The organism is Motilibacter peucedani (genome assembly GCF_003634695.1).
Classification (GTDB): Bacteria; Actinomycetota; Actinomycetes; order Motilibacterales; family Motilibacteraceae; genus Motilibacter; species Motilibacter peucedani.
Genome location: NZ_RBWV01000001.1, coordinates 1 through 57,388, shown reverse-complemented (window position 1 = coordinate 57,388; position 57,388 = coordinate 1). Strand labels below are relative to the sequence as shown.

Sequence of the window (57,388 nt, the reverse complement as noted above, 5' to 3'; positions counted from 1 at the left end):
CTCCTGCTGTTCGTCGTGGCGCTGTGGCTCCCGTCGGTGCCGGGCATCGCCAACGTCATGAGTCCCCAGAACGACTGGGGCGGCGTGCTGGTCTACCCCATCGGCCTCTACATCGTCATGGCGCTCGGGCTCAACGTCGTCGTCGGCTACGCCGGCCTGCTCGACCTCGGCTACGTCGCGTTCTTCGCGATCGGCGCCTACACCGTCGGCGTCCTGACGACCAAGTACGACTGGTCGTTCTGGCCCGCCCTGGTCGTCGGTGTCGTCCTCTCGATGGCGGCGGGCCTGCTGCTCGGCACTCCGACGCTGCGCCTGCGCGGCGACTACCTCGCCATCGTCACCCTCGGCTTCGGTGAGATCATCCGCGTCACCGCCAACAACACCGACTGGCTGGGTGGTCCTCGAGGCATCTCGCAGATCCCGCGCCCGCCGAACGTCGGCGACACCCTCGAGTTCGGTGCGCTGAAGGCGAAGGCCTACTGGTACGTCATCGTCGTCCTGATCGTGCTGATCATCCTGATCGCGAAGCGGCTGGAGGACAGCCGCGTCGGGCGGGCGTGGGCCGCGATCCGCGAGGACGAGGACGCCGCCGAGCTGATGGGCGTGCCGACCCTGAAGTTCAAGCTGGCCGCCTTCTTCATCGGCGCCGGCATCGCCGGCTCCGGCGGCGCGGTGTTCGCCTCGCGGCAGACCGCGATCGTGCCCGACAACTTCCCCTTCGTGCTGTCGGCGCTCATCCTGGCCGCAGTGGTGCTGGGTGGTTCTGGCAACATCCCCGGCGTCATCCTGGGTGCGTTCCTCATCGCCTGGCTGCCGGAGCGGTTCCGCCAGTTCGTCGAGTGGCGCCAGCTGTTCTTCGGTGCCGCGCTGGTCCTCATCATGATCTTCCGCCCGGAGGGCCTGCTGCCGAACCGCCAGCGCAGGGCCGAGATGCAAGAGGGCACCGGCGGCATGGGCAGCCTCGGTGCCGAGGTCGGCCCGGTCGCGGTGCAGAACGTGGAGGTGGACGAGTGAGCCGGCTGCTCGAGCTGCGCGACGTCACCATGCGCTTCGGCGGCCTGACCGCCGTCAACGAGCTCGACCTGCACGTCGACGAGGGCGAGATCTTCGCCCTCATCGGACCCAACGGCGCGGGCAAGACCACGGCGTTCAACGTGACCACCGGGGTCTACACCGCCACCAGCGGCACGCTGACGTTCATGGGGGAGCAGCTGCCCAGCGGGGCGCCGCACCTGGTGACCCGCCGCGGCATCGCCCGGACGTTCCAGAACATCCGCCTGTTCGGCAACATGACCGCGCTCGAGAACGTCATGGTCGGTGCCGACGCGCGCCACAAGACCGGTGCCATCAGCGCGATCCTCGGCCTACCGCTGCACCGCGTGGAGCAGCGCGACGGCAAGGCGCGGGCGCTCGAGCTGCTCGAGCTGGTCGGCATCCGCCGGGTGGCCGAGGAGACCTCGAAGAACCTCTCCTACGGCGACCAGCGCCGGCTGGAGATCGCCCGGGCGCTGGCGACCGAGCCCAAGCTGCTCCTGCTCGACGAGCCAGCCGCCGGCATGAACCCGGCCGAGAAGGTCGAGCTGCAGGCGCTGATCCGCCGCATCCGCGACACCGGAGTCGCCGTGCTGCTCATCGAGCACGACATGAGCCTCGTCATGACCATCAGCGACCGCGTGGCGGTCCTGGACTTCGGCCAGAAGATCGCCGAGGGGCTGCCCGCCGAGGTGCAGAACGACCCGCGGGTCATCGAGGCCTACCTGGGAGTGCCCACAGATGCTGCTTGAGATCGACGACATCTCCGTCTACTACGGCAAGATCGCGGCGCTCAAGGGCATCTCGGTCGACGTCGCCGAGGGCGAGATCGTCGCGCTGATCGGCGCCAACGGCGCGGGCAAGACCACCACCCTGAAGACGGTGTCGGGCCTGCGTGCGGTGACCAAGGGCGCGATCCGCCTGCGCGGCCAGGACATCACGCGGGTGCCGGGGCACAAGCGCGTCGCGCTCGGGCTCTGCCAGGCACCCGAGGGCCGCGGCGTCTTCCCGGGCCTCACGGTGCTCGAGAACCTCTACATGGGCGCCTACATCCGCAAGGACGAGCTCAAGGCCGACATCGACCGCGTCTTCACGCTGTTCCCGCGGCTGGCCGAGCGCAAGGACCAGGCCGGGGGCACGCTGTCCGGCGGCGAGCAGCAGATGCTCGCCATCGGCCGCGCGCTCATGGCCCAGCCCAAGGTGCTGCTGCTCGACGAGCCCTCGATGGGCCTCGCGCCCAAGGTCATCCAGCTGATCTTCCAGATCATCAAGGAGATCAACGAGCAGGGCGTCACCGTGCTGCTGGTCGAGCAGAACGCCTCTCAGGCGCTCGCGCTCGCCGACCGCGCCTACGTCCTCGAGACCGGTCGCGTGGTGCGCAGCGCCACCGGCCGCGAGCTGCTGCACGACCCGTCGGTGCGCGCCGCCTACCTCGGCGGCGACGTCTCCGCCTGACCGCCCCGGGACGACGCGGTCGAGGTCGTCGCGGCTCACCGGAGCGCCGCGACCACCTCGACCAGCACCGGGGCCACCACGAGCGCGGGCAGCAGGTCGGCGACGGGCACGTCGCGCACCCGCAGCAGTCGCAGCCCCACCCCCACGAGCAGCAGCCCGCCGGTCGCGGTCATCGCGCTGATGTCGGAGCCGGGCACCACGTCGCCCAGGGTGGCGCCGAGCGCCGTCACGCCGCCCTGCAGCAGCAGCACGGGGAGCGCGGCACAGGCGACGCCCCACCCGAGCGAGGCCGCGAAGGCCACCGACGCGACGCCGTCGAGACTGGACTTCACCGCCAGCGAGCTGATGCCGCGGCCGAGCCCGTCGTCGAGCGCCCCCAGGATCGCCAGCGGGCCGATGCAGTAGACCAGGCTGGCCGTCACGAAGCCCTCGACGAAGCGCTCGCGCGAGGGGTCGGCGTGCCCGGCGAGGCGGTGCAGCGTACGTCTGAGGCGCTCCCCGGCGCCCGCCAGCCGCCCCTCGAGGTCGAGCAGGGAGCCCACCACCCCGCCCAGGAGGACGGCGCCCAGGACGACGAGCAGCGGGGCGCTGCCGCCGACGTCGGCGCGCAGCGCCTCGTCGCGCACCGCCACCGCGTTGAGCCCGCCGAGCAGGATCGTCACGAGGCCGAGGCCGTCGGTGACGACGTCGCGGGTACGCCGCGGCAGCCGGTCGCCGAGGGCAGCACCGGCGGCGGTGCCCACGAGGATCGTGGTGACGTTGAGCAACGTGCCGGTACCTGCGACCACGCGGGCGGACCCTCTTTCGAACCTGGTTGCACGAAGGACTAGCGGGCGGTGTCGCGATGGTCGTAGGCTCCGCCCGAGCTTGATCCAACCTCCGGGCACGGCCCCGGGGTTGGCAGCCCTGCTGGGGGCGCGCGGCCAAGACTAGGAGGCCGCTGCGAGCAGGGAGAACGAGGCGTGTGCGGGGTGGGGTCAGCGTGCGCTTCCTCCGTGGAGGAGGCGTGTCTGCGGAGGAGGAGCGGTGCCTCGAGCCAACGTGTGCGTGCGCCGGGCCCGGCGCGACGACGCCGATGAGCTGCTGCGCATGTGGTGCGAGCTGCGCGAGTCGACCCGGTCGATGGACCGCGCGGCGCCGGTGCCCAGCGAGCGGGGGGTGCTCGAGCGGCTGGAGGCCGCCGAGGCCGACGCCAACCTGCGCATCCTGGTCGCCGACCTCGACGGCGCGGTCGCGGGCATGGCGGTGCTCACGCACCAGCCGTTCGCGGTGCTCTTCGACACCCGCTCGGTGCACCTGCACTTCATGCACGTGCGCCCGGAGTTCCGCCGTCGCGGCGTCGGCCACGCCCTGGTCGCGGCCGCGGCGTCGTTCGCCGAGGAGGTCGGCGCGGAGCAGCTGATGACCAGCACGCTGCCGCAGACCCGCGACGAGAACCGGTTCTTCGCACGGCTCGGCTTCGCCCCCGTCGTCATCCGGCGCGCGGCCGGCGTCGCGACGGTGCGCCGCCGCCTGGCGGCCGACGCGGGCGCCGTCTCGGCGGTCGAGGACCTGCTGGTGCGCCGCCGGTCCATGCGCACGCGCAGCCGGCTGCGGCTCGCGGGGATGGGCGACTGACCGAGCCGCCCGTTCGTCGGCGGGCTCAGCCCAGCGTCGTGATGGCGCAGGTGAGCCGGGCGGTGCACAGGCGGCGGTCCTGCTCGTCGGTGAGCACGATCTCGTAGCTCGCCAGCGTGCGCCCCAGGTGCAGCGCGGTCGCCGTGCCGATGACGGTGCCCGAGCGGGCCGCGCGGTGGTGGGTGGCGCTCACCTCGACGCCCGCGGCCGCCCGGCCGGCGCCGGCGTGCAGGGCGGCGCCGATCGAGCCGAGGGTCTCGGCCAGCGCGACGCTGGCGCCGCCGTGGAGCACGCCGGCCGGCTGGGTGTTGCCCTCGACCGGCATCGTGCCGACCACCTGGCTCGCGCTCGCGTCCAGCACCACGATCCCCAGCTTGTCGACGAGCGGTCCGAGCGACGCGGGGAGCGGGTGCATGGCCCCAGCGTAGGTGCGGCCGCCCGGGCCGCAGGGCACCGAGCGGGGCGGAGTGTCGGTGCCCGGTCCTACGATCGAGCCGTGACAGTCGACACCAGCACCGGCCCCGGCGCCCCGGACACGAGCGGCACCCAGCGCGGCGGGCGGTTGCTGCTGCTCGACGGGCACTCGCTGGCCTACCGCGCCTTCTACGCCCTGCCGGTCGAGAACTTCTCGACCACCACCGGGCAGCCGACCAACGCGGTCTACGGCTTCACCTCGATGCTGATCAACGTGCTGCGCGACGAGCAGCCGACCCACGTCGCGGTGGCCTTCGACGTCGGGCGCGCGACCTTCCGCACGGCGGCTTTCCCCGACTACAAGGCCAACCGCACCAAGTCGCCCGACGAGTTCAGCTCCCAGGTGCCGCTGATCCGCGAGGTGCTCGAGGCGCTGCGCATCCCTGTGGTGACCGCGCCGGGCTACGAGGCCGACGACGTCATCGCGACGCTGGTCGAGCGCGCGCAGTCGCAGGGCTTCGACGTGCTGATCTGCTCGGGCGACCGCGACGCGTTCCAGCTCGTCAACGACCAGGTCACGGTGCTCTACCCCCGCAAGGGCGTGAGCGACCTCTCGCGCATGACCCCCGACGCCGTGCAGGAGCGCTACGGCCTCTCGCCGACGCAGTACCCCGACTTCGCGGCCCTGCGCGGCGACCCGAGCGACAACCTGCCCAACATCCCCAGCGTCGGCGAGAAGACCGCGGCCAAGTGGGTCGTCGAGTTCGGCTCGCTCGACGCGCTCGTCGACCGCGTCGACGAGGTCAAGGGCAAGGCGGGCGACGCGTTGCGCGCCCACCTGGCCCAGGTCATCCGCAACCGCCAGCTCACCGAGCTCGAGCGCGACGTCCCCATCGACGAGCAGCCCGACGACATGGTGTGGCAGTCGTGGGACCGCGACGCGGTGCACCAGCTCTTCGACACCCTGCAGTTCCGGGTGCTCCGCGAGCGGCTCTACTCCGCCTTCGCGCCCCCGGAGCCCACCGCCGACGAGGGCTTCGACCTCGCCGGCGAGGTGCTGGCGCCGGGCGGGGTCGGCGCGTGGCTCGCCCAGCACGCGAGCGGCGAGGGCCGCACCGGCGTGCACGTGCTCGGCACGTGGGGGAGCGGCACCGGCGACGTCCACGGGCTCGCCTTCGCCGCCGCCGACGGCACGGCCGCCTTCGTCGACCCCACGACGCTCGGCCCCGACGACGACGCGGCGGTCGCCGCCTGGCTCGCCGACCCCGCCCGGCCCAAGGCGCTGCACGACGCCAAAGGCCCGGCCCACGCGCTGCGCGAGCGGGGCTGGGCGCTCGAGGGGCTCACCAGCGACACCCAGCTCTCCGCCTACCTCGCCCGGCCCGACACGCGCACCTTCGACCTGTCCGACCTGGTGCTGCGCTACCTCAAGCGCGAGCTGCGAGCCGAGTCCGACGACGACGGCCAGCTCAGCTTCGACGGCGGCGACGAGCACCAGCGGGCGTCGGCGGCGATGCTGCGGGCCCGCGCGGTCATCGACCTGGCGGCGGCGCTCGACGCCGAGCTGGCCGACAAGGGCCAGGACCGCCTGCTGCGCGAGGTCGAGCTGCCGCTCGTGCCGCTGCTCGGCCGCATGGAGCAGTCCGGCATCGCCGTCGACCTCGACCACCTCGGCGGGCTGGAGTCCGCCTTCTCCGACGCGGTCAAGCTCGCTGCCGACGAGGCGTTCGCGGTCATCGGCAAGGAGATCAACCTCGGCTCGCCCAAGCAGCTGCAGGTCGTGCTGTTCGACGAGCTCGGCATGCCCAAGACCAAGCGCACCAAGACCGGCTACACCACCGACGCCGACTCGCTCCAGGCGCTCTACGTCCAGACCGGGCACCCGTTCCTCGCCCACCTGCTGCGCCACCGCGACGCCTCGCGCCTCAAGCAGACGGTCACGGGCCTGCTCGCGGAGGTCCAGCCCGACGGCCGCATCCACACGACCTTCAACCAGACGATCGCGGCGACGGGCCGGCTGTCCTCCATCGACCCCAACCTGCAGAACGTCCCGATCCGCACCGAGGAGGGCCGCCGCATCCGCGAGGGCTTCGTCGTCGGCCCGGGCTACGACCAGCTGCTCACCGCCGACTACAGCCAGATCGAGATGCGCATCATGGCCCACCTGTCCGAGGACGCCGGGCTGATCGAGGCGTTCCAGTCGGGCGAGGACCTGCACGCGTTCACCGCGTCGCGCGTCTTCGGGGTGGCGCCGGCGCAGGTCAGCCCCGAGCAGCGGGCCAAGATCAAGGCGATGTCCTACGGCCTCGCCTACGGCCTGTCGGCCTACGGCCTGGGCAAGCAGCTCTCCATCGACTACGGCGAGGCCCAGGGCCTGATGGACGAGTACTTCGTGCGCTTCGGCGGCGTGCGCGACTACCTGCGCGACGTCGTCGACGAGGCGCGCCTGTCCGGCTACACCGAGACCGTGCTCGGCCGGCGGCGCTACCTCCCCGACCTCACGAGCGACAACCGCCAGCGGCGCGAGATGGCCGAGCGGATGGCGCTCAACGCCCCTATCCAGGGCTCGGCCGCCGACATCGTCAAGGTGGCGATGCTGCGCGTCGACGCTGCGATGCAGGCGGCCTCGATGCGCTCGCGGATGCTCCTCCAGGTCCACGACGAGCTCGTGCTCGAGGTGGCGCCCGGTGAGCTCGAGGAGCTGGAGGCCGTCGTGCGGCGCGAGATGGGGGCTGCGGCCTCCCTGTCGGTGCCCCTCGACGTCAGCGTGGGGTCGGGCCGCACCTGGCAGGACGCGGCCCACTGAGGTGCGCTACGTCGTGGTGGGTGCCGGCGCGGTGGGCGGCACCATCGGCGGTCGGCTCCACCAGTCCGGAGCCGACGTGCTGCTTGTCGCGCGAGGCGAGCACGCCGCGGTGATGCGCCGCGACGGGCTCCGGCTCGTGCGCCCCGGAGCCGACGACGTGCTGGCGGTCGCCGTCGAGACCGAGGTCGCGCGGCTCCGGCTGGCACCCGACGACGTCGTGCTGCTCGCGGTCAAGAGCCAGGACACCCCGGGCGTCCTGGCCGACCTCGTCCGCGCGGGCCTGGCGCCCGACCAGCCGGTCGTGTGCGCCCAGAACGGCGTGTCCAACGAGCTGCTCGCGCTGCGCGTCACCAGCCGCGTGCACGGCGTGCGGGTGTGGCTCCCGGCCAGCTCGCCGCGCCCGGGCGTCGTCGTGGCGCAGGGCGCGCCGATGAGCGGCAACCTCGACCTCGGCAGGTTCCCGAGCGGCACCGACGCGACCAGCGAGGCCGTGGCCGCCGACCTCGAGCGCAGCGGCTTCGTCGCCCGCCCCGACCCCGACGTCATGCGGTGGAAGCGCGGCAAGCTGCTCGCCAACCTCGGCAACGGCGTCGAGGCGCTGTGCGGGCCGGAGGCCGACGCGTCCGACCTGCTGGCCGCTGCCCGCGAGGAGGCGCGGCGGTGCTTCGCGGCAGCCGGGCTCGACTGGCCCTCCCGCGAGGAGGAGGTGGCCCGCCGCGGCGACCAGGTCGAGCTCGTCGACCTGCCCGACTGGCCGCGCGGCGGCGGGTCGACCTGGCAGAGCGTCACCAAGGGGGCCACGTCGACCGAGGTCGACCACCTCAACGGCGAGGTCGTCCTGCTCGGCCGCCTGCACGACGTGCCGACGCCGGTCAACGCGGCGGTGCAGGCGCTCGTCCACGACCTGGTGCGCCGCGGCGGCCGGCCAGGCGACGTCACGGTCGACGACGTACGCCGCTCCGCTCAGACCCTCCGGAAGCTGTAGGCGCTGTGCGAGCCGGTCGACGGGGCCTGCGGCCGGCCGCCCAGCCGGCGGGGGCCGTGGTGGGCGGGCTGCCCGGTCGCGGCGGCTGCGTCCTCGGGCCCGGGCGTCACGGCGGGCGACGAGCTCGGCACCGCTGCCGCGGCGCGCTCGGCGGGGGAGTCGACCAGGGCCAGCAGCGCTGACAGGGCCGATCCGCTGGAGGAAGGGGTGCTGGGTCGCACGGGCGTGCTCCTTGCTGCGCGGGGGAGAGGGGGCTCGGACCAGCGCGTCAGGACAGCATGCGCACGACGCTACGCGTCCAGTCCTCCCGCCCGCGACTGCTTTTCCGCCGCCCAGCTCAGACGTGCGCCTGTCCGACGAACGACGCCTGCGGCACGGGTGCCGCGGCTGGCACGTACGCCTCGCTCAAGGCGTCGGCGGGCCCCGGCCGGCCGAACCACCAGCCCTGCCCCAGGTCGACGCCGAGCGCCAGCAGGGCGTCCGCGTCGGTCGCCGTCTCGATGCCCTCCGCCACGACCTTGGCCCCCGCGCCGTGCCCGAAGCTCACGAGCGAGCTCACCAGCGCGGTGAGCACCGGGTCGGCGGCCACGCCGTCGACGAGCGTCCGGTCGATCTTGATGACCTCCGGCGCGGTGAGCACGATGTGGCGCAGCGAGGAGAAGCCCGCTCCCACGTCGTCGATGGCCAGGCGGGCGCCGCGCTCCCGCAGCGGGGTCAGCACCGAGCGCAGGACCTCGTAGTCCTCGACGGGGTCGTGCTCGGAGAGCTCCACGAGCACCCGGTCGAGCGGCATGCTCAGCAGCAGCGAGCGGCACTCGGGCAGCAGGAGGGTGGCGGGCGAGACGTTCATCGCGACGTAGCCGGTGACCACGTCGAGCAGCGCGCCGGCGCGCTCGATCGCCTGGAGCTCGAGGCGGTCGCCCTCGCCGATGCTGTGGGCCTCGGCGAAGCAGACGTCCGGAGCCTTGGCCCACTCGCGGGGGAAGCGGCTCAGCGCCTCAGCGCCGACGCGCCGGCCGGTCGCCAGGTCGACGATCGGCTGCAGGACCACCGTCGGGCCGCCGCTCTCGAGCACCGGGGTGAGCCGGCCCTCGATCTCGGCCTCGCGCGCCCGCCGGGCCACCGAGGGCTCGAGGACCACCGACGCCGCGTGGGCCAGGACGTCCATGAGGGCCTTGTCGCGCCGGCTCAGGCCCCGGTCGCGCGAGAGCCCGGCGCCGCAGAAGGTGCCGTAGACCGTGCCGTCGCTGAGCACGACCGGCACGGAGACGAAGCTGCGGATGCGGGGGAAGCGGGCCGAGGGCAGGGCCATGGCCACCGGGTGCTCGGCGAGGTCGGGGATCACCGCGGGCAGCGCCCCGTCCATGATCGCCTGGCACAGGGTGGTCTCGCGCGGCGTGCTCCAGCCCTCCTTGAACACGAACGGCACGGCCGACTCCACCACCTCGAGGTGCTGGGTCGTCTCGTCCATCCGGCTGAGGAAGGCGACGCTCAGGCCGAGCGACTCCTTCGCCGTGCGCAGCAGGTCGGCCACCTGCTGCTCGGTCTCCGAGCGGTTCTTGGCCACTGGTCCACCCTCCTCCCGTGCCGTGTCCTGCGCCTCCCGCCCATCGGCAGCGCGAGGCGCCGCTGAAGGCAGACGGCGCAGGCGCGTACGGTTCGGCGCGGGCCCCGCGGGAACGCTTCCGGAGGCTCGTGCAGCGACCGGAGCCCGAGCCGCTCCGACCGACCCGTCCGAGGAGATCCCGTGGAGTACCGCACGCTGGGCGCCAGTGGCGCCGCCGTCTCGACCTACGCGCTGGGCACGATGACCTTCGGCCGCGAGAGCGACGAGAAGGTCGCCCACGCCCAGCTCGACCGGTTCGTCGAGCTCGGCGGCACGCTGGTCGACACGGCCGACGTCTACGCCGAGACAGAGTCCGAGTCGATCATCGGGCGCTGGCTGGCCGACCGGCCCGCCGACGTCACCGAGCGCGTCGTGATCGCCACCAAGGGCCGCTTCCCGACCGACAGCACGCCCAACGGGCTCGGCCTGTCGCGGCGCCACCTGCGCCGGGCGCTCGACGCGTCGCTCACGCGGCTCGGCGTCGACCACGTCGACCTCTACCAGGTGCACGCGTGGGACCCGCTGACCCCGGTCGAGGAGACGCTGCGCTTCCTCGACGACGCGGTGAGCGCGGGCAAGATCGGCTACGCCGGCCTCTCGAACTTCACCGGCTGGCAGCTGCAGAAGGCGTGCGACATCGTCGAGCACCGCGGCTGGGCGCCGCTGGTCACCCTGCAGCCGCAGTACAACCTGCTGGTTCGCGAGATCGAGTGGGAGATCGTCCCCGCCGCGCAGGAGAACGGGCTCGGCCTGCTGCCCTGGTCGCCGCTGGGCGGTGGCTGGCTGACCGGCAAGTACACCCGCGAGTCGGCCCCCACCGGCGCCACGCGCCTGGGCGAGAACCCGGACCGGGGGGTCGAGGCGTACTCGCGGCGCAGCACCGTCGAGCGCACCTGGGACGTCGTCGACGCGGTCCGCGAGATCGCCGGTGCCCGGGACGTGAGCATGGCGCAGGTCGCCCTGGCCTGGCTCCACGACCGCCCGTCCGTCACCTCGGTCATCCTCGGCGCGCGCACGGTCGAGCAGCTCGAGGACAACCTCGGCGCGGCGGGGCTGCACCTCACCGCCGAGGAGACCGCCCGGCTCGACGTGGCCAGCGACCCGGGTGCGGCCGACTACCCCTACGGCCTGCCCGGCACCGAGCAGCGCAGCCGCAAGATCATCGGCGGTCGGTAGTACGTGGCCGGCCTCTGGGACGCGCTCGCCGCGCTGCTGCGCCCGCGCCCTCCGGCGCGGGCGCGCGTGCGGCCGGCCGCACCCAGGGGCCGGCACCTGGACTACGCGCCCCAGCCCGACGGACGCGCCGACCCGGGCGAGGTCGTGTGGACGTGGGTGCCCTACGAGGAGGACGCCTCGCGGGGCAAGGACCGGCCGGTGCTCGTCGTGGCCCGCTCCGGCCGCACGCTGCTCGGCCTCATGCTCTCGAGCCAGCACGAGCGCGACGGCCAGCACGGCTGGCTGGCCCTCGGCGCGGGTCCCTGGGACCGCGCCGGGCGGCCGAGCTGGGTGCGGCTGGACCGGGTCCTCGAGGTGGCCGAGGCGGGCATCCGGCGCGAGGGCGCCGTGCTCGACCGCGCGCGGTTCGACCGGGTCGCCGGCGAGCTGCGGCGGTCCTACGGCTGGCGCTGAGCCGGCTTCTCGCAGACGAAGACCGCCGTGCCGGGCAGCAGCCTCCCGCGCAGCGGGCTCCACCCGCCCCACGTGCGCTCGTGCCCGGCGGGCCACTCCGGCTCGACGAGGTCGACCAGCACCAGGCCAGCGGCCCGGACCTCGCGGACCCGGTCGCCCAGCGTGCGGTGGTGCTCGACGTAGGTCGCCCGGCCGGCGTCGTCGTGCTCGACGTAGGGCGTGCGGTCGAAGTACGACGAGGTCGCGGTGAGCCCGCCGGGGCCCGGGTCGTCGGGGAACGCCCAGCGCAGCGGGTGGGTCACCGAGAACACCCAGCGCCCGCCGGGCCGCAGGACCCGCGCCGCCTCCCGCATCACCGCCGCCGAGTCGGCGACGAAGGGCACGGCGCCGAAGGCGGAGCACACGACGTCGAAGGCGGCGTCGGCGAAGGGCAGGCGCTGGGCGTCGGCCTGGGCCAACGGCACCCGCGTGCCGTGCAGCTCGTCGAGCTCCAGCGAGGCCGCCAGCTGGCCGGCCGAGACGTCGGTCGCGACCACGCGGGCGGCCCCGGCACCGAGCAGCCACCGCGAGCACTGCGCCGCACCCGCTCCGACCTCGAGGACGGTCGCGCCGCGCACGTCGCCGAGCAGGTGGGCGTCCGCCTCGCGCAGCCCCTCCGGGCACCAGACGAAGTCGGCGTCGCCGAGGAAGGCGCCGTGCTCGCGCTGGTAGGCGGGGGCCTCGGCGTCCCACCAGAGGCGGTTGGCGCGTACGGTCTCCTCGGACGTCGCGGCGCGGCGCGCCACGCCGCTGGGCTCGTGCTCGCTCACGCGGCTCCTCTCGTTGACCGCCATGATGCCGTGCGCGTAGAGTGAGGTACGCGTGCCCAGTCCTGCGCGTCCTCAGACGGAGCAGGTCGCGCTCAGCGGTGTCGTCCTCGCGGCTGCCGTGTCCCTCCGGAGGGTCCCTCCGACCGCAGGGGCAACCGGCGGACCCGGCCCCGGACGATGCGGCCGACCACAGGCCTGAGCGCGTGACGCCTACCAGTTTGCCCGCATCGGAGCCCCTCCTTTCATGACGGCCACCCCAGTCGACACCCTGACGTCCGCAGCGCCCGCCACCCGGCAGGTCGCGATCAACGACATCGGGTCCGCCGAGGACTTCCTCGCAGCGATCGACTCCACGATCAAGTACTTCAACGACGGCGACATCGTCGAAGGTGTCATCGTCAAGGTCGACCGTGACGAGGTCCTCCTCGACATCGGTTACAAGACCGAGGGCGTCATCCCCTCGCGCGAGCTCTCGATCAAGCACGACGTCGACCCCTCCGAGGTCGTCAAGGTCGGCGACGAGGTCGAGGCCCTGGTCCTCCAGAAGGAGGACAAGGAAGGCCGCCTGATCCTGTCGAAGAAGCGCGCCCAGTACGAGCGCGCCTGGGGCACGATCGAGAAGATCAAGGACGAGGACGGCGTCGTCACCGGCACCGTCATCGAGGTCGTCAAGGGCGGCCTCATCCTCGACATCGGGCTCCGCGGCTTCCTCCCGGCCTCGCTGGTCGAGATGCGCCGCGTCCGCGACCTCCAGCCCTACGTGGGCAAGGAGCTCGAGGCCAAGATCATCGAGCTCGACAAGAACCGCAACAACGTCGTCCTCTCGCGCCGCGCGTGGCTCGAGCAGACGCAGTCCGAGGTGCGCTCCACCTTCCTGCAGACCCTGCAGAAGGGCCAGGTCCGCTCGGGCGTCGTCTCCTCGATCGTCAACTTCGGCGCGTTCGTCGACCTCGGCGGCGTCGACGGCCTCGTCCACGTCTCCGAGCTCTCGTGGAAGCACATCGACCACCCGAGCGAGGTCGTCGAGGTCGGCCAGGAGGTCACCGTCGAGGTGCTCGACGTCGACATGGACCGCGAGCGCGTGTCCCTGTCGCTGAAGGCCACCCAGGAAGACCCGTGGCAGCAGTTCGCCCGCACGCACCAGATCGGCCAGGTCGTCCCCGGCAAGGTCACCAAGCTGGTGCCGTTCGGTGCGTTCGTCCGCGTCGACGAGGGCATCGAGGGCCTGGTCCACATCTCCGAGCTGGCCGAGCGCCACATCGAGCTGCCCGAGCAGGTCGTCGGCGTGGGCAAGGAGATCTTCGTCAAGGTCATCGACATCGACCTCGAGCGCCGTCGCATCTCGCTCTCGCTCAAGCAGGCCAACGAGGGCGGCGACAGCGTCAGCGAGGCGTTCGACCCCACGCTCTACGGCATGGCGGCGACCTACGACGAGCAGGGCAACTACATCTACCCCGAGGGCTTCGACCCGGAGACCAACGACTGGCTCCCCGGCTTCGAGAAGCAGCGCGAGGAGTGGGAGCGCCAGTACGCCGAGGCGCAGGCGCGCTTCGAGGCGCACCGCAAGCAGATCGCGGCGGCTGCAGAGGCGGAGGCCGAGGCCACCGGCGAGAGCAGCGCGTCGTCCTACAGCTCGGCGGCCGAGGCCCCCGAGGAGGACCGCGGCGGCACGCTCGCCACGGACGAGGCGCTCGCGGCCCTGCGCGAGAAGCTCACCGGCGCCAGCTGACCCCAGCCCGCGTCGACGACGCCCCCCGGACCCACGCGGTCCGGGGGGCGTCGTGCGTCCGGCGCGGGTGCGGCGGCAGGATGGCGGCGTGGGAGTCGGTGGCGTGCAGGTCGGGCTGACGGGCGGCATCGCCGCCGGCAAGTCGACGGCGGCCGCCCGGCTCGCCGAGCTGGGTGCCGTGGTCGTCGACGCCGACGTGCTCGCGCGCGAGGCGGTCGCGCCGGGCAGCGACGGGCTCGCCGAGGTCGTCGCCGCCTTCGGTCCCGCGGTCCTCGACCCGTCGGGCGCCCTCGACCGCGCCGCCCTCGGGCGGCTGGTGTTCGCGGACGCAGCGGCGCGTACGCAGCTGGAGCGCATCGTGCACCCGCGGGTCGCTGCGCAGCGCGCAGAGCTCTCGGCGGCCGCCCTCGCCGCCGACCCGGGCGCGGTCGTCGTGCACGACGTGCCGCTGCTGGTGGAGAAGGGGCTGACAGCGGGGCTCGACCTCGTGGTGGTCGTCGACGCGCCGGAGGAGCTGCAGGTGCAGCGGCTGGTGGGCACCCGCGAGCTGGCGGAGGAGGAGGCGCGGGCGCGGGTCGCCGCCCAGGCGACCAGGGCCGAGCGGTTGGCCGCCGCCGACGTGGTGCTCGACGGCTCGGGGGAGCCGAGGGCGCTGCGCGAGCAGGTCGACGCCCTGTGGCGGCGGCTGCGGGGCTGAGCGGGCACCGTCGTCGGACGACACTGTCGGTGGGGCGTCGTAGTGTCGAAGGGTGAGACCTGTCACCGACCTCCAGCGCAGCAGCGCCACCCCGTTCACGGTCGTCTCGGACTACGAGCCCGCCGGTGACCAGCCGACCGCCATCGCCGACCTCGAGCGGCGCATCAAGGGCGGCGAGAACGACGTCGTGCTGCTCGGCGCCACGGGCACCGGCAAGAGCGCGACCACCGCGTGGCTCATCGAGCGGCTGCAGCGCCCTGCCCTCGTGCTCGAGCCCAACAAGACGCTGGCGGCTCAGATGGCCAACGAGCTGCGCGAGATGCTGCCGAACAACGCGGTCGAGTACTTCGTCTCCTACTACGACTACTACCAGCCCGAGGCCTACGTCCCGCAGACCGACACCTACATCGAGAAGGACTCCTCGCTCAACGAGGAGGTCGAGCGGCTGCGGCACTCCGCCACCAGCAAGCTGCTGACGCGGCGCGACGTCGTGGTGGTGGCGACCGTCTCGTGCATCTACGGCCTGGGCACCCCGCAGGAGTACGTCGACCGCATGGTCGAGCTGCGCGTGGGCCAGGAGATCGACCGCGACACCCTGCTGCGCCGGTTCGTGACCAACCAGTACACCCGCAACGACCTGTCGTTCACCCGCGGCACGTTCCGCGTCCGCGGCGACACCGTCGAGATCATCCCGATGTACGAAGAGCTCGCCGTGCGCATCGAGATGTTCGGCGACGAGATCGAGCGGCTGATGATGCTGCACCCGCTCACCGGGGAGGTCCTCTCCGAGGAGCAGATGGTCCGCATCTTCCCGGCCACCCACTACGTCGCCGGCCCGGAGCGCATGGAGCGCGCGATCGCCGGCATCGAGAAGGAGCTCGAGGAGCAGCTGGCGACCTTCGAGAAGCAGGGCAAGCTGCTCGAGGCCCAGCGCCTGCGCATGCGCACCACCTACGACATCGAGATGATGCGCCAGGTCGGGTTCTGCAACGGCATCGAGAACTACTCGATGCACATCGACGGCCGCGCGCGCGGCTCGGCGGCCAACACGCTGCTCGACTACTTCCCGGACGACTTCCTGCTGGTCATCGACGAGTCGCACGTCGCGGTGCCGCAGATCGGCGGCATGTACGAAGGCGACATGTCGCGCAAGCGCACGCTGGTCGAGCACGGCTTCCGCCTGCCCAGCGCCATGGACAACCGGCCGCTGCGCTGGGAGGAGTTCCTCGAGCGCATCGGCCAGACGGTCTACCTCTCGGCGACCCCGGGGCCCTACGAGCTGACCAAGACCGGCGGCGAGTTCGTCGAGCAGGTCATCCGGCCGACCGGGCTGGTCGACCCGCAGGTCGTGGTCAAGCCGACGAAGGGCCAGATCGACGACCTGGTGCACGAGATCCGGGTGCGCGCCGAGCGCGACGAGCGCGTGCTGGTCACCACGCTGACCAAGAAGATGTCCGAGGACCTGACCGACTACCTCCTCGAGCTCGGCATCCGGGTGCGCTACCTCCACTCCGAGGTCGACACGCTGCGGCGGGTCGAGCTGCTGCGCGAGCTGCGCCGCGGCGACTACGACGTGCTGGTCGGCATCAACCTGCTGCGCGAGGGCCTCGACCTGCCCGAGGTGTCGCTGGTGGCGATCCTCGACGCCGACAAGGAGGGCTTCCTGCGCTCGGCGACCTCGCTCATCCAGACGATCGGGCGCGCGGCCCGCAACGTCTCGGGCGAGGTGCACATGTACGCCGACAAGATCACGCCCTCGATGGCGCAGGCCATCGAGGAGACGACCCGGCGGCGGGAGAAGCAGGTCGCCTACAACAAGGAGAAGGGCGTCGACCCGCAGCCGCTGCGCAAGCGCATCGCGGACATCACCGACATGCTCAACCGCGAGGACGCCGACACCGCCGAGCTGCTCGGCGGGTCCGGGCGCCAGCAGTCGCGCGGCAAGTCGCCGGTGCCGGGGCTCTCGTCCCGGCCGGGCGAGGCCGGCGCCCACGCCGGAGCGGTCGCCTCGACCATGGCGGCGGCCGACCTGGCCGGGCTGATCCAGACCCTCACCGACCAGATGCACACCGCCGCCGCCGAGCTGCAGTTCGAGCTGGCGGCGCGGCTGCGCGACGAGGTGCACGAGCTGAAGAAGGAGCTGCGCGGGATGCGCGCGGCCGGGGTCGGCTGACCGCCGCCCGGCCGCCGCGGCCGACGCGGCGACGCGCCCCGACGGCCCGACCGCCGGAGGCCTCACCAGCCGCGGGCGCGCCACTCCTCGAGCGCGGGGCGCTCGGCGCCGAGCGTGGTGTCGCGGCCGTGGCCGGGCAGCACGCGGGTCGCGTCGGGCAGCGGCCCGAACAGCTCGCGCTCGACGGCGTCCAGAGCCGAGGTGAAGTCCTCGGGCGACCTCGTGCGGCCCACGCCGCCGGGGAACAGCGCGTCACCGGTGAGCACCACGGGGGCGGCAGAACCCCGCTCGAGCACCAGGGCGACCGAGCCGGGCGTGTGGCCGGGCAGCGCGACGACGTGCGCGTCGCACTGGCCCACCCGCACCACGTCGCCGTGGCGCAGCAGGGTGGTGGTCGGCACGTCGATGGCCGGCGCGTCGGCCTCGCCCGCCCAGGTGGGGGCGCCCGTCGCCTGCACCAGGTGGGCGAGCGCGCTCCAGTGGTCGTGGTGGCGGTGGGTCGTCAGGACGCCGTCGAGCCGCCCGCCTCCGGCCGAGCCGACGACGGCGAGCAGCGTCTCGGCCTCCGCAGCGCCGTCCACGAGCAGCGTGCCGCCCGTGCGCCGGCAGCGGAGCAGGTAGGCGTTGTTGTCCATCGGCCCGACCGCGACCTTCGTCACGGTGAGCGTCTCGAGCTCGAGCACGTCGGGCGGGCCGCCGACCTGCACGTCTCCGGTGTAGGGCATCGGGGGTCCTCCAGGGTTCCGGTCGCTCGGGGCCCGGTCGCCCGGGCCGCGGGCTCGCTGCGCGGGGTCGCCCGCCGGTCGCTGCGGAGCACTCTGTCAGTGAGGGCACCTAGCATGGGAGTCGACCCCTCCCCAGCGGCCGCGCCGGCTCCGGCGCGGCCCGCCGACGGACGCTGCACACTCCGACGAAGGACTGCGAGAAGTCGTGGCTGACCGCTTGATCGTGCGAGGTGCGCGCGAGCACAACCTCAAGGACGTGTCCCTGGACCTGCCCAGGGACGCGCTCGTCGTCTTCACCGGGCTGTCCGGCTCGGGCAAGTCGAGCCTCGCCTTCGACACGATCTTCGCCGAGGGGCAGCGCCGCTACGTCGAGTCGCTGTCGTCCTACGCCCGCCAGTTCCTCGGCCAGATGGACAAGCCCGACGTCGACTTCATCGAGGGCCTCTCGCCCGCGGTCTCGATCGACCAGAAGTCGACCAGCCGCAACCCGCGGTCCACCGTCGGGACGATCACCGAGGTCTACGACTACCTGCGCCTGCTGTGGTCGCGCGCCGGCCACCCGCACTGCCCCAAGTGCGGGCGCCCGATCGCCCGCCAGACCCCGCAGCAGATCGTCGACCGCGTGCTCGAGATGGAGCAGGGCGCGCGGTTCCAGGTGCTGGCGCCGGTCGTGCGCGCCCGCAAGGGCGAGTTCGTCGACCTGTTCGCCGACCTGCAGACCAAGGGCTACAGCCGTGCCCGCGTCGACGGCGAGACGATCTCGCTGGCCGAGCCGCCCAAGCTCGACAAGCGCTACAAGCACACCATCGAGGTGGTCGTCGACCGGCTCTCGGTCAAGGCCTCCACCAAGCGGCGGCTGACCGACTCGGTCGAGACCGCGCTCGGGCTGGCGGGCGGCCTGGTGGTCTTCGACTTCGTCGACCTGCCCGAGGGCGACCCCGGCCGCGAGCGCATCTACAGCGAGCACCTCGCCTGCCTCTACGACGACCTGTCCTTCGAGGAGCTCGAGCCGCGCTCGTTCTCCTTCAACTCCCCGTTCGGCGCCTGCCCCGAGTGCACCGGCATCGGCACCCGGCTCGAGGTCGACCCCGAGCTGCTGGTGCCCGACGACGAGCTCTCCCTGCGCGAGGGTGCGGTCGCGCCGTGGGCCAACGGCCAGTCGGCCGACTACTTCGTGCGCCTGCTCGACGCGCTGGCCGACGCCCTCGACTTCAGCCTCGACGCCCCGTGGCGCACGCTGCCCAAGCGCGCCAAGGACGCCGTGATGAACGGCCTCGACTACCAGGTCCACGTCAAGTACCGCAACCGCTTCGGGCGCGAGCGCTCCTACTTCACCGGCTTCGAGGGCGCCATCCCGTTCGTGAAGCGGCGCCACAGCGAGACCGACTCCGAGTGGAGCCGCGAGCGCTACGAGGGCTACATGCGCGAGGTGCCGTGCCCCGCGTGCCACGGCGCACGGCTCAAGCCCGAGATCCTCGCGGTGACCGTGGGCGGCAGGTCGATCTCCGAGGCGTGCGCCCTGCCCATCGCCGACGCCGCCGAGTTCCTCGGCTCGCTCGAGCTCTCGGCGCGCGAGCGCCAGATCGCCGAGCGCGTGCTCAAGGAGATCCAGGCCCGGCTCGGCTTCCTGCTCGACGTGGGGCTCGACTACCTCTCGCTCGACCGCGCGGCCGGCACGCTCTCGGGCGGCGAGGCCCAGCGCATCCGGCTCGCCACCCAGATCGGCTCGGGCCTCGTCGGCGTCCTCTACGTCCTCGACGAGCCCTCGATCGGCCTGCACCAGCGGGACAACCGCCGGCTGATCGACACGCTCACCCGGCTGCGCAACCTCGGCAACACCCTCATCGTCGTCGAGCACGACGAGGACACCATCCGCACCGCCGACTGGATCGTCGACATCGGCCCCGGCGCCGGTGAGCACGGGGGCCACGTCGTGCACTCCGGCGACCTGGCCGGGCTGCTGGCGAGCGAGGAGTCGCTGACGGGCGCCTACCTGTCCGGCCGGCGCGAGATCCCCGCGCCGACCGAGCGCCGTGCGCCCGACGGCCGCGAGGTCGTCGTCAAGGGTGCCCGCGAGCACAACCTGCAGGGCGTGGACGTCGCCTTCCCGCTGGGCTGCTTCGTCGCCGTCACCGGCGTGAGCGGCTCGGGCAAGTCGACCCTGGTCAACGACATCCTCTACACCGTGCTCGCCAACAAGCTCAACGGCGCGCGCCAGGTGCCCGGCCGCCACCGCACCGTCACCGGCCTCGAGCACCTCGACAAGGTCGTCCACGTCGACCAGAGCCCGATCGGCCGCACGCCCCGGAGCAACCCGGCCACCTACACCGGCGTCTTCGACCACATGCGCCGGCTGTTCGCCGAGACGACCGAGGCCAAGGTGCGCGGCTACCTGCCCGGGCGCTTCTCGTTCAACGTCAAGGGCGGGCGCTGCGAGGCCTGCTCCGGCGACGGCACGATCAAGATCGAGATGAACTTCCTGCCGGACGTCTACGTCCCGTGCGAGGTGTGCCAGGGCGCCCGCTACAACCGCGAGACCCTCGAGGTGCACTTCAAGGGCAAGACGATCGCCGAGGTCCTCGACATGCCCATCGAGGAGGCGGCCGACTTCTTCGCCGCCGTGCCGGCCATCGCGCGCCACCTGCGCACGCTGGCCGACGTCGGCCTCGGCTACGTCCGCCTGGGGCAGCCCGCGCCCACGCTCTCTGGCGGCGAGGCGCAGCGCGTGAAGCTGGCGGCCGAGCTGCAGAAGCGCTCCAACGGCCGCACCATCTACGTGCTCGACGAGCCCACGACCGGCCTGCACTTCGAGGACATCAACAAGCTGCTCGGGGTGCTCGGCCGGCTCGTCGACGCGGGCAACAGCGTCGTCGTCATCGAGCACAACCTCGACGTCATCAAGACGGCCGACTGGGTCATCGACATGGGTCCCGAGGGCGGCAACGGCGGCGGCACGGTGGTCGCCACCGGCACGCCGGAGCAGGTGGCCGCCGAGCCCGCGAGCCACACGGGCAGGTTCCTGCGCGAGGTCCTCGGCATGGGCGGCGGGCAGGGGCTCCGCCGTCCCGCCGCCGCGGGGTCGCGCACCGTCGCCGCCAAGCGCTCGCCCGCCGCCAAGTCGGTCGCCACCGCGACCGTCGGCGCAGCACCGACCGCGAAGGGGAAGGCCGCGGCGAGCAAGCGGACCGCGAAGACCGCCAGCTGACGCACCCACCGACCGCTGGCGCGCGCGGCCCGGTCAGCCGCGGCGGCGGTAGGCGAGCCGGGGGAGGGTCACCGTGAGGTCGGTGGCGGTCTCGAGGGCCTCGTCGAGCGGCAGCAGCCCGCCCGTGACGAGGCCCGCGAGGAACCCGCTGTCGACGCGGCGGGCCATATCGTGCCGCGCGGGGATCGAGGCGAAGGCGCGCGTGTCGTCGACGAAGCCGGCGCCGTTGTAGAACCCGGCGGTCTCGGTGGTGGCCTCGCGGAACCGTCGCATGGCCAGCGGGCTGTCGAGGAACCACCACGGCACCCCGAGCCGCATCGCCGGGTAGACCCCGGCCAGCGGCGCGAGCTCGCGCGAGTAGGTCGTCTCGTCGATGGTGAAGACCACGCAGCGGAAGCCCGGGTGGCGTCCGAAGGCCTCGAGCATCGGGCGCAGCCCGTGCACGAAGTCGACGCCGACCGGGATGTCGAAGCCCTGGTCGGGCCCGAAGAGGTCGTGGACGGCGGAGTCGTGGTCGCGCAGGACGCCCGGGTGGACCTGCATGACCAGGCCGTCCTCGGAGCTCATGCGCGCCATCTCGAACAGCATGGTGCCGGCGAAGGCACGCGCGTCGCTCTCGTCGACCCGGCCGGCGAGCGCGGCCGCGTAGATGCGCCCGGCGTCCGCGGGGTCGAGCGGCGTCGTCCCCGCCGACTCGTGCCCGTGGTCGGTCGAGAGGGCCCCGTGGCGCACGAAGTGCTCGCGCCGCTGGCGCAGGGCGTCGAGGAACCCGGAGTAGGTCGACGTGTCCACGCCGGACACCTCCGCCAGCGCCTCGACGTCGCGCTGCCAGCCGGTGCGCGCCACGTGCACGAGGGCGTCCGGGCGGAACGTCGGCACCACCGTGCCGCCCCACGAGGACGCGGCGATCGCCTCGTGGTCGGCGAGGCTGCTCAGCGGCGAGTCGGTGGTGGCCAGCACCTCGATGCCGAAGCTGTCGAACAGCGCCCGCGGGCGGAACTCCGGCCGGGCGAGGCAGTCGGTGATGGCGTCGAAGATGTCGTCGGCGGTCTCGGGGGAGGGCGCGACGCGTACGCCGAAGACGTCGTGCAGCTCCTGCTCGAGCCACAGCCGGCTCGGAGTGCCGCGGAACAGCGGCCACCCTGCGCAGAAGCGCCGCCAGACGGCGCGCGGGTCGGTCTCGACGGGGCCGCCGTCGAGCCGCGGGACGCCGAGGTCCTCCAGCCGCGCTCCCTGGGAGACGAGCATCCGTGTGACGTAGTGGTCGGGCACGACGAGCAGGTGCGCCGGGTCGCTGAACGGCTCGTCGCGGGCGAGGACGCCGGCGTCGACGTGGCCGTGCATGCTCACGATCGGCAGGCCGCGAACCGACGCGTAGATCTGGCGCGCGACGGCGCGGGTGGCCGGGTCGGCCGGCAGGATGCGGTCGTCGTCGAGCACGAGCGGTCGCACAGCGGCCTCCAGCTGTCTTCGGGCACCGGTCCCGCACGACCCTGCCACCCCTCCCCGGAAGGGCGTGCACCGGCTCTCCACCCCAGCGCCGTAGGCTTCTGCGCCACACGTCGCGCACAGAGGAGACCACACGTGACCACATCTCCGTCGGCACGCGTCGGCCATTGCGTGGCATGCAGTGGTCTGCTTGCCGCGTCCGTCGGGTCACGCTGATGGTGCGCCTCAGCCTTCGTACGCTGCCGCTCGTCGCGCCCGCCGCGCGACCACCGGTCGACCCCGGCGAGGTCGGCGTCGGCATCGTCCACCTCGGCATCGGCGCCTTCCACCGGGCGCACCAGGCGGCTTTCACGCAGGACGCCATGGCGGCGACCGGCGACCTGGGCTGGGGGATCTGCGGGGTGACCCAGCGCAGCACCGACGTGCTCGACCAGCTCGGGCCGCAGGACGGCCTCTACTCGGTGCTGGTCCGCACCGCCAGAGGTGCCGACGTCCAGGTCAGCGCCGCCGTGCGCGAGCTGCTCTTCGCGCGTGCCGACCCCGACGCGCTCACCGCGCGGCTGGCGGACCCCCGCGTACGCGTCGTCACCCTCACCGTCACGGAGAAGGGCTACCGGCACGACCCGGCCACCCGCCGGCTGCGCACCGACGACCCCGAGGTCGTCGCGGACCTCGGGGGCCGGGCACCGCGTACGGTCGTCGGCCAGCTGGTGCGCGGGCTGCAGGCCCGCCACCGCGCCGACGCCGGGCCGGTCACCCTGCTCTCCTGCGACAACCTGCCGTCGAACGGCGAGGTCCTGGCGGGGCTGGTCCGCGAGTTCTGCGCCGCGCTGCCGGCGGGTGAGGGCGGCCCGCTGCTCGACTGGGTGCGCGACAGCGTCGCCTTCCCCTCCTCGATGGTCGACCGCATCGTGCCGGCGACGACCGACGACGACCGGCGGGACGCGGCACGGCTGCTGGGGATCGACGACGAGGGCGTGGTGGCCACCGAGCCGTTCCGCCAGTGGGTGGTCGAGGACTCCTTCGCCGCCGGCCGGCCGGTGTGGGAGCGGGCCGGAGCCGTGCTCACGGCCGACGTCACGCCCTACGAGGCGATGAAGCTGCGGCTGCTCAACGGCAGCCACTCCACGCTCGCCTACCTCGGCGGCCTGGCGGGCCACCCCTACGTCGCCGACGCCGTCGCCGACCCCGGCCTGCGCGAGGTCGTGGAGCGGCTGATGCGCGACGAGGTGACCCCGACGCTGCAGGTTCCTGACGGGTTCGACCTGGCCGGCTACCAGGCCGACCTCGTGCAGCGCTTCTCGAACCCGGCACTGCGCCACCGCACCGCGCAGGTCGCGATGGACGGCTCGCAGAAGCTGCCCCAGCGCCAGGTTGCCGTGGCCCGCGACCTGCTGGCGGTCGGCGTCGACCCCCGGCTCGCCTGCCTCGGGATCGCCGCATGGATGAGGTACGCGACGGCCGGGACCGCCGAGGACGGCTCGCCGCTGGTGCTCGACGACCCGCTCGCCGACCGGATCGCACAGGTGACGGCGTCCGCGAGCACGCCGCAGGCAGTGGTGGACGCCTTCCTCTCGCTGGGCGAGGTCTTCGGCGACGACCTGCCCCACGACGAGCGCTTCCGCGGCCTGCTCGTCGACGGGCTGAGCGCCCTGACCTCGGGCGGCGTGGGTGCGGCGGTGCGGGCGGCGCTGGGCTGACGGCCACCGGTCCACCTCTGTCGGCGGGCGAACGTAGCATCGGTGCCGTGGCTGACCCGTCGACGTACCGCCCCCGTCCCGGGGAGGTGCCCGACTCGCCGGGCGTCTACAAGTTCCGCGACGCGTCCGGCCGGGTCATCTACGTCGGCAAGGCCAAGAGCCTGCGCAACCGGCTCAACAACTACTTCCAGGACCTGCTGCAGCTGCACCCCCGCACCGCCTCGATGGTCACCACCGCGGCGAGCGTCGAGTGGACCGTCGTGTCGACCGAGGTCGAGGCGCTCCAGCTCGAGTACAGCTGGATCAAGGAGTTCGACCCGCGGTTCAACGTCAAGTACCGCGACGACAAGTCCTACCCCAGCCTGGCCGTGACGCTGGCCGACGAGGTGCCGCGGCTGATGGTGATGCGCGGCCCGAAGCGCAAGGGCGTGCGCTACTTCGGCCCCTACGCCCACGCCTGGGCGATCCGCGAGACGCTCGACCTGCTCCTGCGCGTCTTCCCGGCGCGCACCTGCAGCAACGGGGTCTACAAGCGGGCCCAGCAGGTCGGGCGCCCCTGCCTGCTCGGCTACATCGACAAGTGCTCCGCACCCTGCGTCGGCAAGGTGACGCCCGAGGAGCACCGCGAGATCGTCGAGGACTTCTGCGACTTCATGGCCGGCTCGACGGCGAAGTTCACCCGTCGCCTCGAGCGCCAGATGCAGCAGGCCGCCAAGGAGATGGAGTACGAGCGGGCCGCGCGCCTGCGCGACGACATCGGCGCGCTGACCCGCGCGATGGAGAAGAGCGCGGTCGTCCTGCCCGACGCCACCGACGCCGACGTCATCGCCTTCGCCGAGGACGAGCTCGAGGCAGCGGTGCAGGTCTTCCACGTACGCGGTGGGCGGGTCCGCGGGCAGCGCGGGTTCGTCGTCGACAAGGTGGAGGAGGTCGACACCGGAGGGCTGGTCGAGCGCTTCGTCGAGCAGTTCTACCTCGACGGCGGCAACGAGGTGCCGCGCGAGGTGCTGGTGCCGGCGCTGCCCGACGACCCCGCTCTGGTGCAGGAGATCCTGCAGGTCGTGCGGGGTGCCCGCACCGCGCTGCGCGTCCCGCAGCGCGGCGACAAGAAGGCCCTGCTCGACACCGTCGCGCGCAACGCCGGCCAGGCCCTCGCGCTGCACAAGACCCGCCGGGCCAGCGACCTCACGACCCGAGGCCGGGCGCTGCAGGAGATCCAGGAGGCGCTCGAGCTCGACGAGGCGCCGCTGCGCATCGAGTGCTACGACGTCTCCCACCACCAGGGCGAGGAGATCGTCGCCTCGATGGTCGTCTTCGAGGACGGCCTGGCCCGCCGCTCCGAGTACCGCCGCTTCGCGATCCGCGGCGTCAACGGCCACTCCGACGACGTCGCCTCGATGCACGAGGTGATCACCCGGCGGTTCAAGCGCTACCTCGACGAGCGCGAGCGCACCGGCGAGGCCGGCGTCGACTCGACGGCAGGCACGGGGGAGGTGGCGGCGGAGGGCACGCCCGCCGGCATCGACCCCGAGACCGGCCGCCCGCGCAAGTTCGCCTACGCCCCCAACCTCGTCGTGGTCGACGGCGGCCCGCCGCAGGTCGCCGCGGCCCAGCGCGCCCTCGACGAGCTCGGCATCGACGACGTCGCGCTGTGCGGGCTGGCCAAGCGGCTCGAGGAGGTGTGGGTGCCCGACGACGCGCACCCGGTGGTCATGCCGCGCACCAGCGAGGGCCTCTACCTGCTCCAGCGCGTGCGCGACGAGGCCCACCGCTTCGCGATCACCTACCACCGGCAGAAGAAGACGAAGACCGTGCGCGCCAGCGCCCTCGACGACGTGCCCGGCCTCGGCGACGCCCGGCGCAAGGCGCTGCTGCGCGAGTTCGGCTCGGTCAAGCGGCTGCGCGAGGCCAGCGCCGAGGAGATCGCCAGCCTGCCCGGGTTCGGGCCGCGCACCGCCGAGGCGGTCGTCGCCGCCCTGCACGACGGCGCGCCGGCCGCGGGTGCGATGCTCTCTGCTTCGCCGGCCGGGGTGCTGGTCGACGACGCGCAGCCGGCGGAGGGGGACCAGTGACCGAGGCCGCAGCAGGAGCACCGGGCGCCGACGAGGCGCCCGAGCAGCAGCCGGCACCCGTCGAGATGGTGCTGGTCACCGGGATGTCGGGCGCGGGCCGCAGCACGGCCGCGAACGCGCTGGAGGACCTCGGCTGGTACGTCGTCGACAACCTCCCGCCCTCGCTGCTGCCCCGGCTCGCCGACCTCGGGGGCCGTACGGGTGGCGACGTGTCGCGCATCGCCGCCGTCATCGACGTGCGCAGCATCGCGTTCACCGCCGACCTGCGCGCCGCGGTCAAGGCGCTGCACGAGTCGGGCTCGCGCACCCGCATGCTCTTCCTCGACGCCAGCGACGAGGTGCTGGTGCGCCGGTTCGAGTCCAACCGACGGCCCCACCCCCTGCAGGGGATCGGGCGCATCCTCGACGGCATCGCCGCCGAGCGCCGCATCCTCGAGGAGGTGCGGCTCGAGGCCGACCTGGTGCTCGACACCAGCGTCCTCAACGTCCACCAGCTCTCCGACGCGGTCGCCCGCGACTTCACCGGCAACGAGGACCCGGGCTTGCGGGCCACGGTGATGTCCTTCGGCTTCAAGTACGGCCTGCCGGTCGACGCCGACCTCGTCGCCGACTGCCGCTTCCTGCCCAACCCGCACTGGGTGCCCGAGCTGCGCGCCCGGACCGGGCGCGACGAGGCCGTGCGCGACTACGTCTTCAGCCAGCCCGGGGCCTCCGAGTTCCTCGAGGGCTACCTCCGCGTCCTCGAGACCGTCGCCCCCGGCTACGAGCGCGAGGGCAAGCACTACGCGACCATCGCGGTGGGCTGCACCGGAGGCAAGCACCGCTCGGTCGCGATGAGCGAGGCCCTCGCGGCCCAGCTGCGCGCGCGAGGCATCTCGGCCACCGTCGTCCACCGCGACCTGGGCCGCGAGTGAGCGCCCCGGACGGCGGCCCGAAGGTCGTCGCCCTCGGCGGCGGTCACGGGCTGGCGGCGTCGCTGTCGGCGCTGCGCCGGGTGACCCGCGAGCTCACCGCCGTCGTGACGGTCGCCGACGACGGCGGCTCGAGCGGCCGCCTGCGCGGCGAGCTCGGCGTCCTGCCCCCCGGCGACCTGCGCCAGGCGCTGGCCGCGCTGTGCCGCGACGACGAGTGGGGCCGCACCTGGGCCGAGGTCGTGCAGCACCGCTTCGTCAGCTCCGGCGCCCTGCACGGCCACGCGCTGGGCAACCTGCTGCTGGTCGCCCTCTGGGAGCGCCTGGGCGGCGACGTCGTGGCGGCCCTCGACTGGATGGGCCGGCTGCTGGGGGCCGAGGGCCGGGTGCTGCCCATGGCCGAGGTGCCGCTCGACATCTCGGCCACCGTGCTGGGCGCCGACCCGGAGAACCCCGACGAGGTCAGCACCGTGCGGGGCCAGGTCGCCGCCGCGACCACCCAGGGCCGGGTCCTCGGCGTCGAGCTCCTGCCCGCCGACCCGCCTGCCTGCCGCGAGGCCGTCGAGGCCGTGCGCGCCGCCGACTGGATCGTGCTCGGGCCGGGCTCGTGGTTCACCAGCGTGCTCCCGCACCTCCAGGTCCCCGCTCTGGGGCAGGCGATCGCCGAGTCGCCGGCGCGTAGGCTGCTCGCGCTGAACCTCACCACGCAGGCGGGCGAGACCTCGGGCTTCAGCGCCGAAGCCCACGTCGAGGTGCTCCTCGCCCACGCGCCGGGGACGCGGTGGGACGTCGTGCTCGCCGACCCCGCCACCGTGACCGACCGCTCCTCGCTCGAGGACGTCGTCGCCTCGGCGGGGGGCCGGCTGGTCGTGGCCCCCCTCGCGTCGGCCGGGCGCAGCGACGCGCACGACCCGCACCTGCTCGCCCAGGCGTACTCCGCCGTCTTCTCGTCTACCTCGTCCGCGCAAGGAGCCTCCCCATGGCGATGACCGCCTCCGTCAAGGACGAGCTGAGCCGGCTGCCGGTCGTCAAGTCCTGCTGCCGCAAGTCGGAGGTCGCCGCCCTGCTCCGCTTCGCGGGCGGCCTGCACATCGTCAACGGCAAGATCGTCGTCGAGGCCGAGCTCGACACCGCCCAGACCGCCCGGCGCCTGCGCCGCGACCTGGCCGAGGTCTACGGGTCGGCCGCCGAGCTCGCCGTCGTCTCGCCCGGGGGGCTGCGCAAGGGCAACCGCTACCTCCTGCGGGTCAGCCGCGACGGCGAGGCGCTCGCCCGCCAGACCGGGCTGCTCGACGGGCGAGGCCGGCCGGTGCGCGGGCTGCCGGCGCAGGTCGTCAGCGGCGGGGTCTGCGACTCCGAGGCCGCCTGGCGGGGGGCCTTCCTCGCCCACGGCTCGCTGACCGAGCCGGGTCGCTCGTCCTCGCTCGAGGTCACCTGCCCCGGGCCCGAGGCCGCGCTGGCCCTGGTGGGCGCCGCGCGCCGGCTCGGCGTCCCCAACGCCAAGGCCCGTGACGTCCGGGGCGTCGACCGCGTCGTCATCCGCGACGGCGACATGATCGGCGCGCTGCTCACCCGCCTCGGCGCCCACGAGAGCCTGCTGGCGTGGGAGGAGCGGCGGATGCGGCGCGAGGTGCGCGCCACCGCCAACCGGCTCGCCAACTTCGACGACGCCAACCTGCGCCGCTCCGCGCGCGCCGCGGTCGCGAGCGGTGCGCGGGTGGCGCGGGCCCTCGAGATCCTGGGCGAGGAGACGCCCGAGCACCTGCGCACCGCGGGCCAGCTGCGCCTCGAGCACAAGCAGGCCTCCCTCGAGGAGCTGGGCGCGCTGTCCGACCCGCCCATGACCAAGGACGCCATCGCCGGGCGCATCCGCCGGCTGCTCGCGCTGGCCGACAAGCGCGCCGCCGACGACGGCGTCCCGGGCACGGAGGCCTCCGTGCCGCCCGAGGTGGCGAGCGAGGCCTGAGCCCGACCGACCGGTCGGGGGAGCGCGGGGAGCGTCCACGGGCTGGACCCGTGGTCCGCGCCCGCACCCGGCCGCGATAGGCTCCAGGTGGCTTGACAGACGGCGCTTCACAGGGAGTCTTCAGTGACGGTACGCGTTGGCATCAACGGATTCGGGCGCATCGGGCGCAACTTCTTCCGGGCGGCTCTCGCCTCCGGGGCGGACATCGAGGTGGTCGGTGTCAACGACCTCACCGACAACAAGACGCTCGCCCATCTGCTGAAGTACGACAGCATCCTGGGCCGTCTCGGCAAGGACGTCTCCTTCGACGACGACTACCTGGTCGTGGGCGGTGCGAAGATCCGCACGCTCGCCGACCGCGACCCGGGCAACCTGCCCTGGGCCGACCTGGGCGCCGACGTCGTCATCGAGTCGACCGGCCACTTCACCAGCGCCGCGGCCGCGGGCAAGCACCTCAGCGCGGGCGCCAAGAAGGTCATCATCTCCGCGCCGGCCAAGGACGAGGACATCACCGTCGTCCTGGGCGTCAACGAGGGTGACTACGACCCCGCCAAGCACAACATCATCTCGAACGCCTCCTGCACGACCAACTGCCTCGGCCCGATGGCCAAGGTGCTGCTCGAGCAGTTCGGCATCGTCAAGGGCCTGATGACCACGGTGCACGCCTACACCAACGACCAGGTCATCCTCGACTTCCCGCACAAGGACCTGCGCCGCGCGCGGGCCGCCGCGACCAACATCATCCCTACCACCACGGGCGCCGCGAAGGCGATCTCCCTGGTGCTGCCCGAGCTCAAGGGCAAGCTCGACGGCTACGCGCTGCGCGTCCCGGTGCCGACCGGCTCGGTCACCGACCTCACGGTCGAGCTCGAGCGCGAGACCACCAAGGACGAGGTCAACGCCGCGATGAAGGCCGCTGCCGAGGGCGCCCTGAAGGGCATCCTCGACTACACCGAGGACCCCATCGTCTCGAGCGACATCGTGACGAGCCCGGCGTCGTGCACCTTCGACTCCCAGCTCACGATCGTCAACGGCAACCAGGCCAAGGTCGTCGGCTGGTACGACAACGAGTGGGGCTACAGCAACCGGCTCGTCGACCTGACGTCCCTCGTCGGCCGCTCGCTCTGACGCGTCCACGCTGACGACAGTCCCGGGCCCCGTCGGGCCCGGGACTGTCGTGCGCCTACCGGAGAAGGGCTCCTCGTGAAGACGATCGACGACCTGGGCGACCTGCGCGGCCGCCGCGTGCTGGTGCGCTCCGACCTCAACGTGCCCATGGAGGGCGCGCCGGAGGCCCCGCGCATCACCGACGACGGGCGCATCCGCGCCTCCGTGCCGACCATCCGCGAGCTCGCGTCCCGCGGCGCCCGCGTCGTGGTCGTGGCGCACTTCGGCCGCCCCAAGGGCGCGCCCGAGGCGAAGTACTCCCTCGCGCCGGTCGCGGCGCGGCTGGCCGAGGTCCTCGGCGCGCCGGTCGTCTTCGCCGGCGACACCGTCGGGCCCGAGGCGCAGGCCGCGGTCACCGGCCTCGGCGACGGCGACGTCGCGCTGCTCGAGAACCTGCGCTTCAACCCGGGCGAGACGAGCAAGGACGACGCCGAGCGCGGCGCCTTCGCCGACGCGCTCGTCGCGCTGCTCGGCGAGGACGGCGCCTACGTCGGCGACGGCTTCGGCGCCGTCCACCGCAAGCACGCCAGCGTGTTCGACGTCCCCCAGCGCGTGCCGGCCGCCGTCGGCGGCCTGGTGCTCGCCGAGGTCGAGGTGCTGCGCCGGCTCACCGTCGACCCGGCCCGCCCCTACGCGGTGGTGCTCGGCGGCTCGAAGGTGTCCGACAAGCTCGGAGTCATCGACAACCTGCTGCGCCTGATGGTGCGCGGCGACCGCCTGCTCATCGGCGGCGGCATGCTGTTCACCTTCCTCAAGGCCCAGGGCCACGAGGTCGGCAAGAGCCTGCTCGAGGAGGACCAGCTCGAGACCGCGCGGGGCTACCTCGCGCGCGCCGAGGAGGCCGGCATCGAGATCCTGCTGCCCACCGACGTCGTGGCGGCGACCGCGTTCGCGGCCGACGCCGACCCGCAGGTCGTCGCCGCCGACGCGATCCCGGCCGACCGCCTCGGGCTCGACATCGGCCCCGCCTCGGGCGCCGCGTTCGCCGCGGCCCTCGCCGACGCGCGGACGGTCTTCTGGAACGGCCCGATGGGCGTGTTCGAGATGGAGCCCTACGCCGGCGGCACCCGGGCGGTGGCCCAGGCGCTCGCCGACGCCACGGCGGCCGGCGCGCTCACCGTCGTCGGCGGCGGCGACTCAGCCGCAGCCGTACGCACCCTCGGCTTCGACGAGGCCTCGTTCGGACACATCTCGACCGGCGGCGGTGCGAGCCTCGAGTACCTCGAGGGCAAGACGCTGCCCGGTCTCTCGGCACTGGGAGCATGAGCATGGCCACCACCCGCAAGCCCCTCCTCGCGGGCAACTGGAAGATGACCCTGAACCACCTCGAGGCGATCCGCCTCGTGCAGGACCTCGCCTTCCGCCTGGAGGAGAAGGACTTCGACCGGGCAGACGTGGTCGTGCTCCCGCCGTTCACCGACATCCGCAGCGTCCAGACGCTGGTCGACGGCGACAAGCTGGGCATCGCCTACGGCGCGCAGGACATCAGCGCGCACGACTCGGGCGCCTACACCGGCGAGGTCTCCGGCTCGATGCTCTCGAAGCTCGGCTGCACCTACGTGGTCGTCGGGCACTCCGAGCGCCGGCAGTACCACGCCGAGACCGACGAGGTCGTCAACGCCAAGGTCAAGGCTGCGCTCAAGCACGAGCTCACCCCGATCCTGTGCATCGGCGAGGGGCTCGAGGTCCGCAAGGCCGACGGGCACGTCAGCCACTGCATCAGCCAGCTCGACGGAGCGCTGTCCGGCCTGTCGGCCGACGAGGTCGCGAAGGTCGTCATCGCCTACGAGCCCGTCTGGGCGATCGGCACCGGCGAGGTCGCCACCCCGGAGAACGCCCAGGAGGTGTGCGCCGCGGTGCGCGAGCGGCTCGCCGACCTGGCTTCGCCCGAGGTCGCCGGCGCTGTGCGCGTCCTCTACGGCGGCTCGGTCAAGGGCAGCAACGCCGGCGCGATCATGGCGCAGCCCGACGTCGACGGTGCGCTCGTGGGCGGTGCGAGCCTCGACGCCGAGGACTTCACCCGGATCGTGCGGTTCGACGCGGCGAAGTCCTAGACCCCCCGCTCCGCGTCGTACCCTGTCCGTGACAGCTTCTTCCCCGGAGGTCCCGTGAGCGTCGTCGAGACGATCTTCTCTGCCGTGCTGGTCGTCGCGAGCCTGCTGATGATCCTGCTCGTCCTGCTGCACAAGGGCAAGGGCGGTGGCCTGTCCGACATGTTCGGCGGTGGCGTCTCGACCTCGCTGGGCGGCTCAAGCGTCGTCGAGCGCAACCTCGACCGCCTCACGATCGGCATCGGGATCGTGTGGTTCGCCTGCATCGTCGCCCTCGGCCTGCTCGCGCGCGTCTAGGCTGCACCCCAGCCCGGCGCGCCCGGGCCCGTCCTACCCGCGCACGACGACCCGCGCGACGACCGTCCCCAGCACGAGCGACCTCCAGGAGAACTCCAGTGGCCAGTGGCAACGCGATCCGGGGGAGCCGCGTCGGCGCCGGACCCATGGGCGAGGCCGAGCGCGGCGACACCGCGCCGCGCATCCGCGTGTCCTACTGGTGCGCCCGGGGGCACGAGAGCAAGCCCAGCTTCGCCGAGGAGCCGGGTGTCGCGCCGCCCGAGGTGTGGGACTGCCCGCGCTGCGGCCTCCCGGCCGGCCAGGACCGCGACAACCCGCCGGCCGCGCCGCGCACCGAGCCCTACAAGACGCACCTGGCCTACGTGAAGGAGCGGCGCACCGAGGCCGACGGAGAGGCGATCCTCTCCGAGGCGCTCGAGCAGCTGCGCAAGCGCCGGGGCGAGTAGCCGCCGGAGCGCCGGCTCGGTCTCAGCCGGGCAGCTCGGCGGCCGCGGCGTCGTCGAGGAACCACACCGTACGCTCCCGGCCGTGCGCGCCCGAGGCGGGCGTCGTGCGCCGCTCGGCGCCCGGGGCGAGCGCGGCGGCCACCGCCGACGCCTTCTCGCCGCCGGCCGCGAGCAGCCAGACCTCACGGGCGGCGCCGATCGCCCGCCAGCTGAGGCTGACCCGCGTCGGCGGCGGCTTGGGCGAGTCGTGCACCGGCACCGCCAGCCCGTCGGCGTCCTGGGCCGGGTGCTCCGGGAAGAGCGAGGCCACGTGGGCGTCAGGCCCGACGCCGAGCAGCAGCACGTCGAGGTCGGGCAGCCCGTCGCGGGCCGGCGCGGCGCCCAGCGCCTCGGCGTAGTCGGCGGCCGAGGCCTCCACGCTCTCGCTGCGCTCGGGGCCCGCGACGCGGTGGACCTTGGCCGGGTCGAGCGGCACCGCTCGGAGCAGCGCCTCGTCGGCGCCGGTGTCGTTGCGGTCGGGGTCGCCCGCGGGCAGGTAGCGCTCGTCGCCCCACCACAGCTCGACGCGCGACCAGTCCACGGTCTCGCGGCCGGGGGCTGCGGCGACGCTGCGCAGCGTCGCCGTGCCGATGCCTCCGCCCGTCAGCACCACCGCAGCCCGGCCGCGCTGCTGCTGCGCCTCGGCGATGCGGGCGAGCAGCCTCTCGGCGACGGCGTCGGCGAGCGCCGAGGCGTCCGGACGGCGGACCAGCTCGGGGGACCGCTCGGCGCTCACTGCGGGTGGCCCTCGAGGACCTCCTGCTCGGAGCCCCCCTCGGCCGGCGCGTCCGACGGGTCGCCGCTGTGCGCGTCGCCGTGCTCGTCGGTGTGCGGCTGGTCGTCCTGCGGCTGGCCCTCGCCCCGGGGCTCGGGCCCAGCGCCCGCCGGGTGGGCGTCGTGCGGCGCCCGGAGCGACTCGCCGTAGACCTCGTCGGCGTCCAGGCGGCGCAGCTCCTCGACCAGCAGCTCGGTGAGCGGGCGGCGGGGCAGCGCGACGGAGCGCTGCGGCGAGCCCGGCAGGCTGATCGCCGCGACGCGGCCGTCGCCGCGGGAGATGGCGACGTCGCCGACGGTGGTCGTCAGGCGTACGCCGGTGATCCCCGGCCCGTTGCTGGTCGCCCGCTCGACGTGGACGCCGAGCCGGTTGTCGAGCCAGCGGGCGAGCAGCTCGGCGCTGGGGGACTCGGGCTCGCTCTCCACCCAGGCCGCCGTCACGCGGGCGGGGACCTGGTCGAGGGCGCCGGCCAGGAACGTGCGCCACTGGCTCAGCCGGGTCCACGACAGGTCGGTGTCGCCGTCGGTGTAGCCAGCCGCCCGCTTGGCGAGCTCCTCCATCGGCTCCATGCTGGCGGCCGCGTCGGTGATCCGCCGCTGGGCGATGGCGCCGATGGGGTGGGTCTTCGGGTTCTCCGGCGCACCACCGGGCCACCACGCCACCACGGGCGCGTCGGTGAGCAGCAGCGGGAGCACGACGCTGTCGGCGTGGTGCGCCAGCTCGCCGTGCATGCGCAGGATGACGACCTCGCCCGGGCCGGACTCGCCGCTGGTGCGGACCTCGGCGTCGAGGCGGGGCTCGCCGCGCCCGGGGCGGGCGACGACCACGAGGATGCGCGACGGGTGCTCTCGGGAGGCCGAGGTGGCCGCCTTCAGCGCGTCGTAGTGGCCCTGCTCGTCGGTGACGATGACCAGCGTCAGCACGGCGCCGGTCGCGGCCGACCCCGAGCGCCGGCGGGCGTCGAGGATGGCGTTGTGGATCTTGCCGGCGGTGGTGTCGGTCAGGTCGATGTTCATGCGGGGTGCTCGCCTCTCAGGGTCGACGCCAGGCGCGGCCCTCGCGCGCCAGCATCTCGTCGGCGGACGTCGGGCCCCACGTGCCGGAGGGGTACTGCTCCGGCTGGCCCTGGGTGCGCCAGTAGTCCTCGATCGGGTCGAGGATCCGCCAGGAGCTCTCGACCTCCTCGTGGCGCGGGAACAGCGGCGGGTCGCCCAGCAGGACGTCGAGGATCAGCCGCTCGTAGGCCTCGGGGCTCGACTCGGTGAACGAGTGGCCGTAGGCGAAGTCCATGGTCACGTCGCGCACCTCCATCGAGGTGCCGGGGACCTTGGAGCCGAACCGCACCGTCATGCCCTCGTCGGGCTGGATGCGCATGACGAGCGCGTTCTGGCCGAGCTCCTCGACCGCGTTGCGGGTGAAGGGCAGGTGGGGCGCGCGGTGGAAGACGACCGCGATCTCGGTGACGCGGCGGCCGAGCCGCTTGCCGGTGCGCAGGTAGAACGGGACGCCTGCCCAGCGGCGGGTGTCGATCTCCAGCTTGACCGCGGCGTAGGTCTCGGTCGTGGAGTCGGCCGGGATGCCCTCCTCCTGCAGGTAGCCGGGGACGTGGACCCCGCCCTGCCAGCCCTCGGCGTACTGCCCGCGCGCCGTCGCCAGCGAGAGGTCGGCCGGGGCGTGCGTCGCGCCCAGCACCTTGAGCTTCTCCAGGCGCAGGTCGCGCGCGTCGAACGAGACCGGCTCCTCCATCGCCGTGAGGGCGAGCAGCTGGAGCAGGTGGTTCTGGATGACGTCGCGCGCGGCGCCGATGCCGTCGTAGTAGCCGGCGCGGCCGCCGATGCCGATGTCCTCGGCCATGGTGATCTGCACGTGGTCGACGTAGCCGCGGTTCCAGATCGGCTCGAACATCTCGTTGGCGAAGCGCAGCGCCAGGATGTTCTGGACCGTCTCCTTGCCGAGGTAGTGGTCGATGCGGAAGACCGACTGCGGCGGGAAGACCTCGGCGACGATCCGGTTGAGCTCCTGGGCGCTGGCCAGGTCGTGCCCGAACGGCTTCTCGATGACGACCCGGCGCCAGGCGTCGGGCGGCCCGTCGGCCAGGCCGGTCTCCTTGAGCTGACGGACGACGTCGGGGAAGAACTTCGGCGGTACGGAGAGGTAGAAGGCGTGGTTGCCGCCGGTGCCGCGCTGCTCGTCGAGCTCGTGGATGGTGCGCTTGAGCTGCTCGAAGGCCTGGGCGTCGCCGAACTCGCCGGGCACGAAGCGCACCCCCTCGGCGAGCTGCTGCCAGACCTCCTCGCGGAAGGGGGTGCGGGCGAACTCCTTGACCGAGTCGTGCACGACCTGGGCGAAGTCCTGGTCGGCCCAGTCGCGGCGGGCGAAGCCGACGAGGGCGAAGCCCGGCGGCAGCAGGCCGCGGTTGGCCAGGTCGTAGATGGCCGGCATCAGCTTCTTGCGCGACAGGTCGCCCGTCACGCCGAAGATGACCAGGCCGCCCGGCCCGGCGACGCGCGGCAGGCGCCGGTCGCGGATGTCGCGCAACGGGTTGGACGCGGAGAGCAGGCCGCTCTCCATCGCCTCGCTGGCAGTCATAGAGCGGGTGCCTTCCGGTCGCGGAGCCGCGCCGGGACCCCGCGGGTCCCGGCGCGCGGGATGGACCTACGTGCGGTGGGGCTACTTGCCCGCAGCGGACGGGCCGCCGTGGGCCGGGCTGGTCGAGCCGTCGGCGCCGACCTCGGCGCCGAACTTCTCGAGCTGGCCCGAGACCGAGTCGATGAGCTCGTTCCAGCTCACCTCGAACTTGTCGACGCCCTCGTCCTCGAGGACCTGGACGACGTCGTCGTAGTCGACGCCGAGCGAGGCGAGCGAGTCGAGGACCTGCTGGGCCTCGGCGTAGTGCCCGCGGACCTGGTCGCCCTTGACGACGCCGTGGTCGGCGACGGCGTCGAGGGTGGCCTCCGGCATCGTGTTGACGGTGCCGGGAGCGGCGAGGTCGACGACGTACATCGTGTCGTCGTAGCTGGGGTCCTTGACCCCGGTCGAGGCCCAGAGCGGGCGCTGCGGCTTGGCGCCGACGGCCTCGAGCGACTTCCAGCGCTCGGTGCTGAAGACCGCCTCGTAGTGCTGGTACGCGAGCCGGGCGTTGGCCACGGCCGCCTTGCCCTTGAGGGCCTTGGCCTCGTCGCTGCCCAGGCCGTCGAGGCGCTTGTCGATCTCGGTGTCGACGCGGCTGACGAAGAAGGAGGCGACGCTCTCGATCGTGGAGACGTCGTGCCCGGCGGCGCGGGCGCGCTCGAGGCCCTCGACGTAGGCCTCCATGACCGCGTCGTAGCGCTCGAGGGAGAAGATCAGGGTCACGTTGACGCTGATGCCCTCGGCGATGAGCTGGGCGATGGCCGGCAGGCCGGCCTTGGTCGCCGGCACCTTGATGAGCAGGTTGGGGCGGTCGACGAGCCACCACAGCGCGCGGGCCTCGGCCAGCGTGCGGTCGGTGTCGTGGGCCAGCCGCGGGTCGACCTCGATCGAGACGCGGCCGTCGCGGCCGCCGCTGGCCTCCCACACCGGGCGCAGGACGTCGCAGCCCCAACGCACGTCGTAGGTCGTCACGGCGCGCAGGGCCTCGCCGACGTCGACGCCGCGCAGCGCGAGCTGCCGCAGCTGCTCGTCGTAGACCTCGGAGCCGGTGATGGCCTTCTGGAAGATCGTCGGGTTGGTCGTCACGCCGACGACTGCCTTGTCGCGGACCAGACCGGCCAGGTTGCCGCTCCGGAGGCGGGCCCGCGAGAGGTCGTCGAGCCAGACCGCGACCCCTTCGGCGCTGAGCGCGCGCAGCGGGTCGGCCGACAGCTCGGTCGGGGCGGGTGCAGCTGTTGTCGAGGGTGCCACCGGAGTCCTCCTCGGGACGTGGGACGCGTGGGACTGTCTGTAGGGGTCAGTGCGCCGACCGGCCCCGTTGTTCCCGTCTTGCCCCCGGCTGTGACGCGTCAGACGGGCGACGGCGCACCGCCGCCCGTCGGCCGCGTCAGTTGCCGGTGGTGCTGCCCTTGATGTGCGCCGTCTTGGCGATGCTCGCCTGCGCCGCCGCCACGACGCGCTCGGCGGTGAAGCCGAACTGCTCGTAGAGGACCTTGTAGGAGGCGCTGGCGCCGAAGTGCTCGATGCTGACGGCCTCGCCGGTGTCGCCGAGGTAGCGCCACCAGCCCTGCGCGATGCCGGCCTCCACCGAGACGCGCGAGCGCACCGCGGGCGGGAGGACGGTCTGCTTGTAGGACTCGTCCTGCTCCTCGAACCACTCGAGGCACGGCGCGGAGACCACGCGGGTGGGCACGCCCTGCTCCTCGAGCAGGTCCTGCGCCGCGACCGCGATCTGCACCTCGGAGCCGGTCGCGAGGAGCAGCACCTCGGGCTGGCCGTTGGACGCGTCGCGCAGGACGTAGGCGCCCTTCGCGGTGTCCTCGGCGCTGGCGAACGGCGAGCCGGGTGCCCGGTCGTAGGTCGGCATCCCCTGCCGGCTCAGCGCGAGTGCGTGCGGGGCGTCGTCGCGCTCGAGGATCGTGCGCCAGGCGATGGCCGTCTCGTTGGCGTCGCCGGGACGCACCACGTTGAGGCCCGGGATCGCGCGCAGCGACCACAGGTGCTCGATCGGCTGGTGGGTCGGGCCGTCCTCGCCGAGGCCGATGGAGTCGTGGGTCCAGACGTAGGTGACCGGCGCCTTCATCAGGGCCGCGAGGCGCACCGAGCCGCGCATGTAGTCGGAGAACACCAGGAACGTGCCGCCGTAGACCCGGCTGCCGCCGTAGAGGGCGAGGCCGTTCATCGCGGCGCCCATGGCGTGCTCGCGGATGCCGAAGTGCAGGTTGCGCCCTGCGTAGCTGACGTTGGCGGCGCCGCTCTCCGGCGACCCGAACGACTGCGCGCCGTGCACGAGGGTCAGGTTGGACTCGTGCAGGTCGGCCGAGCCGCCCCAGAACTCGGGGACGACGCCGGCCAGGGCGTTGATGGTGTCGCCGCTGGCCTTGCGGGTCGCGACGTCCTTGCCGGCGGGGAAGCTCGGGACGGCGTCGGCCCAGCCGGAGGGCAGCCGGCGGGCGGTGACGCGGTCGAGCTCGGCCGCGCGCTCGGGCTCGCGCTCGCGCCAGGCGAGGTAGGCGGGCTCCCACTCGGCGTGCGCCGCGCGGCCGCGGGCGACGACCTCGCGCGAGTGCTCGAGGACCTCGTCGGGGACGTCGAAGGACTTCTCGGGGTCGAGGCCGAGCACCTGCTTGGTCGCCGCGATCTCTGCCGCGCCGAGCGCCGACCCGTGGGACTTGGCGGTGTTCTGCGCGTTGGGGGCCGGCCAGGCGATGATCGAGCGCGAGGCGACGATGCTCGGGCGGCCGGTCTCGGCCTGCGCGGCGGTGAGCGCGGCGTGGAGCGCCTGCACGTCCTCGGCATCCTCGACGCGCTGCACGTGCCAGCCGTAGGAGGCGTAGCGGGCGAGGACGTCCTCGCTGAAGGCCACGTCGGTGTCGCCGTCGATCGAGATGTGGTTGTCGTCGTAGAGCACGACGAGGTTGCCGAGCCGCAGGTGGCCGGCGAGCGAGGCCGCCTCGGCCTGCACGCCCTCCTCCATGTCGCCGTCGGAGGCGATGACCCAGATGGTGTTGTCGAACGGGCTCTCGCCGTGGGCCGCCTCGGGGTCGTAGGTCGCGCGGTCGCGGTAGGACGCGATGGCGAAGCCGACGGCGGTGGCGATGCCCTGGCCCAGCGGTCCGGTCGTCGTCTCGACGCCGACGGTGTGGCCGTGCTCCGGGTGGCCCGGGGTCAGGCTGTCCCACTGGCGCAGGTGCGCGAGGTCGTCGAGCGTGAGGCCGTAGCCGGACATGTAGAGCTGGGTGTACAGCGTGATGCTCGAGTGGCCGGCGCTCAGCACGAACCGGTCGCGGCCCAGCCAGGTCGGGTCGCTCGGGTCGTGGCGCAGCAGGCGCTGGAACAGCAGGTAGGCGGCGGGCGCGAGGCTCATCGCGGTGCCCGGGTGGCCCGAGCCGGCCTTCTCCACGGCGTCCATCGCCAAGGCCCGGCAGACGTCGACCGCCTTGCGGTCGAGGTCGGTCCACTCGAGCGTGTCGCTGCTCTTGGTCGTGCTGGTCACCACGTGCTCCCTCCGGCGGATCTTCCGTCGCTGAGCCTATCCATGCCCACTGTCGCGCTCGTCACGCGGAGCCGGGCGGGCGGGACGCACGGCGACGGCTAGTCTGTGCCTGTGACGGCTGTCGACCCGCGCCCGGCGATCACCCCCTCGCCCGGCGCCAGCGGAGACGGCCGACCCTCCCGCAGCCCCGCGGCGGTCGCGAAGGCCTACCTCGCGCTCACCAAGCCGCGCATCATCGAGCTGCTGCTCTGCACGACGATCCCGACGATGGTCCTGGCGGCCGACGGCCTGCCGGGCCTGCTCGTCACGGTCGCGACCCTGGTGGGCGGGTTCCTCGCCGCCGGCAGCGCCAACGCGCTCAACTGCTACATCGACCGCGACATCGACGCGGTCATGCACCGCACCGAGGGGCGCCCGCTGGCGACCGGCGCGGTCTCGCCGCGCGAGGCGCTGCTGTTCGGCCTCGCGCTGGGCGCCGCGTCGGTGGTGCTGTTCGCCACCGTCGTCAACTGGCTCTCGGCGGCCCTGTCGGTGCTGGCCATCGCGTTCTACGTCCTCGTCTACACCCTGGTGCTCAAGCGGCGCACCGCCCAGAACATCGTGTGGGGCGGGGCCGCCGGGTGCATGCCCGTGCTCATCGGCTGGGCCGCGGTCACCGGCTCGCTGTCGTGGGCGCCGGTCGTGCTGTTCGCCGTCGTCTTCCTCTGGACGCCGCCGCACTACTGGCCGCTCGCGATGCGCTTCCGCGACGACTACGCCACCGCCGGCGTCCCGATGCTGCCGGTCGTAGCCACCGAGGCGGTCGTCGCCGGCCAGGTCGTCGTCTACTCCTGGGCCATGGTCGCCGCGTCGCTGCTGCTCTGGCCGGTCGCCTCGATGGGCTGGGTCTACGGCGCCCTCGCGCTCGTGCTGGGCGCCGCGTTCCTGCGGGAGGCCCACGCCCTGCAGGCCCGCGCCCGGGCCGGCGTGCGCGGCGCCGCGCTCAAGCCCATGCGGCTCTTCCACGGCTCGATCAGCTACCTGTCCCTGCTGTTCCTCGCGGTCGCGATCGACCCGCTGCTGCGCTGATGGCCGCCGGGCCGCTCGTCCTCGTGGTCACCGGCAGCGACATGCCCGTCGCCGACCCCGAGGCGCCCCTGCTGGCGGAGGCCCTCGAGCGCCGGGGTGCCCGGGCGCAGGTCGTCCTCTGGGACTCGCCCGACGTCGACTGGGCGGCGGCCGCGCTGGTGCTCGTGCGCTCCACCTGGGACTACACCGGGCGCGTCGAGGCCTTCCTGGCCTGGGCCGACGCTGTCGGCGCCGCGAGCACGCTGCAGAACCCGGCGGCGGTGCTGCGCTGGAACGCCCACAAGGGCTACCTCGCCGAGCTCGCGGCGGCCGGCGTGCCGACGGTCGCCACCGAGCTCGTACGCCGTGGTGCCGACCCCTCGGCCGCCCTCGCCCGCGTCGACGACCGCGCCGGCGTCGTGGTGAAGCCGGCCGTCTCGGCCGGCGCCGAGGGCACCTCGCTGCACGCCTCCGCGGACGACGCGCGCACGGCGCTGGAGGCGCTGGTGGCCGCGGGCGACGCGCTGGTGCAGCCCTACGAGACCGGCGTGGCCGACGGCGAGCGCTCGCTGCTCTTCTTCGACGGCGCCTTCTCCCACGCGGTCGTGAAGGTCCCCCGCGCGGGCGACTTCCGGGTGCAGGAGCACCACGGCGGCACGACCGCGGCCTGGTCGCCGACGCCCGCGGAGCTCGCCGTGGCCCGCGCCGCCCTCGACCGCGCTCCGGTGCCCGAGCCGCTGCTCTACGCCCGCGTCGACCTGGTCGGCGAGCCGGGCGACCCGCGGGTGATGGAGCTCGAGCTGGTCGAGCCGTTCCTGTTCACCGCCCACGCGCCGGGCTCCCTCGACCGGCTCGCTGCGCTCGTCGCGGAGCGGGCTGGGATGCTGGCCCCATGAGCGAGCAGTCCCAGCCCTCCGTCGTCGACGCGCCCGAGGCCCACCGCTACGAGCTGCGCCTCGGCGACGAGGTGGCCGGCTACGCCGCCTACGAGCTCGACGGCAGCACGATGGTGATCACGCACACCGTCGTCGAGCCGGCCCACGAGGGCCAGGGCCTCGGCAGCACCCTCGCCCACGACGCGCTGACCGACGCGCGCAGGCGCGGGCTCGAGGTGGTTGCGCAGTGCCCGTTCGTCTCGGCCTACGTCGAGCGCCACCAGGAGTTCGCCGACCTGGTCGTCGAGCGCTAGGCGAGCGCAGCGCGGTAGCACCGGGTGAGGTAGGGCAGCGCGATGCTGCTCCGACCGGCCAGGTCGGGGTGCGAGGCGAGCAGCGAGCGCACGCGCCCGAGCAGCGCCGCGCGCTCGTCCTCCGGCAGCAGGATCACGTAGCTGCGCGAGGCGGCGAGCTCGACGAGGCCCTCCGGCGTCGTCTCGTGCGTCCAGGCGACCGTGCGGGTCTCCAGCTGCCCGAACGGCGGCCCCACCTGCGGGTCGACGCTGGTGTCGTTCGGCCGGCCGCCGCCGTCGAGCAGCTCGCCGAGCCGGGCCACCCACTCGTGGCTCTCGTCGCGCACGTTCCAGACCAGGCCCAGACGGCCGCCGGGCGCCAGGACCCGGGCGACCTCGGGCACCGCGCCGGCCGGGTCGACCCAGTGCCACGCCTGCGCGACCAGCACCGCGTCGACCGCGCCGTCGGCGAGCGGCACCTGCTCGGCGCGCCCGGCCAGGCTGCGCACGCCGGGCACCGCCCGCTCGAGCTCGGCGCGCATGCCGGCCGAGGGCTCCACCGCCGTCACCTCGAGCCCGCGGGCCCGCAGCAGGCGGGTGAGCTTGCCGGTGCCGGCACCGAGGTCGAGGACCCGCCGGGCGCCCGGTGGCAGCAGCCAGTCGAGCGCGGCGGCGGGGTAGTCCGGGCGCGCGCGCTCGTAGACGCCGGCGGCCGCGCCGAACGACGCCGCGGCAGCCGCGTGCGCGTCGTCCGGACCGCTCACGTCCGGGCCGCCACCGCCGGCCGGGCGGCGGACGCGGCAGGACGCGCGGCGGGTACGCGTGTGGCGCGCGTGCGCGTCGACAGCACCAGGTGCACGGCAGCGGCCACGAGGACCGTGGCGCCGAGCATGTGGGCGGCGACCAGGGCCGCCGGGAGCCCGGTGAAGAACTGGACGAAGCCGATGACCGACTGGGCCAGCTCGACGACGAGCAGGACGGCCGCCGCGCGGCGGACGACCGCAGGGGCGCCCGTGGCGTGCAGCGCCACGAGCAGCGCGACGGTCAGCCCGACGAGCAGGAAGACGCCGTCGGCGTGCAGCTGCGACATGCGGTCCGGGTCGAGCCCCGTGCGCTTGGCCTCGAGGTCGCCGGCATGGGGACCGCTGCCCGTGACGACGGCGCCGAGGTAGCAGATGACCAGGACGAGCCCGAGCAGCGCCGAGGTCAGGTGGCGCAGGGGCTGCGCCAGCTCGGAGCGGGCGGGGGCGTCGCCCTCGCGGACGCGCACGACGAGCAGGGCGGCTGCGGCCACCATCAGCAGCGAGCACATCAGGTGGAGCATGACGACCCAGGGGTTCAGCTTGGTCAGCACGGTGATGCCGCCGATGACGGCCTGGGCCGGGATGCCGAGGAAGAGCCCGAGGGCCAGCAGCACGGGCCCGCGGCGGTAGGGCCGAGCGGTCAGCGCGGAGACCAGCGTCGCGACGGCCACGAGCGCCAGCACGAAGGTGAGCATCCGGTTGCCGAACTCGATCGCCCCGTGGAGGCCGTAGGCCGAGTGGGTGACGTAGGACCCGTCGCCGCACTGCGGCCAGGTCGGGCAGCCGAGCCCGCTGCCGGTGAGGCGGACCGCTCCGCCGGTGACGACGAGCAGGCAGTTGGCGACCAGCGAGGCCCAGGCCAGGCCGAGGACGATGCGCCAAGATCTGCTCACGGCTCCCAGCCTAGGAGGTCGCGGGCGCAGCGCAGCCCGGCCGCGGGTCACTCCCACCGGAAGAACCGGCCGGCGAGCACCGCCGCGCCCGCGGTCCAGGCGCACAGGACGGCGAACGGGCCCAGCGGCAGGGCGTGGCCGTGCTCGAGCACGCCGCGCAGGCCCTCGGACAGTGCGGCCAGCGGGAAGGCCTCGGCGACCAGCTCGCCGGCGCGGGGGTAGTCGGACAGCGGCACGACGACGCCGCCGCCGAGCAGGAGCAGGACCCAGACCAGGTTGGCGCCGGCCAGGGTGGCCTCCGCGCGCAGGGTGCCGGCCATGAGCAGCGCCAGCGCCGTGAAGGCCGAGGTGCCGACGAGCACCAGCGCCAGCACGGAGAAGGGGTCGCCGTGGGGCCGCCAGCCGAGCACCACGGCGACTGCGCCGAGCACCACCCACTGCGCGGCCTCGACCGCCAGCACGGCGACCGTCTTGCCGGCGAGCAGGCCCCAGCGCGGCAGCGGTGTGGAGCCCAGGCGCTTCAGGACGCCGTAGCGGCGCTCGAAGCCGGTGGCGATCGCCTGGCCGGTGAAGGCGATCGACATCGCCGCGAGTGCGAGCACGCCCGGCGTCACCGCGTCGACCCGGCGGGCGCCAGTGGCGGTGCCGAGGTCGACCTTCGCGCCGACCACGAGCAGCAGCGCCGGCACGACGAGCGCGAGCAGCAGCTGCTCGCCGTTGCGCAGCAGCATCGAGAGCTCGAGCCGGGACTGGGCGGCGACCATCCGCTGCACGGGCGCCGTCCCCGGCCGCGGGGCGAGGTCGAGCGTGACGGGCGGCGCTCCGGCGCCGGTGGTCCCGGGCCGGCTCACGGCGGGCAGGCTCGTCACGCGCGCAGCTCCCGGCCGGTGATCTCGAAGAAGACGTCCTCGAGCGTACGCCGCGACACCGAGAGCCCGACCGGCATGACGTCGAGCGCCGCGCACCAGCCGGTCACGGCCACCAGCGCTGCCGGGGTCAGCGGGCCGTCGACGCGGTAGGCGCCGGCGGGCTCCTCGGTGACGGTGAGTCCGAGGGGCAGCGCCGAGCGCAGCGCCTCGAGCGGCAGCCCCGGCCGCGCGGAGAAGGTCAGGCGCGTCTGCGCGCCGCCGGCCGTGAGCTCGGCGGGGGAGCCGGATGCCACCACCCGTCCGGTGTCGATGATCACGACCTCGTCGGCGAGCCGCTCCGCCTCGTCGATCAGGTGGGTGGTCAGCACCACGGTCACCCCGGCCCGGCGCAGCTCGATCACCAGGTCTCCGATGACCCCGCGCGCGTGCGGGTCGAGCCCGGCGCTCGGCTCGTCGAGGAAGACCAGCTCGGGCCGCCCGACCAGCGCCAGGGCGAGGGAGAGCCGCTGCTGCTGGCCGCCGGAGAGCCGCTTGTAGGGCGTGCGCAGCGAGCCGCCCAGCCCGAGCCGCTCGACCAGCAGGCCCGGCGGCAGGGGGTCGGCGTAGAGCGCGGCCGCGTGCTCGAGCGCCTCCTGCGGGCGGATGGCGTTGGGGATGCCGCCGCCCTGCAGCATCACGCCGACGCGCGCCTTCAGCTCGGCGCTGTCGCGGACCGGGTCGAGACCGAGCACCCGCACGGTGCCCGAGTCGGGACGGCGGTAGCCCTCGCACGTCTCGATGGTCGTGGTCTTGCCGGCGCCGTTGGGCCCGAGGACCGCGGTGACCGAGCCGCGCTCGACGCGCAGCGAGAGCCCGTCGACGACGGGCCGGGGTCCGTAGCGCTTGACCAGGTCGACGACCTCGACGGCAGCGGCGGACATGCCTCGATGCTAGGGCGCCAGCCCCGCTCCGGCAGCCGTGACCCTGAGCACAGGGGAGTCGCGCGCCGCGAGCGCAGCGACCGCTGTGAGGTACGGCACGAGCGAGCCGACGACGCGCCGTGACGTGGCAGCCGCGTCGGCGAGGTCGGCGTCGAGCAGCGCGACCGACGCCGTGGGCGTCGTGGCGCCCAGCTCGAGCAGCAGCGGCCGCAGGTGCACCTCCGCGGCCAGCGTGTGGGCGGGGGAGCCGAGGGTGATCACCGGGACGGCCAGCACGCCGTCCAGCGCGGCCGGCGGCAGCAGGTCGACGAACGCCTTGAGCAGGCCGGTGTAGCTCGCCTTGTAGGTGGGTGTCGCCACGACGAGCACGGCGGCCCCGCGCACGGCTTCGACCGCCTCGGCCAGCGCCTCGGACGCGCCCGCCGCGAGCGGGTTGGGCAGCTCGGCCAGGTCGAGGTGCACCGCCTCGCCGGGCAGGCCGAGCTCGTCGTGCAGGTCGGCCCCGAGCAGCGCGGCGACGTGCGAGGTGCGCGAGCCCCTGCGGGGGTTGCCCGACAGCGAGACGACCCCGCGGGCGCTCATGCCCGCACCAGGTCAGGGGTCGAGGGGGCGTAGGTCATGGCGGTTCTCCTCAGGTACGCAGGCGCGCGGGCGCGGCCGGCGGCGAGCCGGCGGCGGCTGGGGCAGGGGCGGGTCGAGCGGGGGGTCAGCGACGCGCGAGGTCGCGACAGGAGGTGCCCGGCGGCACCGGCGACATGCTCAGCAGGTGGCGCGCGAGGGCGGGCCCGGGGAGGGCCGCGGGGCGCTGCGTGTCCACGGGCCTCACCGAACCACCTGCGGCGACGCGGTGTCAAGCATGTCGACCGATCGTGTCAGGAAGGCGTCGTCGCGACCGTCCGACCGGCGTCCAGGTCGACCCGCGCGGCGGGGACGACGGGCTCCTCGGCCGCCATGGCGTCGAGCGCTGCGGCCGCCGCCAGCTCGCCGATGCGCCGGTAGGCCTCGAACTCCCGGTCGCCGTAGAGCTGCTGGGCGACGGTGTCGTGGGGGAACTCCTGGTGGGCGAACGCCCAGGCGAGCACGTCCCACGAGGCCGGCGCCTGGGCCGGCAGCGCCAGCTTGCACAGGTAGAGCGCCGCGACGCGGCCGTCGGGGTACTCGCACGTCCCGCGCGCCACCAGCGCTGCGGCGCGCATGGTCTTCTCGTCGGTGGTCATGGTCGTCGGGTCGAGCCGGACGGCGACGCCGAGGTCAGCGCGCGCCGTCGCCACCGACTGGCCGAACTCCGCCCACCGGTTGGGCAGGTCGCCGGACGCGTCGAAGACGACGATCTCGTCGGCTCCGCGGCGCAGGGCCTCGACCAGCCCGAGGTTCTCGTAGTGGCTCCCGTCGGTGACGTAGACCCAGCGGCCGGAGAGCCCCACCCGGCCGCTCATCTCGCGCAGCAGGCCGGGGATGCCGGGCTGGCGCAGCTGGGTGCGGAGCAGGCGCCACACCTTCACGAGCGGCCCGTCCTCCGGGTCCGGCGCCTGCAGCCGGCAGCCCGGGTGCATGGGGTTCGGCAGCCACAGCCCGAGCCGGACGTTGGCCAGCGAGAGCAGCAGCCGCAGCGGGGCCCGGGTGTAGCGGCCCATCAGCGGCGACACCGCGGCGCCGCTGACAGCGACCGCCGCGGGGAGGGTCAGCAGGCGTACGCCGGCGATGCGCTCGTACTCCGCGGTGTCGCGCAGGTGGCCGGCGCGGTGGGCCGCGGCGAGCCGCTCGGGGGTGTCGAGCGGCCCTGCGGTGACGCCGGTGTGCCGAGCGGAGAAGGTGAACGACGCGCAGCCGCGGCCAGAGGGCGCGCGGCCCTCCTCGGCGGTGTTGACGGCGGCGCAGACGACGAGCTCCGGCACGTCGTGCGGCTGCGCGAAGTCGGAGAAGCGCACCGGCTGGGTGTAGTCGAGCGAGTCGGCGCTCGTGCCGTCGGGGGAGCGGCGCACCACGTAGGCCGAGGAGAGCCGCTCCTTGTAGAACGGGTGCACCGAGTTGCGGTTGATGTCGCTGAGCAGCTGCCACAGCAGCAGCGCGGCAGCCAGCACCGCGACGACGACCCGGTCGTCGGTGCCGAGCCCGTGCCAGGCCGGCCCGGTCGTCCAGGTCACGAACGCGGCGACGAGGGCCAGCAGCGCCAGGCCCGAGCCCAGCCACGGCGAGAGCGCCGACACGGCGCGCTTCAGCGCGCTCGACACCAGCCCCGGCCGGCTCCCGCTGGTGGCCTGCAGCTGGCCCTTGAAGCGCCCCAGCGTGCTCTTCACGAGCACCACCAGTGCGGAGGTCGTGCCCAGCAGGCCGCCGGTCTGCGCGCCGCCGCCCAGTCCCGGCCGGGCGTCGCGCACCTGGCTGAGCAGGTGCATCAGCTCGGGGACGCCCATCAGCAGCACGGCGCCCGCGGCCGCCGTGCTCAGCAGCCGCAGCGACCAGGAGCGCAGCGCCGCGTACAACGTCTCGCGGGGCGGGAAGTAGATGTCGCGCACGCGCTCCACGGCGTAGAGCAGCAGCCCGGCGCCCGCGACGCCCAGCAGCACCAGCGCGACCGTCGTGAGGTCGCCCACCTCCCAGGTGCGGCCGCCGTCGCTGACCCGCACGAGGTCCCACTCGTAGAGCGCCCAGCCGACCAGGCGCGCGGCGATGCAGACCACGAGCAGGACGGGCACGAGGTTGAGCACGAGGCCGTAGAGGATGCTCAGCGCGCCGTAGGCCGCGACCTTCGGGTCCTCGGCGAGGTAGCGCGTGTGCGCCCGCAGCCGGTTGTCCTCGGGGGAGCCGGGCGCGTAGGCGGGCAGCTCGGCGCGCTGGGCGTCGGTGAGGTGGTGGTTGACGATGGCGGCCGAGGCCGCGATGTAGGCGCCGCCGGAGACGGCGGTGACCAGGCGTACGCCGTCGTACCAGCTCGCGCCGCCGCCCGCGGGCCGGCGGTGCAGGCCCTGCATCCCGCCGAGGGCGAACGCGGCGGCGCGGATGCCGCCGCCCGAGCAGCACACGGCGCGCAGCGGCTCCCCGTCCCGCGCCGGTCGCGCGGCAGCGGGCGGTGCGTCGGGGGGTCGGCCGGGCAGCAGGGTGACCGGCGCAGCCGTGCCCTGCAGCCAGCGCAGCAGCGCCGCGCGGGCACCTGCTCCGCGCCGTGGCCCGCCCGGGCCGTCGCTCGTCGCCATCCCGCACCTCCGGTGCGTCGTGTGAACAGCATGCACCCGGGATGAGCGCGTACGGGCCGGTTGCGTACACCTCGTCCCTGCCCGTCCGTGCCGGGTTAGGGGAGCCTTCCGTGACGCGGCCCACTCAGCCCTGCGCGACAGCGGGAAGCGAATTAGGACACACTGGTGTTGTGCAATTGATGGTCGTGGACGCGAGCGTGCAGGGGACCGGCGCAGAGCCGGTCTCCGAGGCGCGCCCGCAGGAGCCCGACGCCCGCACGCGCGACCGTGTCGCGCGCGCCATCTCCGAGGCCGGCCCGCTCACCGCGGCGGCCCTCGCCCGGCAGCTCCGGCTGACCCCCGCCGCCGTGCGCCGCCACCTCGACGCCCTGCTCGCCGCCGGCCACGTCGAGGCGCGCGAGGAGCGCGCCGCCGGGCCGCGCCGCCGCGGACGCCCCGCCAAGGAGTTCGCGCTCACCGGCACCGGGCACGCGGCGCTCGCCAGCTCCTACGACGACCTCGCCGTCTCCGCGCTGCGCTTCCTCGCGGCCACCGGCGGCGAGGCCGCGGTCGACGCCTTCGCCAGGGCACGCGTCGGCGAGGTCGAGGCGCGCTACGCCGCGGCCGTCGACGCCGCCGGGGAGGATCCCGCCCAGCGGCTCGACGCGCTGGCCGCCGCCCTGTCGGCCGACGGCTACGCGGCCAGCGTGCGCACCTCGCCGGCCGGCGGCGCGCAGCTCTGCCAGGGCCACTGCCCCGTGCAGAGCGTCGCCGCCGAGTTCCCCCAGCTGTGCGACGCCGAGGCGGCCTCGTTCGCGCGCCTGGTGGGGGCGCCGACCCGCAGGCTCGCGACGCTCGCACACGGCGAGCACGTCTGCACCACCCACGTGACCACCAGCTCCACAACAGCCTCTTCCGGAGGGATGCACTGATGACGCAGACTGCCCACCCCGAGCTCGACGGCCTCGGACGCTACGAGTACGGCTGGGCCGACCCCGACTCGGCCGGTGCCACCGCCAAGCGCGGGCTCTCCGAGCAGGTCGTGCGCGACATCTCCGCACGGAAGAACGAGCCGCAGTGGATGCTCGACCTGCGCCTCAAGGGCCTGCGCCTGTTCCACAAGAAGCCCATGCCGACCTGGGGCTCCGACCTCGGCGGCATCGACTTCGACAACATCAAGTACTTCGTGCGCTCGACCGAGAAGCAGGCCTCCTCGTGGGAGGAGCTGCCCGAGGACATCAAGTCGACCTACGACCGGCTCGGCATCCCCGAGGCCGAGAAGCAGCGCCTCGTCGCCGGCGTCGCGGCGCAGTACGAGTCCGAGGTCGTCTACCACAAGATCCGCGAGGACCTCGAGGAGAAGGGCGTCATCTTCCTCGACACCGACACTGCGCTCCGCGAGCACGAGGAGCTGTTCCGCGAGTACTTCACGACGGTCATCCCGACCGGCGACAACAAGTTCTCGGCGCTCAACACCGCGGTGTGGTCGGGCGGCTCGTTCATCTACGTGCCCAAGGGCGTCCACGTCGACATCCCGCTGCAGGCGTACTTCCGCATCAACACCGAGAACATGGGCCAGTTCGAGCGGACGCTGATCATCGCCGACGAGGACTCCTACGTCCACTACGTCGAGGGCTGCACCGCGCCGATCTACTCCAGCGACTCGCTGCACTCGGCCGTCGTCGAGATCGTCGTCAAGAAGGGCGCCCGCGTCCGCTACACGACGATCCAGAACTGGTCCAACAACGTCTACAACCTCGTCACCAAGCGGGCCGTCGCCCACGAAGGCGCGACGATGGAGTGGATCGACGGCAACCTCGGCTCCAAGGTCACCATGAAGTACCCCGGCGTCTGGATGGTCGGCGAGCACGCCAAGGGCGAGACGCTCTCCATCGCGTTCGCGGGAGAGGGCCAGCACCAGGACGCCGGCTCGAAGATGGTCCACGCGGCGCCCTACACGTCGTCCTCGATCGTGAGCAAGTCCGTCGCCCGCGGCGGCGGCCGCACGTCCTACCGCGGCCTGGTCCAGGTGCTCGAGGGCTCGCACCACTCGAAGTCGACGGTCCGCTGCGACGCGCTGCTGGTCGACACGATCAGCCGCTCGGACACCTACCCCTACGTCGACGTCCGCGAGGACGACGTGCAGATGGGGCACGAGGCCACGGTCTCGAAGGTCAGCGAGGACCAGCTGTTCTACCTGATGTCTCGCGGCATGACCGAGGAGGAGGCCATGGCCATGATCGTGCGCGGGTTCATCGAGCCCATCGCGCGCGAGCTGCCCATGGAGTACGCCCTCGAGCTCAACCGCCTGATCGAGCTGCAGATGGAAGGCGCCGTCGGATGACCGAGTCCGTCCTCGCTCCTGTCGTGGTCAAGGAGCACTCCCACGGCGGGGGCGCACCCGTCGTCGACGTGCGCAGCCGCGCCGACAGCGTGCGCTCCTTCGACCCCGCCGACTTCCCGCGGCCCTCGGGCCGCGAGGAGGACTGGCGCTTCACCCCGCTCGACACCCTCGGCGGCCTGCTCGACGGCGAGCCGTCGGCGCACCGGCTCAGCGTCTCCAGCGAGCTGCCCGACGGCGTCGAGCTGCGCACCGTCGGCGCCGACGACCCGTTCCTGCGCTCGGTGCCGGCACCCGTCGACCGCGTCTCGGCCTTCGCCGCCACGCGCTCGGAGGGCGCGCTGGTCGTCTCCGTGCCCAAGGAGGCCCAGCTCGACGAGCCCGCGGTCGTCCGGCTCACCGGCACCGGCTCCGCGGCCGACGTCGTCTGGGGCCACGTGGTCGTCGAGGTCGGCGCGTTCGCGAAGGCGACGGTCGTGCTCGAGCACGACGGCGCCGCCCGCTACGGCGCCGAGGTCTCCGTCGTCGTCGGCGACGGCGCCTCGCTCGAGCTCGTGAGCGTCCAGGGCTGGGACGACGGCAGCGTGCACGCGGCGCACCACGGCGTACGCCTCGGCCGCGACGCCCGCATCTCCTCCACCCAGGTCACGCTGGGCGGCGAGCTCGTCCGCGTCGTCGAGACGGTCGAGTACACCGGCCCCGGCGGCGACGCCGAGCTGCGCGGGCTCTACTTCGCCGACTCCGGCCAGCACCAGGAGCACCGGCTCTTCGTCGACCACAGCCAGCCGAACTGCCGCTCGCGGGTGACCTACAAGGGCGCCCTGCAGGGCGAGTCGGCCCACACCGTCTGGGTGGGCGACGTGCTGATCCGCGCCGAGGCCGGCGGCACCGACACCTACGAGCTCAACCGCAACCTCATCCTGACCGACGGCGCCCGCGCCGACTCGGTGCCCAACCTCGAGATCGAGACGGGCGAGATCGAGGGCGCCGGCCACGCCAGCGCCACCGGCCGCTTCGACGACGAGCAGCTGTTCTACCTGCAGGCGCGCGGCATCCCCGAGGACGAGGCCCGCCGCCTGGTCGTGCAGGGCTTCTTCGTCGACGTCCTGCAGAAGATCACCGTGCCGGCGGTCCGCGAGCGGCTCATCGCCGCGATCGAGGCCGAGCTCGCCGGGGGCCGCGCGTGAGCGCTGTACGCGTCGGCTCGGTCGCCGACTTCGCCCTCGACGCGCCCCTGGCCGTCACGGTCGAGGGCGTCCAGGTCGCGGTCGTGCGCACCGACGAGGGGTTCTTCGCGATCCAGGACCGCTGCAGCCACGCCAACGTCAAGCTCTCCGAGGGCGAGGTCGACGGCTGCGAGCTCGAGTGCTGGCTGCACGGCTCGATGTTCGACCTGCGCACGGGCAAGCCCTCCGGGCCGCCCGCGACCGCCCCCGTGCCCGTCTACCCCGTGACCCTCGCCGGTGACGACGTCCTCGTCGACGTCTCGCCCGAGGCCTGATCCCCACCCCTGAGGAGCCCTCCCGCATGTCCACCCTCGAGATCCGAGACCTGCAGGTCACCGTCGACACCGAAGCCGGTGCCAAGCAGATCCTGCGCGGCGTCGACCTGACCGTCCGGGCGGGCGAGACGCACGCGATCATGGGCCCCAACGGCTCGGGCAAGTCGACGCTGGCCTACTCCATCGCCGGGCACCCGAAGTACACCGTCACCGGCGGCAGCGTCACGCTCGACGGCGAGGACGTGCTGGCGATGCCGGTCGACGAGCGCGCGCGGGCCGGGCTCTTCCTGGCGATGCAGTACCCCGTCGAGGTCCCCGGCGTCTCGGTGTCGAACTTCCTGCGCACGGCGGCCACGGCGACCCGCGGCTCGGCGCCCGCGCTGCGCACCTGGGTCAAGGAGGTCCGCGAGGCGATGGACCGCCTGGGCGTCGACCCCGCGTTCGCCGAGCGCAACGTCAACGAGGGCTTCTCCGGCGGCGAGAAGAAGCGCCACGAGATCCTCCAGCTCGAGCTGCTCAAGCCGAAGATCGCCGTGCTCGACGAGACCGACTCCGGCCTCGACGTCGACGCGCTGCGCGTGGTGTCCGAGGGCGTCAACCGGGTGCGCGCCACCGGTGAGGTCGGCGTGCTGCTGATCACGCACTACACCCGCATCCTGCGCTACATCGAGCCCGACTTCGTGCACGTGTTCGTCGACGGGCGCATCGCCGAGCAGGGCGGCAAGGAGCTCGCCGAGCGGCTCGAGGCCGAGGGCTACGAGCGCTACACCAAGCTGGCCTCGTGACCGCTGACGTCCAGCGGGTCGCGCCGGCCGTGCTCGACGCCGAGGCCGTGCGCGCCGACTTCCCGATCCTGTCGCGCACCGTGCACGACGCCGACGGGTCGGGAGGGCGGCCGCTGGTCTACCTCGACTCCGCGGCGACCTCGCAGAAGCCGCAGGTCGTCCTCGACGCGCTCGACAGCTACTACCGCCGCTCCAACGCCAACGTGCACCGCGGCGTGCACGCGCTGGCGGAGGAGGCGACCGCGCTCTACGAGGGCGCGCGCGACAAGCTCGTGTCGTTCATCGGTGCCGCGTCGCGCAGCGAGGTGGTGTTCACCAAGAACTCCACCGAGGCGCTCAACCTCGTCGCCAACGTCGTGGCGTGGGGGAGCCGGTGGCGCGTCGGTCCCGGCGACGAGGTGCTCGTCACCGAGATGGAGCACCACTCCAACATCGTGCCGTGGCAGCTGCTGTGCGAGCGCACCGGCGCCACGCTGCGTTGGATCGGGCTGACCGACGAGGGCCGGCTCGACCTTTCGAACCTCGACGAGCTGCTCACCGAGCGCACGAAGGTCGTCTCGCTCGTCCACGTCTCCAACATCCTCGGCACGGTCAACCCGGTCGCCGAGGTCGCCCGGCGCGCCAAGCAGGTCTCGGGCGCGCTGGTCGTCGTCGACGGCTCGCAGGCCGTGCCGCAGCTGCCCTACGACGTGGGCGCGCTGGCCGCCGACGGCGTCGACCTGGTGGCGTTCACGGGCCACAAGATGGCCGGACCCACCGGCATCGGCGTGCTGTGGGGCCGCGAGGCCGTGCTCGCCGAGCTGCCGCCGTTCCTCGGCGGCGGCGAGATGATCGAGACGGTCAAGATGGCCGGCTCGACCTACGCCGCCCTGCCGCACAAGTTCGAGGCCGGCACGCCGCCGATCGCGCAGGCGGTCGGCCTCGGTGCGGCCGTCGACTACCTCTCGGGCCTCGGCATGGACGCGGTCGCGGCCCACGAGCAGCGGATCACCGCCTACGCGCTCGAGCGGCTCGCCGAGGTGCCCGGTCTGCGGGTCGTCGGCCCCGGGACCATGCTCGAGCGCGGCGGCGCCGTGTCGTTCGTCATGGAGGGGGCCGGCGGCCCCATCCACAGCCACGACGTCGGCCAGGTGCTCGACGCGCAGGGCGTCGCCGTACGCGTCGGCAACCACTGCGCGCGCCCGGTGTGCGACCGCTTCGGCGTCCCCGCCACCAGCCGGGCGTCGTTCTACGCCTACTCGACGACCGCCGACGTCGACGCACTGGTCGACGGGCTCGGCGTGGTCCGGAAGTGGTTCGCGTGAGCGTCGAGGCGCTCTACCAGGACGTGATCCTCGACCACTACCGCCACCCGCGGGGTGCCCGCCTGCGCGAGCCCTTCACGACCGAGGCGCACCACGTCAACCCGACGTGCGGCGACGAGGTGACCCTGCGCGTACGCGTCTCGCCCGACGGCGCGACCGTGGAGGACGTGTCCTGGAGCGGGCAGGGCTGCTCGATCAGCCAGGCGTCGTCCTCGGTGCTCTCCGAGCTGGTGACCGGCTCGACGGTCGCCGAGGGGCTCGACGCGCTGGCCGCCTTCCAGGCGATGCTGGCGCGCGAGTCGCCGCCGGACGAGGACCTGCTGGGCGACGGCATCGCCTTCGCCGGCGTCGCGCAGTTCCCCGCCCGGGTGAAGTGCGCGCTGCTCGGCTGGATGGCGTGGAAGGACGCGACGGCCCGCGCCGTTGCACAGGTGACCGCTGCGAACGAGGAGAAGCCATGACCGAGCCCACCACCGCAGTGCCCGAGACGCCCGACCTCGGCACCGTCGAGGAGATCGAGGAGGCGATGCGCGACGTCGTCGACCCCGAGCTCGGCATCAACGTCGTCGACCTCGGCCTCGTCTACGGCATCACCGTCGACGACCGCAGCCGCATCGCCGTCCTCGACATGACGCTCACCTCGGCGGCCTGCCCGCTGACCGACGTCATCGAGGACCAGACGCGTTCGGCCCTCGACGGGCTGTGCGACGACGTGCGCATCAACTGGGTCTGGATGCCGCCGTGGGGTCCCGACAAGATCACCGACGACGGCCGCGAGCAGCTGCGGGCGCTCGGCTTCAACGTCTGACCCGTTCGGGGAACCGGCAGACCACGGGCGCGCGCCCGTGGCACCCTCGACGGCGCACGGCCCGCACGTCGCGGCCCTGACCCGCCGCGAGGTGCCCTCCGTCATGCCGTTCGTCCTCCCGCCGTCCCGTTGCGCCCGCACCGCGTCCCTCGCCGTCCTGCTCGCGTGCGGCGCAGCCCTCTCGACGCTGGCCGGGGCGACCGGCGCCGCGGCCGCGGCGCCGGTCGGGGACTCGGTGCCGCCGACGGTGGGCGTGCCTGTGCTGAGCAGCGCCGTCGTCGCCTTCCCCACTCCGGGGGACGGGTACGGCCGCGCGGTACAGGTGCGCGTGCCGGTCACGGACGACGCGAGCGGGGTGGCCGCCGCCTCGCTGCGCCTGCGCGCACCCGACGGCAGCTACCGGCTCTACTGCTCCGCGCCTGCAGCGGGCTGCCTGAGCGTGGTCCGCGGCAGCCTCACGGCCTCCGACTGGTGGGTGACGGTCGCGCTCGACAGCTTGGACGCGGGCACGTGGACCGTCGCCGACTACGACGTGGTGGACGCCGCGGGCAACGAGGCGGTCGGCCCGTTCTCGCCAGCGCCGAGCTTCGTGGTGGGCCGCCTGCCGGGCCCCGTGAAGGCGGTGCGGGTCGTCCCCGGTGACGCGAGCCTGGCCGTGTCCTGGTCGCCGCCGACCGACGCGGGATCCGGGGTCACCGGCTACCGCGTCGAGGTCACGGGCCCTGACGGCGCCCCGGTCGCGTCGCCGACGCTCGGCGCCGCTACGACCGCGACGGTCGTCGGCGGGCTGACCGACGGGACGAGCTACCGCGTCAGAGTGGTGGTCCTCGGCGTGGTCGGGGAGACCCGCGACCGCACACCGGCCGCACGGGAGACCACCCCTCGCGCTGCGCTCCCCGCGACGGCGGTGCTCGGCGTCACCGGCCTCGGACCGGGGGCGCGGGGCGCGCTCGGCGTCCCGGCGCAGCGGATCGAGCTCGCGCTGCGCCCGCCCGCCGCCGCTTCCGGCGTCATCGTGACGCTCCTCGACGCCGCCGGAGTGGACCGCCAGCACTACGACCTCCCCAGCGCCCCGGGCCCCGACGGCGTGCAGCACGTCCTCGTGGAGTCGCCGGGCAACGGGCCGGTCACGCTCCACGTCCGCGCCCGGTCGTCCTTCCCGGCCTACTCGCCCGAGTCCGACGTGGTCGTGCTCGGGGTCGCCGCGGCGTCGCTGCCGGACCGCCCGACCGCGCGCAGGACCGTGCTCGCCGGCGCGCCCCTGCACGTCACGGGCACCCTGGTCGACGCGACCTCGCAGGCACCGCTCGCGGGACAGCCGGCGACGCTCGGCCTCGAGCCGCTGACCGGCGCCCGCCCGCACGTCCTCGCCCGCACGACCTCGGACTCGTCCGGGCACCTGGCCGCGACGGTGCGCGTCCGGGCGTCGGGCTACCTCGTGTGGCACTGCGCCGGCGGCACCTCGCGGGTCGGGGCGGTCGGGACCGCTGCCCGCCTGCTCGTCACACCGGCGGTGGCGGTGGCGGCGCCGCGCACCGCCGCCGCGGGCCGGCCGTTCCGGGTCACCGCGACCGTCACCGGCCGCGCGACCCGCACGGCAGCGGTGCTGCAGGAGCGGGTCGCCGGCCGGTGGCGGACGAGGCCCGCCTCGTCCTCGCGCACGGCCGGTTCTCGACCGCGGTCGTCGAGAGGTCGGCCGGCGCCCACGTCCTGCGCGTCGTCGTGCCCGCGCTGCGCGGGGTGCACGGGCCTGGCACCAGCCGGCCCGTGACCGTCACCACGCGCTGAGCCCGGCGAGGTGTACTGACCGGACAGGTTGGTGCAGGGCGACACGCCTCTAGCGGTACTTGATCAGGGAAGGCCCCCGGAGCTGGGGTGGAGCTGTCGAAGAACC

The 57,388-nt window shown here is 73.8% G+C and carries 52 protein-coding genes (1 of these 52 cut by a window edge); 34 read left to right on the top strand and 18 right to left on the bottom strand.

The window, feature by feature from the left end; all coding sequences use genetic code 11:
- The 3 genes in view from CLV35_RS00260 to CLV35_RS00250 are tightly spaced (each overlapping or abutting the next) and all read left to right on the top strand, a layout consistent with a single transcriptional unit that may run on beyond the window.
- Nucleotides 1–1,014, top strand: the 3' portion of a protein-coding gene (locus tag CLV35_RS00260; protein WP_121191421.1) for a branched-chain amino acid ABC transporter permease. Its footprint begins 99 nt before the window's first position; the window shows 1,014 of its 1,113 coding nt (coding positions 100–1,113); its start codon lies beyond the left edge, outside the window; the stop codon is at nt 1,012–1,014.
- Entirely contained in the window at nt 1,011–1,784 is a 774-nt protein-coding gene (locus tag CLV35_RS00255; protein ID WP_231121231.1) for an ABC transporter ATP-binding protein, read from the top strand. The genes CLV35_RS00260 and CLV35_RS00255 overlap by 4 nt, the downstream gene beginning before the upstream one ends.
- The gene (locus tag CLV35_RS00250) at nt 1,774–2,487 is read left to right on the top strand and encodes an ABC transporter ATP-binding protein (RefSeq protein WP_121191420.1); all 714 of its coding nucleotides are present in this window, start codon (nt 1,774–1,776) and stop codon (nt 2,485–2,487) included. Before CLV35_RS00255 ends, CLV35_RS00250 begins: the two co-directional genes overlap by 11 nt.
- A gap of 35 nt (nt 2,488–2,522) precedes the next feature.
- Here CLV35_RS00250 and CLV35_RS00245 read toward each other — a convergent pair whose 3' ends face one another.
- On the bottom strand, nt 2,523–3,275 hold the full coding sequence (locus tag CLV35_RS00245; RefSeq protein ID WP_121191419.1) for a DUF554 domain-containing protein: 753 nt from the start codon (nt 3,273–3,275) through the stop codon (nt 2,523–2,525).
- 238 nt (nt 3,276–3,513) lie between these two features.
- On the opposite strand from CLV35_RS00245, the gene CLV35_RS00240 reads away from it, so the two are divergent.
- The gene (locus CLV35_RS00240; RefSeq protein WP_147431818.1) at nt 3,514–4,104 is read left to right on the top strand and encodes a GNAT family N-acetyltransferase; all 591 of its coding nucleotides are present in this window, start codon (nt 3,514–3,516) and stop codon (nt 4,102–4,104) included.
- Between the two features lie 25 nt (nt 4,105–4,129).
- Here the strand turns inward: CLV35_RS00240 and CLV35_RS00235 are convergent, their stop codons facing one another.
- A complete protein-coding gene (locus CLV35_RS00235) occupies nt 4,130–4,519 on the bottom strand; it encodes a hotdog fold thioesterase (protein WP_121191493.1) in 390 nt (129 codons plus the stop codon).
- Between the two features lie 81 nt (nt 4,520–4,600).
- Between CLV35_RS00235 and polA the strand changes: the two genes are divergently transcribed.
- Both polA and CLV35_RS00225 read left to right on the top strand, forming a co-directional pair.
- Nucleotides 4,601–7,324, top strand: a complete 2,724-nt coding sequence (gene polA, locus CLV35_RS00230; RefSeq protein WP_231121230.1) for a DNA polymerase I — start codon at nt 4,601–4,603, stop codon at nt 7,322–7,324.
- 1 nt (nt 7,325) lies between these two features.
- Nucleotides 7,326–8,309, top strand: coding sequence for a ketopantoate reductase family protein (locus CLV35_RS00225; RefSeq protein ID WP_183061523.1), 984 nt, complete (start codon nt 7,326–7,328; stop codon nt 8,307–8,309).
- Here the strand turns inward: CLV35_RS00225 and CLV35_RS00220 are convergent.
- Both CLV35_RS00220 and CLV35_RS00215 read right to left on the bottom strand, forming a co-directional pair.
- Nucleotides 8,288–8,530: a hypothetical protein gene (locus CLV35_RS00220; protein ID WP_121191416.1), complete on the bottom strand. Its 243-nt coding sequence runs from the start codon at nt 8,528–8,530 to the stop codon at nt 8,288–8,290. The genes CLV35_RS00225 and CLV35_RS00220 overlap by 22 nt on opposite strands.
- Nucleotides 8,531–8,646: 116 nt before the next feature.
- On the bottom strand, nt 8,647–9,876 hold the full coding sequence (locus tag CLV35_RS00215; protein ID WP_121191415.1) for an EAL domain-containing protein: 1,230 nt from the start codon (nt 9,874–9,876) through the stop codon (nt 8,647–8,649).
- Between the two features lie 180 nt (nt 9,877–10,056).
- Between CLV35_RS00215 and CLV35_RS00210 the strand changes: the two genes are divergently transcribed.
- On the top strand, nt 10,057–11,091 hold the full coding sequence (locus tag CLV35_RS00210) for an aldo/keto reductase (protein ID WP_121191414.1): 1,035 nt from the start codon (nt 10,057–10,059) through the stop codon (nt 11,089–11,091).
- 3 nt (nt 11,092–11,094) lie between these two features.
- Nucleotides 11,095–11,544: a type II toxin-antitoxin system PemK/MazF family toxin gene (locus tag CLV35_RS00205; RefSeq protein ID WP_121191413.1), complete on the top strand. Its 450-nt coding sequence runs from the start codon at nt 11,095–11,097 to the stop codon at nt 11,542–11,544.
- Here the strand turns inward: CLV35_RS00205 and CLV35_RS00200 are convergent.
- Nucleotides 11,529–12,353 carry a class I SAM-dependent methyltransferase gene (locus tag CLV35_RS00200; RefSeq protein WP_231121229.1) on the bottom strand — a complete coding sequence of 275 codons (825 nt, stop codon included), beginning with the start codon at nt 12,351–12,353 and terminating at the stop codon, nt 11,529–11,531. The two genes, CLV35_RS00205 and CLV35_RS00200, sit on opposite strands and share 16 nt — an antisense overlap.
- 244 nt (nt 12,354–12,597) lie before the next feature.
- On the opposite strand from CLV35_RS00200, the gene rpsA reads away from it, so the two are divergent.
- From rpsA to uvrB, 3 genes are all read left to right on the top strand, one after another.
- The gene (gene rpsA, locus CLV35_RS00195; protein ID WP_121191411.1) at nt 12,598–14,082 is read left to right on the top strand and encodes a 30S ribosomal protein S1; all 1,485 of its coding nucleotides are present in this window, start codon (nt 12,598–12,600) and stop codon (nt 14,080–14,082) included.
- Nucleotides 14,083–14,170: 88 nt separating this feature from the next.
- Nucleotides 14,171–14,779 (top strand): dephospho-CoA kinase, encoded by a 609-nt coding sequence (coaE, locus tag CLV35_RS00190; protein ID WP_231121228.1) that lies wholly within the window; start codon nt 14,171–14,173, stop codon nt 14,777–14,779.
- Between the two features lie 52 nt (nt 14,780–14,831).
- Complete coding sequence (gene uvrB / locus CLV35_RS00185; protein WP_121191410.1) at nt 14,832–16,952, top strand: excinuclease ABC subunit UvrB; 2,121 nt, start codon at nt 14,832–14,834, stop codon at nt 16,950–16,952.
- A gap of 62 nt (nt 16,953–17,014) precedes the next feature.
- On the opposite strand, the gene CLV35_RS00180 is transcribed toward uvrB, so the two are convergent.
- Nucleotides 17,015–17,677: an MBL fold metallo-hydrolase gene (locus tag CLV35_RS00180; RefSeq protein ID WP_121191409.1), complete on the bottom strand. Its 663-nt coding sequence runs from the start codon at nt 17,675–17,677 to the stop codon at nt 17,015–17,017.
- A 205-nt stretch (nt 17,678–17,882) separates the two neighbouring features.
- On the opposite strand from CLV35_RS00180, the gene uvrA reads away from it, so the two are divergent.
- Nucleotides 17,883–20,882, top strand: coding sequence for an excinuclease ABC subunit UvrA (gene uvrA / locus CLV35_RS00175; protein WP_121191408.1), 3,000 nt, complete (start codon nt 17,883–17,885; stop codon nt 20,880–20,882).
- Nucleotides 20,883–20,915: 33 nt separating this feature from the next.
- On the opposite strand, the gene uxaC is transcribed toward uvrA, so the two are convergent.
- A complete protein-coding gene (gene uxaC, locus CLV35_RS00170; RefSeq protein WP_231121227.1) occupies nt 20,916–22,334 on the bottom strand; it encodes a glucuronate isomerase in 1,419 nt (472 codons plus the stop codon).
- 212 nt (nt 22,335–22,546) lie between these two features.
- Here uxaC and CLV35_RS00165 point away from each other — a divergent pair, with 212 nt between their 5' ends.
- The 10 genes from CLV35_RS00165 (at nt 22,547) to CLV35_RS00120 (ending at nt 32,941) form a co-directional block, all read left to right on the top strand.
- On the top strand, nt 22,547–24,031 hold the full coding sequence (locus tag CLV35_RS00165; protein WP_121191406.1) for a mannitol dehydrogenase family protein: 1,485 nt from the start codon (nt 22,547–22,549) through the stop codon (nt 24,029–24,031).
- Nucleotides 24,032–24,078: 47 nt separating this feature from the next.
- On the top strand, nt 24,079–26,103 hold the full coding sequence (gene uvrC, locus CLV35_RS00160) for an excinuclease ABC subunit UvrC (RefSeq protein ID WP_121191405.1): 2,025 nt from the start codon (nt 24,079–24,081) through the stop codon (nt 26,101–26,103).
- Entirely contained in the window at nt 26,100–27,017 is a 918-nt protein-coding gene (gene rapZ / locus CLV35_RS00155) for an RNase adapter RapZ (protein WP_231121226.1), read from the top strand. The genes uvrC and rapZ overlap by 4 nt, the downstream gene beginning before the upstream one ends.
- A complete protein-coding gene (locus tag CLV35_RS00150; RefSeq protein ID WP_407938182.1) occupies nt 26,906–28,003 on the top strand; it encodes a gluconeogenesis factor YvcK family protein in 1,098 nt (365 codons plus the stop codon). Before rapZ ends, CLV35_RS00150 begins: the two co-directional genes overlap by 112 nt.
- Nucleotides 27,994–28,980, top strand: a complete 987-nt coding sequence (gene whiA / locus CLV35_RS00145) for a DNA-binding protein WhiA (RefSeq protein ID WP_121191403.1) — start codon at nt 27,994–27,996, stop codon at nt 28,978–28,980. The genes CLV35_RS00150 and whiA overlap by 10 nt, the downstream gene beginning before the upstream one ends.
- 123 nt (nt 28,981–29,103) lie before the next feature.
- Nucleotides 29,104–30,108, top strand: coding sequence for a type I glyceraldehyde-3-phosphate dehydrogenase (gene gap, locus CLV35_RS00140; RefSeq protein ID WP_121191402.1), 1,005 nt, complete (start codon nt 29,104–29,106; stop codon nt 30,106–30,108).
- Between the two features lie 75 nt (nt 30,109–30,183).
- The gene (locus CLV35_RS00135) at nt 30,184–31,413 is read left to right on the top strand and encodes a phosphoglycerate kinase (RefSeq protein ID WP_121191401.1); all 1,230 of its coding nucleotides are present in this window, start codon (nt 30,184–30,186) and stop codon (nt 31,411–31,413) included.
- 2 nt (nt 31,414–31,415) lie between these two features.
- Complete coding sequence (gene tpiA / locus CLV35_RS00130; protein WP_121191400.1) at nt 31,416–32,201, top strand: triose-phosphate isomerase; 786 nt, start codon at nt 31,416–31,418, stop codon at nt 32,199–32,201.
- A gap of 54 nt (nt 32,202–32,255) precedes the next feature.
- Nucleotides 32,256–32,495 carry a preprotein translocase subunit SecG gene (gene secG, locus CLV35_RS00125; protein WP_183061521.1) on the top strand — a complete coding sequence of 80 codons (240 nt, stop codon included), beginning with the start codon at nt 32,256–32,258 and terminating at the stop codon, nt 32,493–32,495.
- Nucleotides 32,496–32,593: 98 nt separating this feature from the next.
- Nucleotides 32,594–32,941, top strand: coding sequence for an RNA polymerase-binding protein RbpA (locus CLV35_RS00120; protein ID WP_121191399.1), 348 nt, complete (start codon nt 32,594–32,596; stop codon nt 32,939–32,941).
- A gap of 22 nt (nt 32,942–32,963) precedes the next feature.
- Here the strand turns inward: CLV35_RS00120 and pgl are convergent, their stop codons facing one another.
- From pgl to tkt, 5 genes are all read right to left on the bottom strand, one after another.
- Nucleotides 32,964–33,716, bottom strand: coding sequence for a 6-phosphogluconolactonase (gene pgl / locus CLV35_RS00115; protein ID WP_121191488.1), 753 nt, complete (start codon nt 33,714–33,716; stop codon nt 32,964–32,966).
- Nucleotides 33,713–34,771: a glucose-6-phosphate dehydrogenase assembly protein OpcA gene (locus CLV35_RS00110; RefSeq protein WP_183061520.1), complete on the bottom strand. Its 1,059-nt coding sequence runs from the start codon at nt 34,769–34,771 to the stop codon at nt 33,713–33,715. The genes pgl and CLV35_RS00110 overlap by 4 nt, the downstream gene beginning before the upstream one ends.
- A gap of 16 nt (nt 34,772–34,787) precedes the next feature.
- Complete coding sequence (gene zwf / locus CLV35_RS00105; RefSeq protein WP_183061517.1) at nt 34,788–36,344, bottom strand: glucose-6-phosphate dehydrogenase; 1,557 nt, start codon at nt 36,342–36,344, stop codon at nt 34,788–34,790.
- Between the two features lie 81 nt (nt 36,345–36,425).
- Nucleotides 36,426–37,637 carry a transaldolase gene (tal, locus tag CLV35_RS00100; protein ID WP_231121225.1) on the bottom strand — a complete coding sequence of 404 codons (1,212 nt, stop codon included), beginning with the start codon at nt 37,635–37,637 and terminating at the stop codon, nt 36,426–36,428.
- Between the two features lie 136 nt (nt 37,638–37,773).
- Nucleotides 37,774–39,882: a transketolase gene (tkt, locus tag CLV35_RS00095; RefSeq protein WP_121191485.1), complete on the bottom strand. Its 2,109-nt coding sequence runs from the start codon at nt 39,880–39,882 to the stop codon at nt 37,774–37,776.
- A gap of 111 nt (nt 39,883–39,993) precedes the next feature.
- On the opposite strand from tkt, the gene CLV35_RS00090 reads away from it, so the two are divergent.
- From CLV35_RS00090 to CLV35_RS00080, 3 genes are read left to right on the top strand one after another with little or no spacing between them, the layout of a single operon-like run.
- The gene (locus CLV35_RS00090) at nt 39,994–40,950 is read left to right on the top strand and encodes a heme o synthase (RefSeq protein ID WP_121191398.1); all 957 of its coding nucleotides are present in this window, start codon (nt 39,994–39,996) and stop codon (nt 40,948–40,950) included.
- Nucleotides 40,950–41,825 carry an ATP-grasp domain-containing protein gene (locus tag CLV35_RS00085; protein WP_231121224.1) on the top strand — a complete coding sequence of 292 codons (876 nt, stop codon included), beginning with the start codon at nt 40,950–40,952 and terminating at the stop codon, nt 41,823–41,825. Before CLV35_RS00090 ends, CLV35_RS00085 begins: the two co-directional genes overlap by 1 nt.
- Nucleotides 41,822–42,118 (top strand): GNAT family N-acetyltransferase, encoded by a 297-nt coding sequence (locus CLV35_RS00080; protein ID WP_121191397.1) that lies wholly within the window; start codon nt 41,822–41,824, stop codon nt 42,116–42,118. Before CLV35_RS00085 ends, CLV35_RS00080 begins: the two co-directional genes overlap by 4 nt.
- Here the strand turns inward: CLV35_RS00080 and CLV35_RS00075 are convergent.
- The 6 genes from CLV35_RS00075 to CLV35_RS00050 all read right to left on the bottom strand — a co-directional run bounded on the left by CLV35_RS00075 (nt 42,115) and on the right by CLV35_RS00050 (nt 48,776).
- On the bottom strand, nt 42,115–42,861 hold the full coding sequence (locus tag CLV35_RS00075; RefSeq protein ID WP_121191396.1) for a class I SAM-dependent methyltransferase: 747 nt from the start codon (nt 42,859–42,861) through the stop codon (nt 42,115–42,117). The two genes, CLV35_RS00080 and CLV35_RS00075, sit on opposite strands and share 4 nt — an antisense overlap.
- Nucleotides 42,858–43,793 (bottom strand): COX15/CtaA family protein, encoded by a 936-nt coding sequence (locus CLV35_RS00070; protein ID WP_183061515.1) that lies wholly within the window; start codon nt 43,791–43,793, stop codon nt 42,858–42,860. Before CLV35_RS00070 ends, CLV35_RS00075 begins: the two co-directional genes overlap by 4 nt.
- Before the next feature lie 47 nt (nt 43,794–43,840).
- Nucleotides 43,841–44,557 (bottom strand): ABC transporter permease, encoded by a 717-nt coding sequence (locus CLV35_RS00065; RefSeq protein ID WP_121191483.1) that lies wholly within the window; start codon nt 44,555–44,557, stop codon nt 43,841–43,843.
- A 101-nt stretch (nt 44,558–44,658) separates the two neighbouring features.
- Nucleotides 44,659–45,582 carry an ABC transporter ATP-binding protein gene (locus tag CLV35_RS00060; protein ID WP_121191394.1) on the bottom strand — a complete coding sequence of 308 codons (924 nt, stop codon included), beginning with the start codon at nt 45,580–45,582 and terminating at the stop codon, nt 44,659–44,661.
- Nucleotides 45,583–45,591: 9 nt separating this feature from the next.
- Nucleotides 45,592–46,164 carry an NAD(P)H-dependent oxidoreductase gene (locus CLV35_RS00055; protein WP_121191393.1) on the bottom strand — a complete coding sequence of 191 codons (573 nt, stop codon included), beginning with the start codon at nt 46,162–46,164 and terminating at the stop codon, nt 45,592–45,594.
- 290 nt (nt 46,165–46,454) lie between these two features.
- Entirely contained in the window at nt 46,455–48,776 is a 2,322-nt protein-coding gene (locus CLV35_RS00050; RefSeq protein ID WP_121191392.1) for a hypothetical protein, read from the bottom strand.
- Nucleotides 48,777–48,955: 179 nt separating this feature from the next.
- On the opposite strand from CLV35_RS00050, the gene CLV35_RS00045 reads away from it, so the two are divergent.
- Genes CLV35_RS00045 through CLV35_RS00005 form a run of 9 tightly spaced genes read left to right on the top strand, consistent with a single transcriptional unit; the run spans nt 48,956 to nt 57,265 of the window.
- On the top strand, nt 48,956–49,687 hold the full coding sequence (locus CLV35_RS00045; RefSeq protein WP_121191391.1) for a helix-turn-helix transcriptional regulator: 732 nt from the start codon (nt 48,956–48,958) through the stop codon (nt 49,685–49,687).
- On the top strand, nt 49,687–51,099 hold the full coding sequence (gene sufB / locus CLV35_RS00040) for a Fe-S cluster assembly protein SufB (protein ID WP_121191390.1): 1,413 nt from the start codon (nt 49,687–49,689) through the stop codon (nt 51,097–51,099). Before CLV35_RS00045 ends, sufB begins: the two co-directional genes overlap by 1 nt.
- Nucleotides 51,096–52,283 (top strand): Fe-S cluster assembly protein SufD, encoded by a 1,188-nt coding sequence (gene sufD, locus CLV35_RS00035; protein WP_121191389.1) that lies wholly within the window; start codon nt 51,096–51,098, stop codon nt 52,281–52,283. The genes sufB and sufD overlap by 4 nt, the downstream gene beginning before the upstream one ends.
- Complete coding sequence (locus CLV35_RS00030; protein WP_121191388.1) at nt 52,280–52,597, top strand: non-heme iron oxygenase ferredoxin subunit; 318 nt, start codon at nt 52,280–52,282, stop codon at nt 52,595–52,597. Before sufD ends, CLV35_RS00030 begins: the two co-directional genes overlap by 4 nt.
- A 26-nt stretch (nt 52,598–52,623) precedes the next feature.
- Nucleotides 52,624–53,382: a Fe-S cluster assembly ATPase SufC gene (gene sufC, locus CLV35_RS00025; RefSeq protein ID WP_121191387.1), complete on the top strand. Its 759-nt coding sequence runs from the start codon at nt 52,624–52,626 to the stop codon at nt 53,380–53,382.
- On the top strand, nt 53,379–54,686 hold the full coding sequence (locus tag CLV35_RS00020; protein WP_121191386.1) for a cysteine desulfurase: 1,308 nt from the start codon (nt 53,379–53,381) through the stop codon (nt 54,684–54,686). The genes sufC and CLV35_RS00020 overlap by 4 nt, the downstream gene beginning before the upstream one ends.
- On the top strand, nt 54,683–55,147 hold the full coding sequence (sufU, locus tag CLV35_RS00015) for a Fe-S cluster assembly sulfur transfer protein SufU (protein ID WP_121191385.1): 465 nt from the start codon (nt 54,683–54,685) through the stop codon (nt 55,145–55,147). Before CLV35_RS00020 ends, sufU begins: the two co-directional genes overlap by 4 nt.
- Entirely contained in the window at nt 55,144–55,494 is a 351-nt protein-coding gene (locus CLV35_RS00010) for a metal-sulfur cluster assembly factor (protein ID WP_121191384.1), read from the top strand. The genes sufU and CLV35_RS00010 overlap by 4 nt, the downstream gene beginning before the upstream one ends.
- Nucleotides 55,495–55,531: 37 nt before the next feature.
- Nucleotides 55,532–57,265, top strand: a complete 1,734-nt coding sequence (locus tag CLV35_RS00005) for a fibronectin type III domain-containing protein (protein WP_121191383.1) — start codon at nt 55,532–55,534, stop codon at nt 57,263–57,265.
- The last annotated feature ends 123 nt before the right edge of the window (nt 57,266–57,388 follow it).

Coding starts and splice junctions, on each gene's coding strand:
- sufD (WP_121191389.1), top strand. CDS start 51,096: ATGACCGAGTCCGTCCTCGCTCCTGTCGTGGTCAAGGAGCACTCCCAC.
- rpsA (WP_121191411.1), top strand. CDS start 12,598: ATGACGGCCACCCCAGTCGACACCCTGACGTCCGCAGCGCCCGCCACC.
- CLV35_RS00085 (WP_231121224.1), top strand. CDS start 40,950: ATGGCCGCCGGGCCGCTCGTCCTCGTGGTCACCGGCAGCGACATGCCC.
- sufB (WP_121191390.1), top strand. CDS start 49,687: ATGACGCAGACTGCCCACCCCGAGCTCGACGGCCTCGGACGCTACGAG.
- CLV35_RS00010 (WP_121191384.1), top strand. CDS start 55,144: ATGACCGAGCCCACCACCGCAGTGCCCGAGACGCCCGACCTCGGCACC.
- CLV35_RS00235 (WP_121191493.1), bottom strand. CDS start 4,519: ATGCACCCGCTCCCCGCGTCGCTCGGACCGCTCGTCGACAAGCTGGGG.
- CLV35_RS00065 (WP_121191483.1), bottom strand. CDS start 44,557: ATGGTCGCCGCCCAGTCCCGGCTCGAGCTCTCGATGCTGCTGCGCAAC.
- tpiA (WP_121191400.1), top strand. CDS start 31,416: ATGGCCACCACCCGCAAGCCCCTCCTCGCGGGCAACTGGAAGATGACC.
- CLV35_RS00050 (WP_121191392.1), bottom strand. CDS start 48,776: ATGGCGACGAGCGACGGCCCGGGCGGGCCACGGCGCGGAGCAGGTGCC.
- CLV35_RS00110 (WP_183061520.1), bottom strand. CDS start 34,771: ATGAACATCGACCTGACCGACACCACCGCCGGCAAGATCCACAACGCC.
- CLV35_RS00165 (WP_121191406.1), top strand. CDS start 22,547: ATGGTGCGCCTCAGCCTTCGTACGCTGCCGCTCGTCGCGCCCGCCGCG.
- zwf (WP_183061517.1), bottom strand. CDS start 36,344: ATGACTGCCAGCGAGGCGATGGAGAGCGGCCTGCTCTCCGCGTCCAAC.
- CLV35_RS00180 (WP_121191409.1), bottom strand. CDS start 17,677: ATGCCCTACACCGGAGACGTGCAGGTCGGCGGCCCGCCCGACGTGCTC.
- CLV35_RS00250 (WP_121191420.1), top strand. CDS start 1,774: ATGCTGCTTGAGATCGACGACATCTCCGTCTACTACGGCAAGATCGCG.
- CLV35_RS00060 (WP_121191394.1), bottom strand. CDS start 45,582: ATGTCCGCCGCTGCCGTCGAGGTCGTCGACCTGGTCAAGCGCTACGGA.
- CLV35_RS00080 (WP_121191397.1), top strand. CDS start 41,822: ATGAGCGAGCAGTCCCAGCCCTCCGTCGTCGACGCGCCCGAGGCCCAC.
- sufC (WP_121191387.1), top strand. CDS start 52,624: ATGTCCACCCTCGAGATCCGAGACCTGCAGGTCACCGTCGACACCGAA.
- CLV35_RS00045 (WP_121191391.1), top strand. CDS start 48,956: ATGGTCGTGGACGCGAGCGTGCAGGGGACCGGCGCAGAGCCGGTCTCC.
- CLV35_RS00055 (WP_121191393.1), bottom strand. CDS start 46,164: ATGAGCGCCCGCGGGGTCGTCTCGCTGTCGGGCAACCCCCGCAGGGGC.
- whiA (WP_121191403.1), top strand. CDS start 27,994: ATGGCGATGACCGCCTCCGTCAAGGACGAGCTGAGCCGGCTGCCGGTC.